The organism is Streptomyces sp. NPDC017890 (assembly GCF_044328675.1).
Classification (GTDB): Bacteria; Actinomycetota; Actinomycetes; order Streptomycetales; family Streptomycetaceae; genus Streptomyces.
In genome coordinates this window covers 227,900-272,211 of sequence record NZ_JBIRHU010000001.1, presented here as the reverse complement: position 1 = coordinate 272,211, position 44,312 = coordinate 227,900, and the positions used below count along the sequence as shown (strand labels likewise).

Below are 44,312 nucleotides of genomic sequence, written 5' to 3'. Positions count from 1 at the left end.
GGCCGCCGCGGAGGTGTCCGCGGCTTCGGCGACGGACGCTGAGCCGGCCGCCGATGCCGCTGAGCCCGCCGAGGCGCCCGCGCCCGCCGAGCCCGTCAAGGACGCCGCTCCGCGCCGTTCCCGCCGTCGTGCCACGCGCAGTGTGACCTCGCCCGCCGAGCCGGCCGCCGCGGAGGTGTCCGCGGCTTCGGCGACGGACGCTGAGCCGGCCGCCGATGCCGCTGAGCCCGCCGAGGCGCCCGCGCCCGCCGAGCCCGTCGAGGACGCCGCTCCGCGCCGCTCCCGCCGCCGTGCCACGCGGCGCGTGTCCGCCCCGACCGGCGCGCCCGCCGACGGCGGCGCCGACGAGCGCGAGCCCGCGTCGGCCCCCGAGCCCGCGTCGGCCCCCGAGGCCGCGCCGGCCCCCGAGGCCGCGGAGACCGCCGAGCCCGTCGAGGACGCCGCTCCGCGTCGTGCCCGCCGCCGGTCCACCCGTAAGGCCGCCACCGGTTTCGCCGCGCCGCCGCGGACCGCCGCCGCGCCGTCCGACGAGGCCGACGCCCCCAAGCGCCCGTCGCGTCCCGCGGTGGCCGTGTTCCAGGCGCCCGTGTTCGCCGAGCCCCAGTTCCAGACGCCCGAGCGGGCCGCGGCCGAGGCCGCCGCCGAGGCGGCCGGGGCCGAGCCGGCGAAGGCGCAGGAGCCCGAGGTCTCCGAGGCGCCCGAGGAGGTCGCGGAGGTCGCCGAGGAGCAGTCCGCCGGGCCGCGCCGCCGCCGCAAGCGCCGGGGTGCCGCCGAGGAGGTCACCGAGGAGCGGGCCGCCGCCGTGCCGCAGGACGAGCCGCACGCCGAGACCGAGGCCGACGAGTCGGGCGAGGACCACGACGACGCCGAGGGCTCCGAGGAGTCCGGTTCGCGTCGCCGCCGTCGCCGGGGCGGCCGTCGCCGTCGCCGGGGCGAGGGTGACCTGGGCGAGTCCGCCGAAGGCGACGAGCACATCGCCGCCGAACAGGCCGCGCAGGACGCCGAGGACGCCGCCGAGCAGGCGGAGGAGGACGCCGAGGAGAGCGAGGACGCCTCGGGCGAGGGCGGTGGCTCCAGCAGCAGCCGTCGCCGTCGCCGCCGTCGTCGCCGGGCCGGGGACGGCTCCGGGGACTCCGAGTCGTCCGCCGACGACCCCGAGCGCACCGTCGTCAAGGTCCGCGAGCCCCGCCCGAAGGCGGAGCCGTCCGACGAGGTGCAGTCCATCAAGGGCTCGACCCGCCTGGAGGCCAAGAAGCAGCGCCGCCGGGAAGGGCGCGAGCAGGGCCGCCGGCGCGTCCCGATCATCACCGAGGCCGAGTTCCTGGCCCGCCGCGAGGCCGTCGAGCGCGTCATGGTCGTCCGCCAGCACGGCGAGCGCACGCAGATCGGCGTCCTGGAGGACGGCGTGCTCGTCGAGCACTACGTCAACAAGGAGCAGGCGACCTCGTACGTCGGCAACGTCTACCTCGGCAAGGTGCAGAACGTGCTGCCGTCGATGGAGGCCGCCTTCATCGACATCGGCAAGGGCCGCAACGCCGTCCTGTACGCCGGTGAGGTCAACTTCGAGGCGCTCGGCATGTCGGGCGGTCCGCGCCGCATCGAGTCGGCGCTCAAGTCCGGCCAGTCGGTCCTCGTGCAGGTCACCAAGGACCCGATCGGCCACAAGGGCGCCCGCCTGACCAGCCAGGTCTCCCTGCCCGGCCGTTACCTGGTCTACGTGCCCGAGGGCTCGATGACCGGCATCAGCCGCAAGCTGCCCGACACCGAGCGGTCCCGGCTGAAGACCATCCTCAAGAAGATCGTCCCCGAGGACGCGGGCGTCATCGTGCGCACCGCCGCCGAGGGCGCGAGCGAGGAGGAGCTGCGCCGCGACGTCGAGCGGCTCCAGGGGCAGTGGGAGGACATCCAGAAGAAGGCGAAGGGCGGCGGCAGCTCGAACGCGCCGTCGCTGCTCTACGGCGAGCCGGACATGACCGTCCGGGTCGTCCGCGACATCTTCAACGAGGACTTCTCCAAGGTCGTCGTCAGCGGTGACGACGCCTGGCAGACCATCCACGGCTACGTGTCCCACGTGGCGCCCGACCTCGCCGAGCGGCTGTCCAAGTGGACCAGCGAGGTCGACGTCTTCGCCACGTACCGGATCGACGAGCAGCTCGCCAAGGCGCTGGACCGCAAGGTCTGGCTGCCCAGCGGCGGTTCGCTGGTGATCGACCGGACCGAGGCGATGGTCGTCGTCGACGTCAACACCGGCAAGTTCACCGGTCAGGGCGGCAACCTCGAGGAGACGGTCACCAGGAACAACCTGGAGGCGGCCGAGGAGATCGTGCGCCAGCTGCGGCTGCGCGACCTCGGCGGCATCATCGTCATCGACTTCATCGACATGGTGCTGGAGTCCAACCGGGACCTGGTGCTGCGGCGTCTGCTGGAGTGCCTGGGCCGGGACCGGACCAAGCACCAGGTCGCCGAGGTGACCTCGCTGGGTCTGGTCCAGATGACCCGCAAGCGGGTGGGCCAGGGTCTGCTGGAGTCGTTCTCCGAGACCTGCGTCCACTGCAACGGGCGTGGTGTCATCGTCCACCTGGACCAGCCGACCGCCGCCGGTGGTGGCGGCGGTGGCAAGCGCCGCAAGCGGGCGCGGGCCGGCGGCGAGCAGCCGCACGAGCACGAGGCCGTGGCCGGTGTCGAGACCGGTGTGACGGCCGAGCAGGAGGCGGACGCCGAGTCCGAGTCCGAGGTCGCCGCCGAGGTGGCCGAGCCGGTCGCCCTGCCGGCGCCCGACTTCAGCGCGGACGAGGAGCTGTACAGCAGCGCCGCCGAGGCCGAGGCCGCCGCCACGCGCGGTCGCGGCCGGCGTCGTACGAGCCGGCGGGCGTCGTCCCCGGCGGGCGCCCCGAAGGCCGCGAAGGGCGAGGCCCGGCGCGCCGAGGCCCCGACCGCGCAGGACGTCACGGTCGAGGAGGAGGTCGAGCGCCCCGTGCGGCGGGAGTCCGCCGCCGAGGTGCTGGCCGAGCCCGCCGCCGTCGAGGACGCCGTTTCCGGCGCCCCGGCCCCGGTCGTGACCCAGGCCCCCGCGGCCGCCAAGGCCCCGGCCGTGACCGAGGCTCCGGCTGCCGAGGAGGCCGCGCCCAAGGGCCGTACCCGCCGTCGGGCCACCCGGAAGGTGTCCGCACCGGCCGGTTCGCCCGCCGGTGCCGAGGCCGCCGTGCTGACGGTCCCGGAGACCGAGCGGTCCGAGCGGGCACCGGAGGCACCGGCCGCCGCGGAGGCGTCGGCGGAGCCGTCCGGTACGGCCGCCGAGAGCGCCGCCCCGGCCCGTCCGCGGCGCCGGGCCGTGCGCAAGCCCACGACGTCCACGGCGTCCGAGGAGGCGGCCGTCATGGTCGTCCCGTCGGCCCCGGCGGGCGAAGCGGAGCCGGCGGCGGCCGAGCAGGACGTGACCGCGGCGGAGGCCGCCGAGGAGGCCGCCCCGGCCAAGAAGGCGGCGGCCCGCAAGACGGCCAAGAAGGCGACGGCGAAGAAGGCCGCCACCAAGAAGACCGCGGCGGCCAAGAAGACGACGACCGCGAAGAAGGCCACGGCCAAGAAGGCGGCCAAGACGACGACCGCCAAGAAGACCACGGCCAAGAAGGCGGCGTCGAAGAAGACCGCGGCGGCTGCCCAGCAGGCGCCGTCCTCGGTCACGGCCGCCACCGACGAGGGCTGATCCGGCCGCCTGTCGCAGTACGTGTGGTCCTGTCCGCTCGGAATCCGCTGGGAATTCGGTTCGGACAGGACCACACGTTTCCCCGGGCGTCCGCGGGCGCATCATCACGGGACAGCCGTGCCACCGGCCCGTCCCCGCCGACCCGCCCCGCGAGAGGAAGAGACCACGTGCCGGTACTGACAAGGCTCATCCCCTCGCCGCTCGTGGTGGACATCCGCCCGGGCGCCCTCGACGACCTGGCGGGTGTCCTCGCGGACCAGCGGATCTCCCAGTCCGGGAAGCTCGCCGTGGCGGTCAGCGACGGCTCGGGGGCCCGCCTGCGCCGGCGGCTGGCGCCGTCCCTGCCCGGCGCCGACTGGTTCGAGGTGGGCGGCGGCACGATCGACGACGCCGTGCGGCTGGCCGACGGCATGAAGTCGGGCCGCTACGACGCGGTCGTCGGACTCGGCGGCGGCAAGGTCATCGACTGCGCCAAGTTCGCCGCGGCCCGCGTCGGCCTGCCCATGGTCGCCGTGGCCACCAACCTCTCCCACGACGGCATCTGCTCGCCGGTGTCGATACTGGACAACGACGCCGGCCGCGGCTCGTACGGCGTGCCGACGCCCATCGCGCTCGTCGTCGACCTGGCGGTGATCCGCGAGGCGCCGATCCGCTTCGTGCGCTCCGGGATCGGCGACGCCGTCTCCAACATCTCCGCGGTCGCCGACTGGGAGCTCGCCCACCGCGTGAACGGCGAGAAGGTCGACGGCCTCGCCGCGGCCCTGGCCCGGCAGGCCGGCGAGGCCGTGCTGCGCCACCCCGGCGGCTGCGGGGACGACGGCTTCCTGACCGTGCTGACCGAGGGCCTGATGCTGTCCGGCATCGCCATGACGATCGCCGGGCACACCCGCCCCTCGTCCGGCGCCTGCCACGAGATCAGCCATGCGCTCGACCTGCTGTACCCCGGGCGGGCGGCGAGCCACGGCGAGCAGGTGGGCATCGGCGCGGCCTTCGCGACGTATCTGCGGGGCGAGTACGAGGCCTCCCTGCTGACGGCCCGGACGCTGCGGCGGCACGGGCTGCCGGTGGTGGCCCAGGAGATCGGGTTCGGTGACGACGAGTTCGTGCGGGCCGTGGAGTTCGCGCCGCGGACCCGGCCCGGCCGGTTCACGATCCTGGAGCACCTGGACCTGTCGCCGGCGCGGGCGAAGAAGGCGTACGCCGAGTACGTCGCGGCGGTCGCGGACTGAGGCGGCGGCCGGGCGCCCGGGCCCGGTTTGACCCCTGTCGTGAGGCCCCGTAATCTTGACCGTCGGCGTGTCGACTGACGCGTCACACCTCCGTAAACCTTTCTTCCTTCCGGGTGCGGGCCTGCCGGGCCCCGGCCGGGAGAGGCCGTCCGCGTGTGTCACCGGGCGGCTGGACTGCGGGGGTGCCGTTCCCGAGCGAGAGAGTGAGATCCGCGTGTACGCCATCGTGCGCAGCGGTGGTCGCCAGCACAAGGTTGCTGTCGGCGACATCGTTGAGGTTGACAAGATTTCCACCGCCCAGGTCGGCGACACGGTCGAGCTCTCGACCCTGCTCGTCGTTGACGGCGACGCTGTGACCAGCGACCCGTGGGTGCTGGCCGGCATCAAGGTCCAGGCCGAGGTCGTGGACCACCACAAGGGCCAGAAGATCGACATTCTGCGCTACAAGAACAAGACCGGCTACCGCCGTCGTCAGGGCCACCGCCAGCAGTACACGGCGATCAAGGTCACTGAGATCCCCGCGGCTGCGAAGTAAGGGACTGAGAACAGATGGCACACAAGAAGGGCGCATCGTCCACTCGGAACGGGCGCGACTCCAATGCCCAGCGGCTCGGCGTGAAGCGCTTCGGCGGTCAGGCCGTCAACGCGGGTGAGATCCTGGTCCGCCAGCGCGGCACCCACTTCCACCCGGGCGCCGGCGTCGGCCGTGGCGGCGACGACACGCTGTTCGCGCTGCAGGCCGGTGCGGTGCAGTTCGGCACCCACCGTGGCCGCAAGGTCGTGAACATCGTTCCGGTCGCCTGATCGGATTCTTTCGCGAGGCGGACCTCACTTCCCCCCAAGGGAAGCGGGTCCGCCTTTCGCGTGTTACCCAAGAGACATTCCCGCAGTGAGTAGTAACTGGAGGCACATCCCATGACCACCTTCGTGGACCGCGTCGAACTGCACGTCGCCGCGGGTAACGGAGGCCACGGCTGTGCCTCCGTCCACCGTGAGAAGTTCAAGCCGCTCGGCGGCCCGGACGGCGGCAACGGCGGCCGGGGCGGTGACGTGATCCTCACCGTCGACCAGTCGGTGACCACACTCCTCGACTACCACCACTCCCCGCACCGCAAGGCCACCAACGGCAAGCCCGGCGAGGGCGGCAGCCGCTCCGGCAAGGACGGCCAGGACCTGGTCCTGCCCGTACCCGACGGCACCGTGGTCCTCGACAGGGCGGGCAACGTCCTCGCCGACCTGGTCGGCCAGGGCACCTCCTACGTCGCCGCACAGGGCGGCCGGGGCGGCCTCGGCAACGCGGCGCTGGCCTCCGCGCGGCGCAAGGCGCCCGGCTTCGCGCTGCTCGGCGTGCCCGGGGACCTCCAGGACATCCACCTGGAGCTGAAGACCGTCGCCGACGTGGCACTGGTCGGCTACCCGAGCGCCGGCAAGTCCTCGCTGATCTCCGTACTGAGCGCGGCCAAGCCGAAGATCGCCGACTACCCCTTCACGACGCTCGTCCCGAACCTGGGCGTGGTGACGGCCGGCGAGACCGTGTACACCGTCGCGGACGTCCCCGGCCTCATCCCCGGCGCCAGCCAGGGCAAGGGCCTCGGCCTCGAGTTCCTGCGCCACGTGGAGCGGTGCAGCGTGCTGGTGCACGTGCTGGACACGGCGACGCTGGAGTCCGAGCGTGACCCGGTCTCCGACCTGGACATCATCGAGGGGGAGCTGCGCGAGTACGGCGGGCTGGACAACCGGCCCCGGATCGTCGTCCTCAACAAGATCGACGTGCCCGACGGCAAGGACCTCGCCGAGATGGTCCGGCCGGACCTGGAGGCGCGCGGCTACCGCGTCTTCGAGGTGTCCGCGGTGGCCCACATGGGTCTGAAGGAGCTGTCCTTCGCGCTGGCCGAGCTGGTGGGCAACGCGCGCGCCGCCCGGCCCAAGGAGGAGGCCACGCGGATCGTCATCCGGCCCAAGGCCGTGGACGACGCCGGCTTCACCGTCACCCGCGAGGAGGACGGCCTGTTCCGGGTGCGGGGCGAGAAGCCCGAACGCTGGGTGCGCCAGACCGACTTCAGCAACGACGAGGCCGTCGGCTACCTCTCCGACCGGCTCAACCGCCTCGGCGTCGAGGACCGGCTGATGAAGGCGGGCGCGCGCAACGGTGACGGCGTGGCCATCGGCCCCGAGGACAACGCGGTCGTCTTCGACTGGGAGCCGTCGGTGACGGCCGGCGCCGAGATGCTCGGCCGCCGCGGTGAGGACCACCGCTTCGAGGCGCCCCGCCCGGCCGCGCAGCGACGCCGGGACCGGGACGCGGAACGCGACGAGGCGGAGCGGGAGTTCGACGGCTTCGAGCCGTTCTAGACCTCGGCCCGTGAAAGCCGGCGAAAAAGGGGCCCGCCCGCATCCGTGAGGATGCGGGCGGGCCCCTTCGGTGTGTCACGAGCCGGTGTCCGTGTCAGGTGACCGGTTCTGTCTGCCGGTCCCGGTCGGTGGGCGAGACGTCCTCCGACTCGCCCTTCGACGCGTCCTCCGACTCGCCCACCGGGTCGGACGCCTCGGTCCGGACGGCGTCGCGCTGCCGCTTGGCGTGGCGCAGCCGCTCGGCGATCAGCGGGAGGGTCAGGATGCCCAGGAACATCGGCGCGAACATGTACCGCGCCAGGGGGGCGGGGTTGGCCGCCACCACCGTCAGCTGGAGCGCCAGCGGAACCGCCATCAGCCCCAGCGGCGCCCAGGAACGGTGCCGGCGTGCGAAGACCAGCAGCACCGCGTACGCCGCGTAGCACCAGATCGCACCGCGGAATAGCAGCCACTCCAGCTGCGGGGTCTTGCTGGCCTTCCACGTGAAGAAGGCGATGTCGTGCAGCTGGTCGTTGACCGGGCGGATCTGCAGGACGGAACGGTACGGGCTGTCCCGCATCTCGGGGTTCCAGTCCGCCCAGCCGAAGAGGTTCTTGGGCACCGACGGCCAGCTGACCAGGGTGTTGCCCGCCTTGTCCGCCGGGCCCGGGAACGGCGACCAGGCGATGTGCGAGCGGCACAGCCGCGCCGAGATCATCTGGTCGGGCGTCCGCTTCAGGACCCGCGTCCACAGGTCGATGAGTTCGGTGTTGTACTTCGCGGCCGCCGGGCGGTCCATCGGGGGCCGCATCGCCCAGTCGGCGTTGTAGCAGTTGGCGGCCCGGCCGCTCCAGTGCGACAGCGGTGCCACCTTCGCCATCAGCTCCGTGTCGGCCTTGGTGAAGGTCTGCGGGTACTTGCCGTAGACCACCGCGATGTCCGCGTAGTTCATCGCGTACACCTGGTCCTTCGTCGGCGTGGTCACCCCCAGCGCCGGATAGACCGCCACGTTCATCAGGCCCGAGATCAGCGTGGGGACCACCGTGGCGACGAGCACCGCCCGGCGCATCCGCGGCAGCACGATCAGCATGACCGGGACGGCGAGGACCGCGACGAGCAGGCCGTTGTTGCGGAACAGGCCCATGGCCAGGAACCCGAGGAACAGGACCGCGATCTCGTTGCGGAACGCCTTGTCGTGGACGGACTCCATCCCCCGCATCCGGCGCGCCACCAGGCGACCGGCCGCACCGAACACCAGGACCGCGCCGATGACGAACGGCACGTCCTTCCACACGAAGATGACGAACGAGCCGATCGACGGCACTGCCGCGCACGCGATCGCGGCCGCCGCACCCCACTTGCCCGGCACGCCGAACTTCCGCAGCGTCCCCGCCACGTAGGCCAGCGTCGCCGCCATGGCGACGCTCTGCAGGAACGTCAGGATCGCCAGGTCGCCGGTGCCCTGCAGCGAGAGCCACACGAGCGCGTCGTAGGCCACCGAGTGGTTGGACATCCAGTGGTCGGTGGTGACGTGCCACACGTACGAGACGGAGTCGTAGCTCATCCCGCCGGGGTAGAAGGCGGCCCACCAGAACAGGAAGATCAGCTGGGTGACGGCGTAGACGGCCAGAGGCAGCCGGCGCTGCGCCGGGATGCGCTCCAGGCGCTCCTTCAGGCGGACCCCGCCAAAGGACGTTCTTCGTACTTTCAACGCTGCTCCGCGGGCTCGAGAGTAGGACGGTCGGGGTGTGCGAGTTCCAGCATCCGGCTGATCACCCGCTGGGCGGCGTGGCCGTCGTCGAGGTCGCAGAAGACGTCCTTGAACGCACGGTAGGCCTCCGTGTAGGTGGCGCTGATCCGCTCCGTGTCGGCGAGAGCCTCGATGAGCTCGTCCGAACTCTGCAGCAGCGGTCCCGGTGCTTGCTTCTCGAAGTCGAAGTAGAAGCCGCGAAGCTGGTCGCGGTAGTACTCCAGGTCGTACGTGAAGAACAGCATCGGGCGGCCCGTGTTCGCGAAGTCGAACATGAGCGACGAGTAGTCCGTGACCAGCACGTCCGTGATCAGGAACAGGTCGGCGATGTCCGGGTAGCTGGACACGTCGAAGACGAAGCCGTCCCCGGCGCCGGGCACCGCGTCGACGATGTTGGAGTGCTTGCGGACGAGGATGACGTGGTCGTCGCCGAGGCGCTCGGCCGCCTTGCGCATGTCGATCCGCAGGTCGAACTTGTAGTTGCCCGCCCGGTAGAACTGGTCGTCCCGCCAGGTCGGCGCGTACAGCACGACCTTCTTGCCCTCCGGCAGGCCGATCCGCTCGCGCACCGACCGTGCCGATTCCTCCGTCTTCTCGGAGAGCAGCACGTCGTTGCGGGGGTAGCCGGACTCCAGGATCTCGCCCTCGTACTGGAAGGCGCGTCTCATGATCGGCGTGGAGAACCGGTTCGGGGAGACGAGGAAGCTCCAGTTGGGGGTCTCCTCCGCGACCTTCGACAGGTACTTGCGGTCGGCGAACTGGACGCTGCCGATGTCGTGGCCGATCCGCTTGAGCGGGGTGCCGTGCCAGGTCTGCACGATGACCTGGCCCTCGCGGCGCCGGACCCAGTGCGGCAGGTGGGTGTTGGTGACGATGTACCGGCTCCGGCCGAGCGCCTCGTACCACTCGCGGCTCCACCGCCGGACGGCCTTGACCCCCGTGGGGATCTCGGCGCGGCGGTCCTCCACGACCCACACGTGCTCCAGCTCCGCCCCCTGGCGCAGCAACTCCTCGTAGACGGCGCGCGGCGAGTCCGAGAACTGGCGGCCGGAGAACGAGGCGTACAGGACCGTGTCCCGCAGCGGAGCCGTGCGCGCCTGGGCGTACACACCGGTGCGCATCTCGCGCTGGCGGTACCAGCCCACCTCCTGCGGGCCCAGGTCGGGCGCCGCCTCGACGAGGAGACGGTCCATGAAGCGGTGGGTGAGGGCGTAGTCCCGGCCGCGCACGGTGAAGCGCAGGGGCAGGCCGGTGAGTGCCGACGGTACGGCACGGACCGGTACCTCGACGCGGGTCGCGGTGTCGCGGGCGAACAGGTACCAGCGGCCCTGGCGCAGCGGCACCTCGCTGATGCTGGTGGGCACCGGCAGGAACTCGGTCCGGAAGACGCCGTCGGCGACGGCGGCGGGGTGGGAGTGCTCCTCGGCGTGCCGGCTGTGCCGCAGCACGACCTCGACCGGCCCGTCCACGGTCGCGGGCAGCACGCCCGCCAGGACGATCCGGCCCTCGGGGGTGACGGACAGTTCGGCGACCACGGGCTGGACGGGCTGGGTGCGCAGCGCCAGGCGGCCCGCGCCGTCGTCGGCGACGGCGACGGCCCGTTCGCCCCACCCGGCGGCCGGCCGGCCGTCGAACGAGTACTGCCGGCCCAGGTCGCCGCAGCCGGCCTCGACGGCCACGGGGAACCGGTGCCCGCCGCCGATCACCAGCTCGGCGGTCCACTTGTCGGTGACCTCGAGGTTGTCGGAGTCGCGGCCCGGGACGTCCAGGTCGGCCAGCGGTACCCGCACGGAGAACTCCTGGCCGGACCCGCGCTCCACCGGGTACTCGAGCACCGCCTGCGAGGAGCCGTGGGTGAGGCCCATGGTGAGCGGGGCGGCGCCGGCGGCGGCCTCGTACCCGAGGGTCCCGGTGAGCTCCAGGGCGCCGTCCACGGCCCGGTGGCCGGTCAGCTTGGCGCGGACCCGGTCGACCCGCAGGTACAGATGCTTGTCGGAGATGAACGGGACGACCCGCACGTCCTTCTCCACCCAGAACGCGGCCGGGCTCTCGGCGCTGCCGCTCTCGCCGGCCTTGAGCCGGGTACGGCGGACGAGGCCCTGCTGCGCGGTGGCGACGGTGACCCGCCACACGCCGTCACGCCAGCCGCCGCGGCCCCTGAGCCTGGCCGGGTCGAGTTCGAGGGCGAAGCCGGACCAGTCGTAGTTGTGCAGCGACTGGCCGGAGGTCTGCGTGGCGCGCGCGGCGCGGGTCCGGCTGGGCCGCACCAGGACCGTGCGCCGGCTGCCGACCTCACGCAGCATCAGGACGCGCAGGGCCGTGCGCTGGGGGCGCCCGGCGGCCAGGTTGCGGATGTAGGCGTGCCCCTCGATGAGCAGACGGCCGCCGCGCCACACGATCTCCTCGGCCCGGGCGCGAGCCGAGAAGTCGGAGTCCACGCGCAGGATCGAGCGGGGCACCGCCTGCTTCTTCGTGTCGATCACCGGGTAGTCGGCGAAGTGGCGCAGGCCCTGGCGGACGACCGGGACGGCCCGGCCGGTCTCCCGCTCGAAGGCGAGGAGTTCCATGAGCTCGTCGAGGCGGCCCTCACGGATCAGGTGGCACTTCAGGCGCAGCGCGACCGGCAGCCGGGGCATGACCTCGGGGTCGACCCGGCTGAGGAAGTCGGCGGCGCCGCCCATGAACAGGTCGCGGAACTCGTCACCGGCCTCGTCGAGGACGGCCATGAAGAGCGGCAGCTCGTCGGTGATGAAGATCTCGTCGTACCAGCGCTTGTGCGCGGCGTACCGGTCGCCCGGCCGGGAGGCCAGGAAGCGGCTCACGGTGTCGCAGGACTTGATGCGGTCGCGGACGTTGACCGGTTCGGTGCGGCGCTGGGTGATGGACGGGGCGCCGCCGGTGCGCTGGCGCCACAGGTAGATCGGGTCGCCGAGGACGTCGACCGCGGAGGCCAGGAAGTGCGCGGGCAGCGTGACCGGGGCGTCCTCGTAGAGGATGCCGGGGAACTCGAAGGCGTGCTTGTCCCAGAACGACCGGCGGAACACCTTGTTCCAGGCCGTGCGGTCGTAGACGAGGTCCTTGTCGCGGGTGATGTGGGTCCGCTCGCGGCTGGTGCGCAGTCGCTTCCGGTGCAGCGGGGAGGGCAGGATCTCGCCGGCCTTGAGCAGGTTGACGTTGCCGCTGACGAAGTCCGAGCCGGTCGCCTCCAGACTCGTTATGCACCGCTCGTACGCGTCGGGCAGCACCACGTCGTCGCTGTCGACGAAGGCGAGGAACTCGGTGCCCTCGGTCAGGTGGGCGACCCCGGTGTTCCGGGCCGGGCCCAGGCCCTGGTTCTCCTGGGGGACGACGCGGAACCGGTCGTCCTTCGCCGCCCACCTCTCGGCGATCGCGAGGCTGCCGTCCTTGGAGCCGTCGTCCACGACGATGGCCTCCCAGTCGGTGAACGTCTGGTCCGCGATCGACTGCAGGCACTCTTCGAGGAAGAGCTCCACGTTGTAGACAGGGACGACCAGTGACAGACGGGGAGGCATGTGGGGTACTGCACCTTTCTCAAGGTTTCGTTCGTGTTCGGCGATGACCGGACTCGCCGGACACGGTAGCTCTAGTCGCGCGCGGGGCGGCGGCCAGGGCGATCCGAGGGGAGGGCCACCGGTGGCACGTTCTCCTGGTTCAGGAAGACCCGGCGCACCACACGCTCCGCGGCCCGGCCGTCGTCGAACTCGCAGAACCGTCCGCGGAACTCCAGTCGGGCCTTCGCGGAGGTGTCGTCGCACCAGCGCCCGGAAAGGAAGACGTCCAGAAGGTCGCCTTCGGTTGCCACCACGTGGCCGGGAGGTATGTCGTGGATGTCGAAGTAGGTGCCGCGGGTGGCCCGGTAGATCTCCCAGTCGTTGGCGAAGACCACGATCGGCCGGTCCAGGAGCGCGTAGTCGAACATCAGCGACGAGTAGTCGGTCAGCAGACAGTCCGCCGCGAGGTACAGCTCCTCGACCGAGGGGTGCCCGCTCACGTCGACTATCCGGGAGCCCTCCGCGGCCCCGGGGCCCGAGCCGAGGTTGAAGTAGTGGGACCGCGACAGCACGGTGAAGTCCTCGCCGAGCTGATGGGCGAAGTGCTCCAGGTCGAGCATCGGCTGCGGCTTGGCGTGGTAGTCCCGGTGGGTCGGCGCGTACAGGACGACCTTGGTGCCGGGAGCGATGCCGAGCGCCTCGCGGGCCCGGACCCTGTCCTGGTCGGTGGCGTTCGCCAGGATGTCGTTGCGGGGGTAGCCGTAGTCGAGCGAGGTGTACTCGGCCGGGTAGGCGCGCTCCCAGACGGCGGTGCTGAAACTGTTGGAGGAGACGCTGTAGTCCCACCGGTCGACCCGCTGCATCAGGGTCCGCATGTTCAGCTGGCCCTGAGCCATCGGGAACTCGGCCTGGTCGACACCCATCCGCTTGAGCGGTGTGCCGTGGTGGGTCTGGAGGAAGACCTGCCCGGGCCGCTTGACCACGCTGGTCGGGAAGTTGACGTTGTTCACGAAGTACTTGCCGCGCGCCATCGCCCGCCAGAAGCCCCACGAGCCCGGGTGGACGACCGTGGTACCGGGCGGCGGGGTGTTGCGCGAGCCCGGCTTGAGCACCCAGACCGTCTCGGTCCGAGGGGAGAGCTCGAGGAGCTTCTTGTGCACGGCCGCCGGGTTGCAGGAGTAGTCGGAGTTCCAGTACGCGGCGAAGACGGCGAGGTCGTCCTTCACCGGCAGCAGGCGGTGGGCCCGGTAGTAGTTCGCCAGGACCCTCTTGCGCAGTGCCTTCTTCGCCTTGCGGGAGACCTGGCGGGACCGGCGGACGGACCGGTACGCGCCGCGGGCGGCGGAGTACAGCGGTGCCGGCAGCCGGTCGACGGAGCGGCGCGCGGCCGGCTTGGCGGCCTGGGGCTCCCGGTAGTCGTCCGGGCGGTGGGCCCGCTCGGCCTCCAGCCGGCGGGCGCGAAACTCGGCGCGGGCGTCGTCGGGCAGCCGGCCGGGGCTGTTCTCGATCACCCGGAGGTGGTTGGTCATGCGCTCGAAGAGCGCGCCCCGCCAGCGTTCGAGCTCGGGGTGCTCGGACAGGAACGCGAAGACCAGGTCGTACTGGTCGAAGACGTCGAAGTGCTTGCGGCTGGTGGAGTGCAGGATGCTGCCCTGGCGCCGCTGGCGGTAGTGGATGCAGACCCGGTCGAGGACGGCCATGGTCTCGGCGGCCACCAGGACCGGGTAGGTCCAGGGGGTGTCCTCGTAGTAGCCCGTGGGGTAGAGGAAGCCCCAGCGTTCCACGAAGTCGCGGCGGTACGCCTTGTTCCAGGCGACCTGGAGCAGCCCGAGCAGCTCGGGGTTGTCCTCCAGGGAGAAGACCCCGCGCGGGCTCCCGGTGAGTACCGCCCGCTTCGCGTTGGGGGTGATCCCGCCGTGCCAGTGGGTGCGCGAGTAGTCGAAGATCAGCAGCTCGGGGTCGTCGGTCTCCTCCAGGCGGTGGGAGATCGCCTGGAGGGAGCCCGGCAGCATCGTGTCGTCGCTGTCGAGGAAGATCAGGTAGGTGCCCCGGGCGCGGGCCATGCCCGCGTTTCTCGCTCGGCCCAGGCCCACGTTCTGTTCGAGTTGCACGTCCACGACGCGCGGGTCCTTGGCCGCGTACTCGGCCATGATCTCGCCGCAGGCGTCGGGGGAGGCGTCGTTGACGGCGATGACCTCGAAGTCTTCGAACGACTGACTGAGCACGGAGTCGAGGCAGTCGCGAAGATACGCCTCGACGCCGTATGCCGGCACGATGACGCTGAAGCGGGGCATGGGGGTTTGCGTGGGGATCATGAGACTCGGACTTCCGACGGGGGTGGGGCGATGTGCGAAGGCGGGGTGTGGGGCGCCTTTTCCTTCCAGTAGGGCGGTTACTCGGATCTTGTCAGGGCGTATCCGAGCAGGCGGCGTGCGGCCTGCGAGTGCCGGTGGCGCAGCGCCGAGGGCAGCATGGTCAGGGCGTGCAGCCGCATGGACAGGTGCCGCCGGGCGGCCCGGGCGGCCTTCGGCCAGCCGTGCCGGTCCATGTCGTCGGCGACCTCGTTGAAGAATCGCACGGCTTCGCCGAAACGGGCACCGGTGACGGCTTCGGCCGCGGAGAGACTGCCGGAATGGCGCCGGTAACGGAAGGCCGGCGCAGGGTCGACGACCAGCTTCTCGCCGCGCCGGATCAGCTCGATGATCAGGGCCAGGTCCTGGATGACCGAGAGGTCCTCGCGGAAGCTGACCGCCTTGACGGCGTCGGCGCGCCAGCAGATCGACGGAAAGTACAGCCAGTTCCCGCCGAGCAGGTTCGCGGCGAGCGGTTCGCCGGAGAGGACCAGCCTGCGGCCCTTGTCCTTCGGCGCGTACAGCCGCCGCTTGACCTCGTCGCCCAGTGAGGTGGACGGATTGCCGTGCTCGTCGATGACCTCCACGCCCGGCTGGTAGATCGCCGCGCCGGGCTCGGCCTCGACGGCCGCGCGCACCGTCTCGACATAGGTCGGCATCAGCAGGTCGTCGCTGCCGAGCATGGTGAAGTGCGTCGACTCCACCAGCTCCACGCACTTGCGGAAGTTGCGGGTGATGCCCAGGTTCTGCTCGTTGCGCAGGTAGCGGACCCGGCTGTCGCCGAGTGACGCGAACCACTCCGGTACGCCTTCTTCGCTGCCGTCGTCGACGACGGTCAGCCGCCAGTCCTTGTCGGTCTGGTCGAGCACGCTGTTCACGGCGGCCTGCATCAGCCCGGTGTCGCCGTAGTGCGGCAGCATGATGTCGAGGGTCTGCACCGGGATTACTTGCCCTTCTGCGCGACGAGGCCGAGCGAGGAGCCGCGGCTGAACGCGAGCAGCAGGATCATGCCGATGCGTCCGAGGTACAGGGTGGCCTTCCACGGCGACTGGCTCGGCGTGCCGGTCGTCCGCGGACGCATGGCCACGGGTACCTGCTCGACGCGGAAGCCCGCCCGGATCGCGGCGATCGTGGATTCCACGGTGTCGCCCAGGTACTCGGCCGGGTACCAGCGGGCGAACACCTTGATCAGATCACGATCGCACGCGCGGAAGCCGGAGGTGACGTCGGTGAGCCGGGTGCGCGCCATGCGGGAGAGCCAGAAGGCGAGGACGAGCATCGCCCAGCGGCGCGGGCCGCGGGCCTCGTACTCGCCGGTGCCGGCGAACCGGGCTCCCATGACGAGGTCGGCGTCGCCGTCCAGCCGGGCCAGCAGTTCGGGCACGTTGCGCGGGTCGTGCTGTCCGTCGGCGTCCACCTGGATGGCCACGTCGTAGTCGCGGTCGTGGGCGAACTTGTAGCCGGCCCGCATCGCCCCGCCCACGCCGAGGTTGTACGGCAGGCTCATCACGGTCGCGCCGGCGGCCCGGGCGACTGCGGTCGTGTCGTCGGTGGAGCCGTCGTCGACGACGAGGACGTCCGCGCCCGGGAGTGTGGCGTGGACCTCCTTGATGACCTCCGCGACACCGTCCGCCTCGTTCCACGCGGGCATGATGATCAGTACACGCTTGCCGTCGATCACTTCAGGACCCCCTGGTCGGTGGAGACGGCCGGGGCCTCGTTGTCCGCGAGGTGGGCCCGGAGTTCCTGGACGTCGATGCGGAGCAGCGCCACCTCCTCGGAGAGCGTGCGGCCCTCCTCCTCCAGATGGCCGACCTCCCAGCTCAACTGGAGACAGACGACGAAGAGGAACGCCACGCTCAGGAACAGGATGAGGCTGACGCCCGAGGCGACGCCGACGGCCCGGGCCACCGAGTCCAGGACGGTCGGGAAGAAACCGAGGGGGATGATCACCAGACCGGTGAGCACCCATAGGAACGCGTACTTCTCTTTGAGTTTGCGGCGACGCAGCATCTCGACGATGCATGCGACGAGAAAGACTCCGGTGACCGAAGTCAGCATCCACAACTTCACGCCGCGCTCCGGGGTATCGGACGACTCATGGAAAGGGCCTGTCTACTCTTCCAGGGGTGTACCAGGGGTGTACCAGGGGTGTACCAGGGGTGTATCAGGGCTGTACCAGGGGGGCGGACGGCCGCTGAGGGCCACCGAACTGCATTCCACCGTCCGTGATCACGCTTACTGAGAGCGACAGGAAGGGTGATCATCCTATGAACGCACAGGGCGGTAGCTTACATGAGAGCGAAGAACGAGTGTCATGAAGGTGGCCACCGCGAGTGAGCCCGCGGCGTAGGCCAACTCGACACGCGTACGCAGCTCCAGCGGACTGAGGGTGACCGCCACCAGGACCACCGTTCCCACGATCCACGCCATGAGCTGCATACGGGCACCGCCACTCGTGAGCAGCGCCTGCCCCAGCACCATGGCCAGCATGTACAGCACCGTGCCGAGCGACAGCCAGGCGAAGTCGGCCGCCCCGAGCACGTCCGGCGCGCCGAACACCGTCGGCAGCAGCGCCGGCCCGAGCGCCACCGCGCCGATGCCTCCGGCCACGCCGAGCCCGGCCGTGACGGACGCCGCCCGCACCAGCAGCCGCCGGTAACCCTGGGTGTCCCCCTTGGCCGACGCCGCCGACAGACCCGCGAGCAGCGACACCTGGAAGGCGCCGAAGACGAAGAGCGGCACGCGGGCCAGGACCAGCGCCGACAGCAGCGCCGCGACCAGGGCGTCGTCGTCGGTCGCGATCACCTTGGTACTGATCACCGCGATGTTGACCAGCAGCTGGGCCAGCAGCGTCGAGCCGACGAGCAGCCCCAGGTGCTCGATCAGCTCACGCCACTCGGCCTGCGACCCGGCCCGCGCCCCCCGGAAGACCGGCTTGATCGTCGCGAGTAGGGCCAGCAGCGGCGCCACCGTCAGCACCGCCGCGAAGGCGAACACCGACTGCACACCGGCCACCGCGAGCCCCGCCGACAGCACGATGCGCAGCCCGCCGTCCAGACCGAGCTGTGTCCCGTAGGCCTCGAAACGGCCGAGCCCGGCGAGGACACCCCGCGTCACGTACGCCACGGCCAGCGCCGTGAAGGCGCCGCCGAGCGCGAGCACCAGGCTCGTGTCCCCGTGGAAGAACAGGTCGGCGACGTCCTGGGCGAACAGCGCGAGCGGCACGAGGACCACGGCGAGCAGCCCGAGGGAGAGCGCCGCGCCGCGCCGCAGCACCGGCAGCACCCCGTCGCCGCGCACCACGCGGCCGGCCACGATCCGGGTGATCTCCTGCTCGATGGGGAAGAACAGCCCCAGGCCGATGGAGGAGACCACGGTCCACAGGACCGAGAAGCTCGCCATGTCGTCGACGGCGAGCGTGTGGCCCGCCGCCGCGAGGTGGACGTAACTGGCGACGCCGAGCACCGCCGTACCGGCGCCGACGAAGGCCGTGCCCCGCGGCAGTGCCGTGGAGATGCGCTCCAGGAGGCTCACGCGCCCGTCCGCCCCTCCGCGGTCATCGTCCCCAGGGCCTCGGCGAGCTGATCACGCCAGTGCGGCTGCGCCGCCACACCCGCCTCGGCCCACCGGTCGTGCGCGAGCACGCTGTACGCGGGCCGTACGGCCGGCCGTACGAACTTCTCCGAGGACGTCGGGCGCACCCGCTCCGGGTCGAGACCGGCCAGTTCGAACGTGGCCCGTGCCAGGTCGAACCAGGTGCCCGAGCCGGACGCGGTGCCGTGGTAGACACCTGCCCGCGCCCGTCCGGTGAGGGCCGCCTCGCCCAGCTCCGCGATCTGGAGGGCGAGCGCGACGGTCCAGGTGGGCTGGCCGAGCTGGTCGTCGACCACGTCCACGGTCTCGCGGCGGGTCGCGAGGTCCAGCATGGTCGAGACGAAGTTGCGCCCGTGCGCGCCGTACAGCCACGCCGTGCGCACCACGTAGCCGAGCTCGGGCAGCAGCTCCGTCACCGCCCGCTCACCGGCGAGCTTGCCGCGCCCGTAGGCGTTGACCGGCGAGGTCGGGGCGTCGTGCGGATACGGCTCGGTGCCGTCACCGGGGAAGACGTAGTCGGTGGACACCTGGATGAGTACGGCGCCCTCGGCGGCGCACGCCTCGGCGAGCACCCGTGGACCCTCGCCGTTGATCCGGGTGGCCGCGGCCTCGTCGGCCTCGGCGCCGTCCACGTCGGTCCAGGCGGCGGCGTTCACCACGACGCCGTGGCCCGCCACCGCGGCGCGCACGGCGGCGGCGTCGGTGATGTCCAGTTCCCCGCGGGTCGGCGCGGTGACCGACCGCGTCCCGTCCTGGGTGAGCACCTCGGTGAGGTCACGGCCGAGCATGCCGCCCGCGCCGGTTATCAGCCAACGGGTCATGCCGGAAGCGCCGCCTTCGCCTTGAGCGGCTCCCACCAGGAGCGGTTGTCGCGGTACCACTGGACGGTGTCGGCCAGGCCCTGCTCGAAGGTCACGAGCGGCGTGTAGCCGAGCTCCTCCTGGATCTTGGCGATCGACAGGGAGTAGCGCAGGTCGTGGCCCTTGCGGTCGGCGACGTGCTCGACCATGTCCCAGCCCGCTCCGCACGCGTCCAGGAGCATGCCGGTGAGCTCCTTGTTGGTGACCTCGGTGCCGCCGCCGATGTGGTAGATCTCGCCGGCCCGGCCGCCGCGCAGCGCCATCTCGATGCCCCGGCAGTGGTCGGAGACGTGGAGCCAGTCCCGCACGTTCAGGCCCTCGCCGTACAGCGGTACCTTCCTGCCGTCCAGCAGGTTCGTGGTGAACAGCGGGATCATCTTCTCGGGGAAGTGGTACGGCCCGTAGTTGTTGGAGCAGCGGGTGACCACGACGTCCATGCCGTGCGTGCGGTGGTACGACAGCGCCAGCAGGTCCGAGCCGGCCTTCGAGGCCGAGTACGGGGAGTTCGGCGCCAGCGGCCAGTCCTCGGTCCACGACCCCTCGGCGATCGAGCCGTACACCTCGTCCGTGGACACGTGCACGAACCGGCCCACACCGTGGCGCTTCGCGGCGTCGAGCAGGACCTGGGTGCCCAGGACGTTCGTGGTGACGAACGGTGAGGAGTCCGTGATCGACCGGTCCACGTGCGACTCCGCGGCGAAGTGCACCACCGCGTCCTGGCCGCGCATCACGTCGTCGACCGTGCCGTAGTCACGGATGTCACCGCGGACGAACGTGTAACCGGCCTGGCCGGCCACCGGCGCGAGGTTCTCCTCGTTGCCGGAATAGGTCAGATTGTCCAGGACGGTGACCTGGGCGTCCTCGCCCGAAGGCAGCTGTCCGAGAAGCGACGCCCGCACGAACTGTGAACCGATGAACCCGGCGCCGCCGGTGACGAGAATCTTCATAAGAGCCAGCATTCTATGGGCACACCGGCCGGGACCGTTCAGTGGTCGTTCAGGGACGGTTCAGTGGCCGTTCTCACCCTGGGTGTCCGCCGGACGGCCATGCGTCCTGACGTAGTCTGCCTTCCCATGCGTGGAATAGTGCTTGCCGGTGGTACCGGCTCCCGGCTGTGGCCGATCACCCGTGCCGTGTCCAAGCAGCTGATGCCGGTCTTCGACAAGCCGATGATCTATTACCCCCTGTCCACCCTGATCATGGCGGGTGTGCGGGACATCCTGGTCATCACGGGTCCCGACGAGCGTGCGCAGTTCGAGCGGCTGCTGGGGGACGGGAGCGATCTCGGACTGGACATCCGGTTCGCCACCCAGGAGAACCCCAACGGAATCGCCGAGGCGTTCGTCATCGGTGAGGACTTCATCGGCGACGAGCCGGTCGCGCTGATCCTGGGCGACAACATCTTCCACGGGGTCGGGCTCGGCCGGCAGCTCGCCAAGTACAGCGAGCCCGACGGCGGTGTCGTCTTCGCGCACGCCGTCTCCGACCCGTCCGCGTACGGAGTCGTCGACTTCGACGAGCAGGGCCGTGCCCGCTCCATCGAGGAGAAGCCGGAGCACCCCAAGTCCCGCTACGCGGTGCCGGGCCTGTACTTCTACGACAGCCGGGTCGTCGAGATCGCCAAGGAGCTCGAGCCGAGCGGCCGCGGCGAGCTGGAGATCACCGACGTCAACAAGTACTACCTGGACCGGGGCGAGCTCCAGGTCTCGGTCCTCGACCGCGGCACCGTCTGGCTCGACACCGGAACCTTCCAGTCGCTCGTCCAGGCGTCCGAGTACGTGCGTGTCGTCGAGGAACGCCAGGGCATGAAGATCGGCTGTATCGAGGAGGCCGCCTGGCGTGCCGGTCACATCGACGACGCGCGGCTGCGCGCACTCGCCGAGCCGCTGACCAAGAGCGGCTACGGCGACTACCTGCTCAACCTGCTCACCCACCAGGCCTGACGGCGGACGGACTGTGTCGATGAAGATCAACCCCCTGGGTATCGAAGGCGCGTGGGAGTTCGTCCCCCGGCAGCACGGCGACGCCCGCGGTCTCTTCCTTGAGTGGTACAAGGCCGAGCACATGGCCGAGGCCGTCGGCCACCCGCTCGACCTCAAGCAGGGCAACCTCTCCGTGTCCGCGGCCGGTGTCGTGCGCGGCATCCACTTCGCCGACGTGCCGCCCGGCCAGGCGAAGTACGTCACCTGCGTACGCGGCGCCGTACTCGACGTGATCGTCGACGTCCGGGTCGGTTCGCCCACCTTCGGGCAGTGGGAGACCGTCCGCCTCGACGACCGGGAACGCAAGGCCGTCTACCTCTCCGAGGGGCTCGGCCACGGCTTCTGCGCGCTGACCGACGACGCGACCGTCACGTACCTCTGCTCCGAGGGCTACGCCCCCGAACGCGAGCGGACCGTCCACCCGCTCGACGCGGAGATCGGCATCGAGTGGCCGGTGACCGGCCCGCCCGAGCTGTCCGCGAAGGACGCCCAGGGCCCCACACTGGCCCAGGCCAGGGAAGCGGGAATCCTGCCGCGGTACGAGGAGTGCCTGGCGTTCCGCCGCACGCTCGCGGCGCGCGGCTGAGACACCTCCTCCGGCAGCCGGCCGGCGCGCGGCTGAGACACCTCCTCCGGCAGCCGGCCGGCGCGCGGCTGAGACACCTCCTCCCGCCGGCGCGCGGCTGAGGCGCCCCTCCGGCGTCCCGGCCCGCGCCGCCGCCGCCCGGGCCGGCCGCGCCCACGAGGGGCTCGGCCGTTCGGCCCGCCCGCGGTCCCGGACGAGACATGACCGGGCCCGCCCCGGCAGGGCGGAACGGCGCCACCGGCGCGGCTGAGCCGGCCGGTGGGCGGGGGATCGCAGGGGAGGCCGCCCGCGCGCCGGTGCCACGACCGGCGGGGCCGGCGGCCCCGCCACGCGGCTAGTCCCGCCCCCGCCGCTTCGGAGTGACGGTGACCGGCCCAGGCGCCGCCTTCGCCTGCCGTGGCCCCGGGAGCGGGAGTTCGGCGGCCAGCCGCCGTGCCATCCGGGCCCGGTGCTCCTCGGCCGCCGCGCACAGGGCCCGCACGGCACCGGCGAAGCGCTCCTGGGACGGCGGGTCGGCCGGCCCGAGCAGGCGCAGGGCCAACGCGGCGCGTTCCCCGGCCAGTTCGTCCCGGTCCGGATGCCTGACGGTGTCCAGCAGGTCCGGCACCCCGGCCGCGTCCGGCGTCAGCACGGTCGCCGCCGCCACCGTCGGGAACGTCTTGCGGAACCCGTCCTCGGCCAGCCCGCTGGTGTTGGCCACCGCGTACGGCTTGCCGCTCGCCAGGAAGTCGCTGACCACGCTCGACACGTCGCTGATCAGCAGGTCGGCCCGGTTGAAGCAGGCATAGAGGGGCGGCCGGGCATCCGTGACGACCTGGTGCTCCCACTCGGGCAGCGAGGCCCAGTACGCCTCCTCCCAGGCGGCCGTCGCCCGCGTCACCGCCTCGGCCCGCCCGGGCTCCGGCGCCGGCCTGCGCAGCATCCGCTCCACCTGGTCGGCGGCGGAGCGGAAACCGGCCGCGGTGAGCCGGTCCAGTTCCGCCGTCCGCCGGGCCAGCTCGGCGGACGCCGACGCCTCCGGCCGGGGTCCGCTCCGCTCCCTGTTCGCCGCCCGCACCAGCTCCCGGACACGCAGGTCGGCGGCCCCGGCCCGCGGATCCACCGATCCCGTCAGCGGATGCGGCTTGTACAGCAGCCGCACGCCGGGGTCCGCGAGCAGCGCCCGTACGAGGTTCTCGCCGGCCTCGACCACCGACGTGTTCCCGGGGTTGCCGTCCCAGCCCTCCCAGGTCGGCGCGTACAGGACCGTCGTGAACGCACCGGGAGCGGGCGGACCCGCGTACGGCCGTACGGCCTCCAGCTGCGGGCGGCCGATCTCCACCACGTCCTTGTCCTCGACGCCGACCTCCGCCTGCGCGTACCGCTCGCGCGCCGCCGGGCCGGCGACCCACACCTCGTCGTACGCCTTCGCGTACGGGTTGCACGAGGACAGCTTGTCGCTCTCCCCGTGGTTGACGAAGGCGTGCTTGATCGTGGGGATGCGCAGGACCTGCGAGGTCTTCCCCGAGTTCGACGGGTGGAGGAGGACGCGGAGCGTGGAGTGCTCCAGACACATCAGCGTGGACACCTTCGGCAGGCACACGACCGGGATGTCGGTCGCCGCGATCCGCTGCACCATGAAGCGCTCCCGCAGCACGATCAGTGGCCGCCCGTCCAGCCGCGCGAGGGGCTCCAGCCACATGTTGGCCTGGTACGCCGAGGACGCCCCGCCCGAGAAGTACAGGCCGACGGTCGGCCGGTACTCCGCCAGCCAGGCCTCGAACCAGTCGAGCACCTCCCGCTCGCCCGCCGGCCGGCGCCCCGGCAGCAACCGGACCAGCAGCGCCCCCAGGCCCGCCAGCGCCACCGTCAGGGACAGCGCGAGGCCGGCCGCGCCGTACACCGGCGCGTCGGTGGCCGCCGTGGCCAGCAGCCCGGCCGTCGCCGGCAGCCCGAAGGCCGCCAGCCGGGGCCCGGGGCGGCGCAGCAGAAGAGGGGGCGCCGGGGTCAGGCGCAGCGCCGAGGCGTCGATGTTGCGGGTCACCACGGGCAGCGTCCGGGTGCGCCGGACCAGCACGGACACCGCCTGGATCGCCCAGTGCAGCCCGTAGAAGGCGAGCAGCCCGGCGACGAGCGGCGCGTACACCGTCTCCCGGTGCTGCTCACCGAGCCGCAGCAGGCCCACCACGAGCAGCAGGTCCCGCAGCACGTGCCGCACCGTGACGTCGGCGTGCGACTTGGCGAACAGGGACACCATGCCCCGCTGCCAGCGGTACAGCATCCCCTCGGCGGCCAGCGAACCGGCGGTGGCGGCGAGCAGCAGCGGCACGTGCGGCAGCAGCGCGCCCACGGCCTGCGCGGCGGAGGCGGTCGCCAGCACGCCGAGGACGAGCAGTTTCACGGCGGTCTGCCGGCGGGGGAGACCGACGCGGGGGAGACCGACGCGGGGGAGACCGCGGCGGGGACGGCTGCGGCGGGACAGGGGTAGGGGCACTGCGGTCGCTCCAGGCTTGTCGCGCATCGGACATCCGGGTTAACGCCGGTCGACCACCCGACGACACGCGCGTGTTGACCGCGCCCGTGACGCGGTGGCCGCCGCGGCCCCTGTCCGCAGCCTGGACCGCGGCGCGGGGCACGGCGCCCTTCGCGTAGATTGCCCGGCGAGCGCAGGGATTCGGCGCGCGTCGACGGGAGAGGCGGACGGGGCCGTGGCAGGGGCAAGGCAGGCCGTGGGCGAGGCCCGCAGGATCGTCGTCAAGGTCGGTTCGTCCTCGCTGACCACCGCGGCGGGCGGCCTGGACGCCGACCGGGTGGACGCGCTCGTCGACGTGCTGGCCAAGGTGCGGGGGACGGACAAGGAGATCGTCCTCGTCTCCTCCGGTGCCATCGCCGCCGGCCTCGCCCCGCTGGGCCTGCGCCGCCGCCCGAGCGACCTGGCCCGTCAGCAGGCCGCCGCCAGCGTCGGCCAGGGCCTGCTGGTCGCCCGCTACACCGCCTCCTTCGCCCGCTACGGCGTCCGCGTCGGCCAGGTGCTGCTGACCAGCGACGACATGAGCCGCCGCGCCCACCACCGCAACGCCTCCCGCACCCTCGACAAGCTGCTGGCGATGGGCGCCTTCCCGATCGTCAACGAGAACGACACCGTCGCCACCGACGAGATCCGCTTCGGCGACAACGACCGCCTCGCCGCCCTCGTCGCCCACCTGGTCCGCGCCGACCTGCTGGTGCTGCTGTCCGACGTGGACGGCGTGTACGACGGCGACCCGAGCAGGCCGGACACCTCGCGGATCCCCGAGGTGCACGCACCGGCCGACCTGGCGCACATCGAGATCGGCAGCGCCGGAAAGGCCGGCGTCGGCACCGGCGGCATGGTCACCAAGATCGAGGCGGCCCGCATCGCCGCCGCCGCCGGTATCCCCGTGGTGCTGACCAGCGCCGTCCACGCCGCCGACGCCCTGGCCGGCGGCGACACCGGCACCTACTTCCACGCCACCGGCAAACGCTCCGCCGACCGGCTGCTGTGGCTCCAGCACGCCTCCACCCCGCAGGGGGCGCTCGTCCTGGACGACGGGGCGGTGCGCGCGGTCGTGGAGGGCCGCAAGTCGCTGCTGCCGGCCGGGATCGCCGGGGTGGAGGGCGAGTTCGCCGCGGGTGAGCCCGTGGAGCTGCGGGACGGCGCGGGGCGCGCGGTGGCCCGGGGGCTGGTCAGCTTCGACGCCAAGGAGATCCCCCGGCTGCTCGGCCGCTCCACCCGGGAACTGGCGCGCGAACTCGGGCCGGCGTACGAACGCGAGGTCGTACACAGGGACGATCTGGTGATCCTGCACCCGTAATGGGTCGAAACGTCCCCGAATCGGCGGTGGACGTTCCGCAAAACCGCCCCGCGATCTTGCGCGGGCTGCTCAACTTTCCTCAGGGACCAGCCCGGCCGACCACCGGGCCGAGCCGTGTGCGTGAAGGAGGCCGTCGTGAGCGGAGTGCGCCCTGGAACGGCGGCGTCCCGCGACGGTACGGGCTCCCGCGGCGCCACCGGCTCCCGCGGTGTGACGGGTGCCCGGCCCGGCGGCGGGGCCCGCAACGGGTCGCCCCGCGCCGCCGGTGAGGAACGCGCCCTGACCAGCGTCGCGGCCGGCGACCGGTTCCGGGGCGATGAGCCCGAGCACACCCCGCGCCTGTGGCACGTCACCCTCAGCGTCTCCGGCGCCCGGTCCCCGCTCACCGAGGTGCGGCGCGCCCTGGAGCAGCTCGCGCACGACCACCCCTTCCTGCTGACCAGCCGGTACGCCGAGGACCACGCGGAGATCCGGTACTGGGAGGAGGCCCGCGACCTGCACGACGCCGCCGCGGTCGCCCTGCGCCTGTGGGGCGAGCACCGGCAGACCGCGGGACTGCCGCCCTGGGAGATCGTCGGCCTGGAGGTCATCGACCGGGCGACCTACCACCAGCGCATCGCGGCGGGGTACGGACCGGCGCCGGCGACACCGGTCGGAGTCCACCCCTTCTAGTGCGCCTCCTCCGGAGCGGTTCTGAGGACCTCCGGGCCCGTGCGGCACATGTCTCGGGGTGTGGAACGGCCGGTATGGGGTGCCGCGCGGCCTATTACGCTTCCCCCATGACCACGCTCTCGCCGTACGACTCGATGTCCCCGGTCACCCGGGCCGCCTACCGGGCCAAGTCCGCCGCGGCCGACCTCGCGCCGCTGCCGCGGGCCGCCAAGGACGACGCGCTGCTGGCCGTGGCGGACGCGCTGGAGGTCCGTACGAGCGAGATCGTCGAGGCCAACGCCCAGGACGTGGCCAAGGCCCGCGCCGCCGGTACCAGCGAGGCCATCGTCGACCGGCTGACGCTGACCCCGGAGCGGGTCCGCGCCATCGCCTCCGACGTGCGCGACGTCGTCGCCCTGCCCGACCCGGTCGGCGAGGTCGTGCGCGGCAGCACCCTCCCCAACGGCATCGACCTGCGCCAGGTCCGCGTACCCCTCGGCGTGGTCGGCATCATCTACGAGGGCCGCCCCAACGTCACCGTCGACGCCGCCGCCCTGTGCCTGAAGTCCGGCAACGCGGTCCTGCTGCGCGGCTCCTCATCGGCCTACCGGTCCAACACCGCCCTCGTCCGGGTCGTCCGCGACGCCGTGGGCGGGGCCGGGCTGCCCGCCGACGCCGTGCAGCTGGTGCCCGGCGAGAGCCGCGAGAGCGTGCGCGAGCTGATGCGCGCCCGCGGCCTGGTCGACGTACTCATCCCGCGCGGCGGCGCCTCGCTGATCAACACGGTCGTCCAGGAGTCCACCGTCCCCGTCATCGAGACCGGCACCGGCAACTGCCACGTCTACGTCGACGCGCAGGCCGACCTCGACATGGCCGTCGACATCCTGATCAACTCCAAGGCACAGCGCGTGAGCGTCTGCAACGCCGCCGAGACCCTCCTGGTCCACCAGGACATCGCCGCCGACTTCCTGCCCCGCGCGCTGGACGCCCTCGCCGAGGCCGGGGTCACCGTGCACGCCGACGAGCGCGTGATGGCGTACGCCGAGGACTCCAAGGTGACGGCCGTCGAGGCCACGCCGGAGGACTGGGAGACGGAGTACCTGTCGTACGACATCGCCGCGGCGGTCGTCGACTCGCTCGACAAGGCCGTCGAGCACATCCGGCTGTGGACCTCCGGCCACACCGAGGCCATCGTGACGACCTCGCAGCAGGCCGCCCGCCGCTTCACCCAGCTGGTCGACTCCACCACGGTGGCGGTGAACACCTCCACCCGCTTCACCGACGGCGGCCAGTTCGGCTTCGGCGCCGAGATCGGCATCTCCACGCAGAAGCTGCACGCCCGGGGCCCGATGGGGCTGCCGGAGCTGACCAGCACCAAGTACATCGTCACCGGTGACGGGCACGTACGGCGCTGACGGGCGGGTCCCGGCCGAGGCGCGCACGCCGTGGGCACATGTCCACGGCACGCGCCCCCGGGTACACCCGTGATCCGATCGGGGCATCTCACCCACCGGATGATTTTCCCCGCCGTCTGCCCAAATCGACCCCCCAGGTCTACGCTGTACCCGTGCCGGAGGACGTGGGGGGTAGGCCGTTCCCTGACGGCTGGGAGCCCGACGACGATCACGACCGCGGGGTGTCGGACGAAGAGTTCGCCTCCGTGGTCTTCGACGAGGCCTTCGTACAGGCGGCCGTGGTGCACGAGCCGACCGCCGTCGAACGCCTCCTGGCCGCCGCGCAGGCCAGAGCCGAGGCCACCGAGGCGGAAGCGGCCCGCCGCGGCCGCAGCAGAGCCGAGCGCTACGACGACGGGTACGGCGATTTCGGCCATGATCCCGACCTCGACGACCCGGACGACGACCGCGACCTCCTCGACCGCCCGTACGGGGCTCCCCCGGCGTACGGCAAGCAGGTCCGCTGGCACCGGCCCGTCGCCTGGATGCTCGCCCTCGTGATGGGCGTCGGCATGGTCGCGCTGGCCTTCGTCGCCGTCTACCGGGGCGCGTCCTCGGGCGGTGGCACGCAGCAGGTGCCGCCCCCCTCCTCCACCGGACCCGAGCAGGGCGGAACCGTGACCCCCTCCGCCTCCGCCGACTACTCCCAGCCCGCCGTGTCGGTCATTCCGCGCACCCCCTGACCTGCCGACGGCCGCCGAAAACCTGTCCCGACTTGGCCTGCACCGGCGCGTTTACGGGACCTTCCGCGGACCTACCCTGAAGGTATGGCAGGCCTTGGCGATCCGCCCGGAGGGGCGCCCGAGGGCGCACCCGGAGGCGGGGAGGACGAGTACCGATCCGTCGTCTTCGACGAGTCGTTCGTCCGCGCTGCCCGCCTCGAGGAGTTCTCCGCCCAGCAGCGCCTGTCCGACCACGCGCCCGCCGTACGCCGCCGTACGCCGCTGCGCCGGGCCGGCCTGTCCCGGCAGGCCCTGGTCCTGCTCGTGCTCATCGCCGTCGCCTTCGGCACCGCCATCTACATGGGCGTACGGCACCCGTACCAGACCCCCGCCGCGCAGCGGGCCGTGGAGCCGGCGCGGATGACCGTCGTCCCGCTCGCCCCCCAGGGCCGGGTGCCCGGCGCCGACGACGCCGCGTACCTGTACGAGCGCAGTCCCGCCGCGCACTTCCGGTCCGCGGCGAAGGGCGTCCCGCTGCCGGACCACCGGCGCACCGCGCACTTCTCGGACGACCAGGTGCTGAGCGCGCTGACCACCGCGAAGAACTACATCGTCCGCTCGGCGCTCGACCCGGACGTGCTCGTCGGCGGGGAGGTCCGTTCGGTGCGGATGCTGCTGGACCCGGAGCAGCTGGACCAGTTCGACGACGGCATCGACAGGCCCGCCGCGGACGGCCGGCACGCGCCCACCGGATGGCTGGTGCGCTTCGACCGGGCCCGTGCGGAGCTGGCCGACGCCGAGATCCGGGTGCACGGCAGTCTGCGGGCCGTGGAGAGCGACGCGTCCACGCTGGAGGTCAGCGCCGACCACACCATGGTGTACCCGCTGCGGCCCGCGGGTGACGACCGGGCCGAGACGTCGCTGTTCACCGTCCGGCGCGAGCTGCGCTTCCGTTTCGACCGGGACGACCTGCGGCTGCACCAGACGCAGCTCGTCACCTCCTACGTCCAGGCCGGACCGCTCTCCTGCGCCGACAAGTCGGCGGACCACCTCCGCCCGCTGCTCGCGGGCCGGACGGCCGGGACCGGCACCCCCGCCGGCACCGACCCGTACACCACGGACAACGCCACGGCCCTGTGCGGCACCCTCGCGGCGAGCGCCCAGCCGAGGGTGTGAGGGCCGGGTGTGTCCTGCCCGCCCGGCGTCGGCTCAGGCGCCGTCGCGCGGCGGGCGGTCGTCCGGGGTCTCGGGGCCGCTCGGGCCGCCGGTCCCGTCCGGGCCCTCGGACGACCCGTCCGTGTCCTTGGGCGACCCGTCCGTGTCCTTGGGCGGCCTCGGCTGGGACGCCGTGAAGCCGCCGAAGCCCCGGCGCATCCGGTCGCCGAGGTCACCGGCGCCGCCCGCGATGTCGTTCACCAGCTTCATCAGCGGGTCCTTGGAGCCGCGCACATCCGTGGCGTAGCTGGACGCCGACTGGCGGAAGGAGTCCCGGACCGAGGTGTCCTTGTCCTCCTCGCGCCGCGGGTAGTGACCGTCCATGATCCGCTGGTAGTCCCGGGACTCCGCCCACTTCCTCAGCTCGGCGGCCCGCACCGTGGTGAAGGGGTGGGTGCGGGGCAGCACGTTCAGGATCTTCAGCACGGAGTCGCGCAGGTCGCCGCCGGCCTCGTACTCGTCGGCCTGCTCCAGGAACGCGTCCACGTTCATCTCGTGCAGGTGGTTGCCGCCCGCGATCTTCATCAGGCCCCGCATGGAGGCCTGCAGGTCCTGGCCGACCAGGAGACCCGCCCGGTCCGCGGACAGCTCGGACTTGCGGAACCACTCGCGCAGCGCGGTCACGATCGCCATGATCGCCAGGTTGCCCAGCGGGATCCAGGCGACCCGGACGGCGAGGGAGGTCAGGAAGAGCAGGACGGTCCGGTAGACCGAGTGTCCGGACAGCGCGTGCCCGACCTCGTGCCCGACGACCGCCCGCATCTCCTCCTCGTCCAGCAGTTCGACGAGTCCCGTGGTGACGACGATGATCGGCTCGTCCAGGCCGATGCACATCGCGTTCGGAGTCGGGTCCTGGTTGACGTACATCGGGGGGACCTTCTCCAGGTCCAGGATGTAACAGGCGTCGCGCAGCATGACGTTCAGATGGGCGAACTGCCGGTCCGAGACGCGTACCGAGTCGGACAGGAACAGCAGCCTCAGGCTGCGCTCGGGCAACAGGCCGCTCAGCGCCTTGAAGACCGTGTCGAAGCCGCTCAGCTTGCGCAGCGCCACCAGGGCGCTGCGGTCGGCCGGATGCTCGTACGCACGCGAGGAGATTCCGGGGAAGCGCCTGCGCTGCCTGCTCGGCACGTTCTCGTGCCCGTTGTGCTGGTGGCCGTCGGACATGTCTTCCCCCATGTGCGTGTGTGAGGCCTGCGCGTATGTCTGGCCCTTTACGAACCCTTGTATGGCCCTTTGCTCCCCCGGAGCCGAGCCCAGCCTAGGCGGAGATACCGTGGACGGGCAGTGCAACGAAGGAGTCCACGTCATGGCGCACACCCCCCACACCGACTGGCTCGCCACGGTGGTGGCCGCGGCCGAGCAGCAAGGGCCCGGGAATCTGCTCCGGGTCGTGCTGATCGTGATGGTGGTGGGCTGTGTGCTGACCGCGTGGTTCCTGCTGCGGGGGTACAAGCGGAAGGACGACTGAGGCGATCCGAAGGTTCCCCGGTCCGGTCCCCAACGGCGGAGTCGGCGTGATCGTCCGTGAGGCGCCCGCATACGATGAGCGGACGTCTTTATCCCGCCCACACCGGATAGGTCCTGCCGAAGATGAGCTTCCACAGCACCGCTGCCCAGTTTGTCACCCTCGCCTCCGAGGGCGGCGCGGAGCACAGCGGCAACCACCAGAGCCTCAGCCCCTACGTCACCGGCATCGGAGCGTTCATCGCCCTGATGCTTCTGCTGTGGATCACCACCCGGTTCAACCGCGACCGCTGAGCACGGAGGCTGTGGGGGCGGCGGGAGCTCTCGGGCCGGGCCGGTAGGGTCTGCACGCATGGGAGAGCAGGACATGCCTACCGGTCCGGCGCACGACACGTCGAACACGCCGGCGCGTGACACACACAGCCGCACGGTGCCCGCCCGCGTCACCGACCGGAGCAGCGGCCCGTCGCCGTCGGGCAAGCGCCGTCTCGGCGTCATGGGCGGAACCTTCGACCCGATCCACCACGGGCACCTCGTGGCGGCCAGCGAGGTCGCCGCGCAGTTCCACCTCGACGAGGTGGTGTTCGTGCCCACCGGCCAGCCGTGGCAGAAGAGTCACCGCACCGTGTCCGCGGCCGAGGACCGCTATCTGATGACGGTCGTCGCGACCGTCGAGAACCCGCAGTTCTCGGTGAGCCGCATCGACATCGACCGCGGCGGTCCCACCTACACCGTGGACACCCTGCGCGACCTGCGCGCGCTCAACCCGGACGCGGACCTGTTCTTCATCACCGGCGCCGACGCCCTCGCCCAGATCCTCACCTGGCGCGACAGCGAGGAGCTGTTCTCCCTCGCGCACTTCATCGGCGTCACCCGGCCGGGCCACCACCTGACGGACGACGGACTCCCCAAGGGCGGCGTCTCGCTCGTCGAGGTCCCCGCCCTCGCCATCTCCTCCACGGACTGCCGTGCGAGAGTCGCCAAGGGCGACCCCGTCTGGTACCTGGTGCCCGACGGAGTCGTGCGCTACATCGACAAGCGCGAGCTGTACCGCGGCGAGTGAGCCGAGAGGGGCACCGGTGAACGACGGATACGACGCGGGGTACGACGGCGGCGACCAGTACGAACTCGTCGGATACGACGAGTACGGCCGGCCTGTGTACCGCCACGCCCAGGGCCAGGCCCCGGCCCCGCCCGGCGGTCAGCAGCCGTACGACGCGTACGCGCAACAGCGGGACCAGCAGTACGGGCAGCAGGGGTACGGCTACGACCCGTACGCCGCGGGCGGGCAGCAGCCCACCCCCGGCTACGACTCCTACGGCTCCCCGACCGGCTACGACACCGGCCCCCAGCCCCCCGTCCCCGGTTACGAGGGTTACGAGGGTTACGCCTCCGGCGTGCCGCAGGGCGGCCGGGCCGCGCCGACTCAGCACGACCCGTACGACCCGTACGACCAGGCCGCGGCCGGCGGCGGGCAGCCCCGGGTCGCCGAGCAGACCGCCTACATCCCGCAGCAGGCGGGCCCGCCCGGGGAGCCGGAAGGGGAAGCCTCCGCCAGGACCGCCGAACCCGACCGGGAGTACCGCACCGAGCAGTTCGCCTTCGTCGAGGAGCCGGCCGACGACTCCGAGGACGTCATCGACTGGATGAAGTTCACGGAGAACCGCACCGAGCGCCGCGAGGAGGCCCGGCGGCGCGCACGCGCGCGTGTCGTCGCCCTGGTCGCAGTCCTGGCGCTGGTCGCGGTCGGCGGCGTCGGCTACCTCTGGTACGCCGGAAAGCTCCCCGGAACGTCCTCCTCGGACGACAGGGCGGGCGGTACGACGACGGCCGGCGCCCAGAAGCGCGACGTGATCGCCGTCCACCTGCACGACACCAACGGCGGCGGCACCTCCACCGCCCTGCTCGTCGACAACACCACCACCAAGCAGGGCACCACCGTGCTGCTGCCGAACTCCCTGGCCCTGACCGGCGACGACGGCACCACCACCACGCTCGCCAAGTCCGTCGACGACGCAGGCCCCGACGCCACCCGCACCGCGCTCGACTCGGCCCTCGGCACCGACATCGAGGGGACCTGGCGCCTGGACACGCCGTACCTCCAGATCCTCGTCGACCTGGTCGGCAACATCGAGATCGACACCGACACCGACGTCCCCGACCCGGAGGCCAAGGACAAGGGCGCCACACCCCTCGTACGCAAGGGCGAGGGGCAGACCCTCAGCGGCAAGATGGCCGTCGCCTACGCCACCCACCGCGGCTCCGGTGAAGCGGCCGACGCCGAACTGCAGCGGTTCGGACAGGTCATGCAGGGTGTGCTGCGCAAGCTCTCCTCGGATCCCGCGGCCGCGACGACCACCATCCAGACCCTCGGGCTGATCCTCGACCCGCCCCTGACCGAGAAGGACCTCGGCTCCTTCCTCGCCGGGCTCTCCGACCTCGCCAAGGGCGGCGATTTCAAGACCACGCTGCTGCCCGTGCAGGACGACGGCAGGCTCAGCGCCGAAGCCGGTGCCGGCGTCGTCAAGGACGTCCTCGGCGGCACCGCCAAGAGCCCCGACAAGGACGCGGCCGTCAGCGTCTCCGTCCGCAACGCCACCGGCGTCGAGGACCGCGCCGGCAAGGCCCGCGTCGTCCTCCTCAACGGCGGCTTCACCTTCCTGGAGGGCGGTACCGCGTCCGGCACCGAGGCGTCGTCGAAGGTCGTCTACGCCGAGGCCGCCGACAAGGAGAACGCCGTCCAGGTCGCCAAGACCCTGGGCCTGTCCGCCGCCTCCGTCACCCAGGGCGAGGTCTCCGCGAACGCGAGGGTGTCGGTCGTCCTCGGCCAGGACTACGAGCCCGCCTCGTAGGAGGCGGGTGATTGTCACGTGGGCCGTCGTCGGCGGTCGTGAGACCCTTGAGGTCAACCGACCGCCGACCCGAAAGCCAGGCAGTGACCGCGACCGACCGCTCCATCGAACTCATCAACACCGCCGCGCAGGCGGCAGCCGACAAGCTCGCGCACGACATCATCGCCTACGACGTCAGCGACGTGCTGTCGATCACGGATGCCTTCCTGCTGGCCTCCGCGCCCAACGACCGCCAGGTCAAGTCGATCGTCGACGAGATCGAGGAACGGCTCAGCAAGGAACTCGGCACCAAGCCGGTACGCCGCGAGGGCGACCGGGAGGCCCGCTGGGTCCTGCTCGACTACGTCGACATCGTCGTCCACGTCCAGCACAGCGAGGAGCGCGTCTTCTACGCCCTGGAGCGGCTGTGGAAGGACTGCCCCGAGCTGGAGCTGCCCGCCGACGCCAAGGCGACCCGCGGCAAGGCGGAGGAGCACGCCAGGCTCCGGGCCGCCGAGGAGGCGACGGAGACCGACGGGGACTGGCGATGAGCGCCACCGGCGAGGTGACGGCCGGGCAGCCGGGCCGCGGCCGGCGCGTCATCCTCTGGCGGCACGGCCAGACCTCGTGGAACGTGGAGCGCCGCTTCCAGGGCACCACGGACGTCGGGCTCACCGGGACCGGCGTCGCCCAGGCCCGCCGTGCCGCCCGGCTGCTGGTCGGCCTGAGGCCGGACGCGATCGTCGCCTCCGACCTCAGCCGGGCCGCGAACACGGCAGCCGAACTCGCCGCGCTCACCGGCCTGGACGTGACCCTGGAAGAGGGCCTGCGGGAGACCTACGCGGGCGTCTGGCAGGGGCTGACCCACGACGAGATCATCGCCCGGCACGGCGAGGAGTACGCGGCGTGGAAGCGCGGCGAACCGGTCCGCCGCGGCGGAGGTGAGCTGGAGACGGAGGTGGCCGACCGCGCCGCCCCCGTGGTGCTCCGGCACGTCGAGAAGCTCCCCGAGGACGGCACCCTCGTCGTGGTCAGCCACGGAGGCACGATCCGCACCACCATCGGCCGCCTGCTGGGTCTGGAATCGCACAGCTGGGAGAGCCTCGGCGGCCTGACCAACTGCTGCTGGTCCGTCCTGGGGGAAGGCGTCCGCGGCTGGCGTCTGCTGGAGCACAACGCCGGCACGCTGCCGGAGCCGGTGCTCGGCGACGACGACTGAGCGCCGCTCGGCGGGCCCGGGACCCGGATTTCACTTTCCGGCAGGTCGCAGGCTAAAGTTCTTCTTGTTCGCACCGCCGAGCGGAGCGAAAGACCATGTGGCTCGGCCACGTGGCACCAGGGGCTATAGCTCAGTTGGTAGAGCGCCTGCATGGCATGCAGGAGGTCAGGAGTTCAATTCTCCTTAGCTCCACAGTCACGGACGAATCCCGTCCCCCTCGGGGGGCGGGATTTTTCGTCTCCGTCCGCTTGAGCAACAGGCGCCCCACAGGCGTATACCGCTGTGGGCCTCCGTGTCCGGACTGGTACTGAGGCGTCGCTGACCGTATTGGCCCGGTCGTGGCAGAATCAAACGGCCGGAAGGGGACCGCGACCCGACGGGAGGGAGTGGCGATGCCTGCGAGCATCCTCGAGGAGGTCGGTCACCTCCTCGGCTCAGCGGTGGCACGGAACACGTCGCCCCGTCTCAGCTGCCCCTCCTGCGGTTCCGGGCACGTGGCCCAAGTCCTCGGAGACAACGGCGGAATCTCGTACGTGTGCACGGCCTGCGGCCACAGCTGGAGCTGATCGATGGGTGCACACAGGCGAAAATGCGACTGGTGCGGCAGCGGCACCCCGATCGTGCGGGACATGGAGCCGGTCAATCCGGACTACCAGTACTGGTGCGAGGAGTGCGCGCGGGCGCTGATCATAAAAGGCGACCCGATCGAGACGTACCGCGAACTCGAGGGCGAGCCGATCTACGGCCGGCTCCTGGAGGAGCACTGCACGCTCAAGCGGTTCTATTCGTTCGTCACGGCCTAGCGCCACGGCGCGGAGGCACGGCGGCTCCCGCAGGGTGCAGCAGAGCAAGAGGGCAAAACGGGCAAAGTGGAAACGATTTGGTGTTGTGCCCGGTCGACCGTGTAATGTTGGCGTCGCCGCCGGGGAAACCGGGCGAAACGAACGACATGCGGCTCCGCCGCGTGGCAGCAAGGGGCTATAGCTCAGTTGGTAGAGCGCCTGCATGGCATGCAGGAGGTCAGGAGTTCAATTCTCCTTAGCTCCACAAGAAGAAGGAGAAACCCCCCGGATCTCAGATCCGGGGGGTTTCCTCATGTGCGTCTTCCGTGCCTCCCCCCGCGTCAGCGGCCGAGTGCCCGGCGACCGCGCCCCTGCGGCAGGACCGGCAGGTTGGTCCGCGAGGACGGCGCCTGCCCGCGGGTCTCCTCCTCGATGCGCAGGGCGAGCGCCGGACAGCGGCGCACCGCGCGGACCGCCTTGGCCTCCGCGAAGCGCGGTACGTCGGCCTGCGCGACGGTCGGAAAGCCGTCGGCGCCGAGCTGGAAGACTTCCGGGAGGATGTCCGCGCACAGACCGTGGCCCCGGCACAGCGTCCAGTCCACGTGGATCTTCTGGCGGCTGAGCCCGTCCTCCTCCCCGCCGCCGCCCGGGATACCCGTTGGCGTCCTGCCGCCCTCGAAGAGCGGCAGAACGCCCTCCACGGGCCGTCCGCAGCCGTTGCCGAGGACATGGGCGGCGAGATCGTCAGTGAACGCCTTGACGGTCGACTCCAGGAACATCGCCGAGCCGTCCGGGTGTGAGCAGGCGCCGCGCCGCTTCACGTTCCGCGCGACCTGCTTGACCGCCTCCAGGGCGGCCGGGCCGCCGCCGTTCAGGATGTCCTCCAGGCCGCGCGCGGCGGCCGGCAGACCCAGGTAGCAGGGACCGCACTGGCCCGCGCTCTCCTGCGCCAGCCACTGTGCCACCCGCAGCGACTCGCCCAGCGGGCAGGTGTCCTGACTGATCGGCAGGATCGCGCCCGCGCCGAGCGAGCCGCCCGCCTGCTGCAGGGAGTTGCGGGAGACGATCGCCTCGTCGACGGCCGCCGCGTCGATCCACTTGCCGTGATAACCGCCGGTCAGCACGCCTTGCGGCACCGGTGGGGCGCCGGCCAGCTGCAGGACGTAGCGCAGCGGCACGCCCGTCGGCACCTCGACGACCATGGGGCGGGCCACCGCCCCGGAGACGGTGAGCAGGACGGTGCCCGGCTCGTCGTACAGGCCGGTGTTGCCGTAGCGCTCCGGCCCGATGCGGGCGGCGATCGCCAGCTGGGCGAACGTCTCGGCGTTGGACAGCAGGGTCGGCGCGCCGCCGACGCCGCTGCGGGACGCGCTGACCTTGCGGCCGGGCGGGACCGCCGGGCCGCCGTCGATGGACCGGATCAGCGAGGCCGCCGCGCCGGTGACCATGCGCACCGGATTGCGCTGCACGCGCGCGCGGAGGGCCGACCGGCGGCCGTTGCTCAGCCCGCGCTCGGCGAGGGCGGCCTCCATGGAGCGCTGTGTGGACTCACGGGTGACCCCGATGACGAGCGTGCGGGCGCCCATCGCCTCGGCACACAGCAGCGCGCCGTCCAGGATCAGGTGCGGGGCACGGTTGATGAGCACCGTGTCCTTGCGGCAGGCCGGCTCGTCCTCGCTGCCGTTGACGACCACGACCGGGCGTACGCCGCGCTTGATCGCGGCTTCGGCGACCGAGCGCAGCTTCTTGTGGAAGGGGAAGCCCGCGCCGCCGCGGCCCCTCAGGTTGATCCGTTCGGAGAGCTGTGCGAGCTGTTCGCCGCCCAGCGGTTCGAGCGGCCCGTGCACCTTGAGGTGCATGGGCAGGTCCAGGCGCTCGACAAGGTCGAAGCCCGACGTGAGCTGGGGAAGACCGACCACGCGGACTTCTGGGACGTCGGGCAGGGCCTCGTTCAATTGCTGCCTCCGGAAGGCGTGTTCCAAGGTTCGCCCGAACCCGGCGCGTCGAAGTCGTAGGCCGACGACGGCGCACCGGGGGTCGGTTCGGTGGCGGGACCGCTGTTGTACGTGTCGTTCGGGTAGTACGTGCCGTGGACGGTGTTCGCCTCACCGGTGTCGTACACGTCACTCGAGCCGTGACCGTGACCCGAGCCGTGCCCGGAGCCGTGACCCGAGCCGTGACCCGAGCCGTGCCCGGAGCCGTGACCCGAGCCGTCCCCTGAGCCGTGACCCGAGCTGTGATCCGTGGCGTCCGGATTGCCGTGGACCGGGACGGTGTGTCCCGTGTCGTTGAGCGGGTCGTAGGCCGACGGGGGTGCCTCGCCGACCGGTGGCGGTGACGGGACGGGCCAGCGGCCCGGGGTGCTGCCGCCGCCGTCCATGAGGGGCGTCGCCTCGGTGGGCCGCATGTCCCGGGGCAACCGCGTGGGTGCGGTCGGGTCGGCCGTCAGTGGCCTCCGGCGCGTGCCGGAGGGGCCGGACACGGCACGGTAGGCCGCCGCGAAGCCGCCCGCGGGCTCCGCGGGAGTGAGGCGCTCCGCGGGCTCGTAGAGCGGTGCCGACGGGGTACGCGCGCGTGGCCGCGACGCCCCGGCGCTCTCGTAAGGCGGCAGCGCGGAGCCGGCCGCCGTCCGGGTCCGGCTCTCCTCCGGTTCCTCACGGGCCGCCCGCTCCCCGGCCTCCAGGAACCCGGCGATCCTGTCGGCGACCCTGCGCTTGACCGGGCGGGGCGCCGCGCGCAGCGCCAGGGCCGCCATGACGCCGAGCACCGACAGGCCGTACAGGACCAGGAAGACCGGCTTCGCCGCGCGACCCGCGTAGAGCCCGTGCAGCAGGGCCAGGCACCACGCCGGGTAGGCCAGCATGTGCATGGCCCGCCAGCGGGAGGCCACGGGGGAGGCGGACGCGAAGCGGTTGCGCAGGGCGCCGGTGACGCCCACGAAGATCATGAGCATGCTGGCCAGCGTGCCGAAGCCGATGAGGAGGCCCCGGCCCCCGAACGCCTCGTCGTCCGTGGCCAGGAGCCCGAAGGGGACCACCGCTGCGACCCAGGTGGTGTGCTCCAGTGCCAGCTTGATCCCGATGTGCACCAGCAGGAACACGACCGACGCGACCGAGGTGGTCCGGTGCACCGCCTGGGCCAGGATCCGCCGGCGGGTGTCGAGGACGATCCGGTCCTGGGCGACCAGTCCCCAGATCACCGAGCAGCTGAGGAGGACGAGGGAGAGGACGCCGGCACCGAAGTCGAGGAACTCGGCGAAGGTGTCGTCCACCGTGCTGTCGTTCGTCACCACGTCACTCCCCACGTCACGCAGGCGCGGGGAGGGCGGGAGCTGTCGCCGCGGGGGCGGAACAGGGGAGGGGTGGGAGGATGCGGCAGGTTCGGCGGGTTCGGCGGGTTCGGCGGGTTTGCAGGGTTCATGGGGCAACTCCGGAGCGGTTCGGGGTAGCGGTCCCGCTGCCGCACTCTAAGTGGCGCCATACCCGTGGGTAGGGGGTTTGAGTTATTGCGTTGTTATCAAATGACAATGCAGTCGTAGTGGTGTCCCATAGTGGTTGTTACGCGGAGTAACCATTGGCCTCGGGGGAGGAGGTGGCGCGGGCGGTCGGAAGCCCCTCGCGACCCGCTCGACGACTGCGGTACCCTGACGCCATGCGTGCCGTACGCCTTCTGCTTAGCGAGCCGCGCTGATCAGTCCCGACCCCGGTCGTAGTCCGGTGGCCGGAATCGGCGCGGCGTCCCCTCCTGTGCGAGGGGATTTTTCATTTCCCGGCATTCACAGCCGCTGGTCTTGAATGTCGCAGCCGCTGGCAGAGACGATCGATGGAGCTTTGAGGATCATGAGCGAGACGAACCCCGCGGCGACCGCCCCTGTGTCGGCGGACGCCGCGCCGCACCGCTACACGGCTGCCATGGCCGCCGAGATCGAGGCACGCTGGCAGGACTTCTGGGACGCCGAGGGGACGTACGCCGCGCCGAACCCCGAGGGTGACCTGGCGGGCGACCCGGAGCTGGTCGCCAGGCCCAAGAAGTTCATCATGGACATGTTCCCGTACCCCTCCGGTGCGGGCCTGCACGTCGGCCACCCCCTGGGCTACATCGCCACCGACGTCTTCGCCCGCTTCCAGCGGATGACCGGCCACAACGTCCTGCACACCCTGGGCTTCGACGCCTTCGGCCTGCCCGCCGAGCAGTACGCCGTGCAGACCGGCACGCACCCGCGCGTCTCCACCGAAGCCAACATGAAGAACATGCAGAGCCAGCTGCGCCGGCTGGGTCTGGGCCACGACAAGCGCCGGTCGTTCGCCACGATCGACCCTGAGTACTACAAGTGGACCCAGTGGATCTTCCTGCAGATCTTCAACTCCTGGTACGACGACGACGCGAAGAAGGCCCGTCCGATCGCCGAGCTGGTCGCCCAGTTCGAGGCCGGTGAGCGTGCAGTCCCCGGCCACCCGGGGCGCGCGTGGAGCGCTCTGAGCGACGCCGAGCGCGCCGACGTGCTGGGCGGCTTCCGCCTGGCCTACGCCTCCGACGCGCCCGTCAACTGGTGCCCCGGCCTGGGCACCGTACTGGCCAACGAGGAGGTCACCGCCGACGGCCGCTCCGAGCGCGGCAACTTCCCCGTCTTCAAGTCCAAGCTGCGCCAGTGGAACATGCGCATCACCGCCTACGCCGACCGGCTGCTGGACGACCTGGACGAGCTGGACTGGCCCGAGGCCATCAAGCTGCAGCAGCGCAACTGGATCGGCCGCTCCGAGGGTGCCCGCGTCGACTTCCCCGTCGACGGGGAGCGCATCACCGTCTTCACCACCCGCCAGGACACCCTCTTCGGCGCGACCTACATGGTGCTGGCGCCCGAGCACCCGCTGGTCGAGAAGTTCACCCCGGCCGCCTGGCCCGAGGGCACGCACGACGTGTGGACCGGCGGTCACGCGACCCCGGCCGAGGCCGTCGCGGCGTACCGCGCGCAGGCCGCGTCCAAGTCCGACGTCGAGCGGCAGGCCGAGGCCAAGGACAAGACCGGCGTCTTCATCGGCGCCTACGCGACCAACCCGGTCAGCGGCGAGCAGGTCCCGGTGTTCATCGCCGACTACGTGCTGATGGGCTACGGCACCGGCGCGATCATGGCCGTCCCGGCGGGCGACCAGCGCGACTTCGAGTTCGCGCGCGCCTTCGAGCTGCCGATCCGCTGCATCGTCGAGCCGACCGACGGCCGGGGCACCGACCCGGCCACCTGGGAGGACGCCTTCGCCTCCTACGACGCCAAGATCATGAACTCGTCGAACGACGAGATCAGCCTGGACGGCCTGGGCGTCGTCGAGGCCAAGGAGCGCATCACCGAGTGGCTGGAACGCACCGGCACCGGTGAGGGAACCGTCAACTTCCGCCTGCGCGACTGGCTGTTCAGCCGCCAGCGCTACTGGGGCGAGCCCTTCCCGGTCGTCTACGACGAGGACGGCATCGCCCACCCGCTGCCTGAGTCGATGCTGCCGCTGGAGCTGCCCGAGGTCGAGGACTACTCGCCGCGCACCTTCGACCCGGACGACGCTGACACGCAGCCCGAGACGCCGCTGTCGCGCAACGAGGACTGGGTCAACGTCACCCTGGACCTGGGCGACGGCCGCGGCCCGCGCAAGTACCGGCGCGAGACCAACACCATGCCCAACTGGGCCGGCTCCTGCTGGTACGAGCTGCGCTACCTGGACCCGCACAACAGCGAGCAGCTGGTCGACCCGGAGATCGAGCAGTACTGGATGGGCCCCCGCGAGGGCCTGCCGCACGGCGGCGTCGACCTGTACGTCGGCGGTGCCGAGCACGCCGTGCTGCATCTGCTGTACGCGCGCTTCTGGTCCAAGGTGCTGTTCGACCTGGGGCACGTCTCCTCGGCCGAGCCGTTCCACAAGCTGTTCAACCAGGGCATGATCCAGGCGTACGTCTACCGGGACAGCCGCGGCATCGCGGTGCCGGCCGCCGAGGTGGAGGAGCGCGACGGCGCGTTCTACTACCAGGGCGAGCAGGTCTCCCGGCTGCTGGGCAAGATGGGCAAGTCCCTGAAGAACGCGGTCACTCCCGACGAGATCTGCGCCGAGTACGGTGCCGACACCCTGCGCCTGTACGAGATGGCGATGGGCCCGCTGGACGTCTCCCGGCCGTGGGACACGCGCGCGGTGGTGGGCCAGTTCCGGCTGCTGCAGAGGCTGTGGCGCAACGTCGTCGACGAGAACACCGGCGAGGTGACGGTGGCGGACGTCGCGGAGTCCGACATCGACACGGACACCCTGCGCGCCCTGCACAAGGCCATCGACGGCGTACGGCAGGACCTGGAGGGCATGCGGTTCAACACCGCCATCGCCAAGGTCACCGAGCTGAACAACCACCTGACGAAGGTGGGCGGCACGGTCCCGCGCACGGTCGCCGAGAGCCTGGTGCTGCTGGTCGCGCCGCTGGCCCCGCACGTCGCCGAGGAGCTGTGGCGCAAGCTGGGGCACACGGATTCCGTGGTGCACCGGGACTTCCCGGTCGCCGACCCGGCCTACGTCGTCGACGAGACCGTGACCTGCGTCGTGCAGATCAAGGGCAAGGTCAAGGCGCGGCTGGAGGTCGCCCCCTCCATCTCCGAGGAGGACCTGGAGAAGGCGGCGCTGTCCGACGAGAAGGTCGTGGCCGCGCTGGACGGGGCCGGGATCCGCAAGGTGATCGTTCGGGCGCCGAAGCTGGTGAACATCGTCCCCGCGTGACGCGTGACGCGTGACGCGTGACGCGTGACGCGTAGCGCGTGACGCCGGGCGGCGGGGCCGGGCGGCGGGACCGGGCGCTCGGGGTTGTCCCCTACGGGACGGGCCGAGTCCGCTACGGGCCGGTTCAGGGCTGAGTACGGGTTGAGTGCGGGCAGGTTCGGGGTTCTGATCGGAACCCTGGGCCTGCCCGCTGCGTTTACCGTGGAAGAGCGGCGCGAAGAGTGCCGCGGCCTGCCGGTGTGCGGGCCGGACGCTCGGAGGAGGAGCTTCGTGGAAGCAGTGATCACGGTATTCGCCCTGCTCTTCGTGCTCGCCGTCGTACTGGGCGCCTACGCCACGGTGAAGGCCGTCGGCGCTGCCAAGCGCAGCGTGGACCGAGGCATCACCCAGGCACGCCGCACGGTCGAGGACCACACGCTGCGGGCCAAGTCCCTCGTCCAGCCGGGCCCGGCGGGCGAGCTCGCCCAGCTGCGGCTGACGCTGCGCACGTCGATGCGGGCCACGCAGGACGCGCTGCACGCGGGCGTGGCCGAGGACGAGTCCCTCAAGGAGTCCCTCGGCCTCTTCGACCGGCTCAGCGCGCACGGGTTCGAACTGGACGCCGAGCTCAGGCGGCTGGAGTCCGATCCGGACCGCGCCACGCTCGGCGGGCTCCTTCCCGCGCTGCGCGAGCGCACCGAGCGGATCACCCGGTCGGCAGAGGCCCTGCGCTGGGCGGCCCGTGACCGGGCCCGCCGCTTCGCCGAGGACGACCTGGAATCGCTGAGCGCACAGATCGACGTCGAGGCGGGCGCCCTGCGGCACTGGATGGAGACGGAGACGGGGCCCGCCACCGCGCCGCCGCCCTGGCCGGAGGCCCCCGCCACCGACGCCCCGGCCGCCCGGCAGAGTTGGCCCGAGGCCCCGCAGAGCTCGCAGGCGCCGCAGCCCCCGCAGAGCTCCCAGAGCTCTCGGCAGGAGTCGGCGGAGGAAACCGCCAGGCCCGCCATCACCCCGCCCGCCCCGAACCCCGTGTACCCCTGGCAGAAGAAGGCCCGTCCGGAGAGCACCACCTGACCCACCCGATCACGGCCCTGTGAACGCCCGGCCGTCGGGGCCGGGCTGCCGTATGGGCGCTACGGCAGGTAACCTCCAGCTCATGTCCCGCCATGTCGCTATCGTCACGGATTCAACGGCCTACCTCCCGGTCCGGACGATGGAGCGGCACGGCATCACCGCGGTACCCCTGACCGTCGTCCTGGGCGACCGGGCACTGGACGAGGGCACCGAGATCTCGACCCGATCCCTGGCCCAGGCCTTGCAGAAACGGCGGCCGGTCACCACCTCCCGCCCCAGCCCGGAGCTCTTCGCCGAGACCTACCGCCGGATCGCCGAGTCCGGCGCGGACGGCATCGTCTCCCTCCACCTCTCCGCCGAACTCTCCGGCACCTACGACGCGGCCGTCGTCGCCGCGCGCGAGGCCGCGCTCCCCGTGCGCGTCGTGGACACCGGGATGATCGCGATGGCCCTGGGGTTCTGCGCGCTCGCCGCGGCGGGGGCGGCGGAGGCGGGCGGCACCGTGGACGAAGCCGTCACGGC

The 44,312-nt window shown here is 71.8% G+C and carries 35 protein-coding genes and 2 tRNA genes (1 of these 37 cut by a window edge); 24 read left to right on the top strand and 13 right to left on the bottom strand.

What is annotated here, in order from left to right:
* The 5 genes from ACH4F2_RS01150 to obgE form a co-directional block, all read left to right on the top strand.
* A partial coding sequence (locus ACH4F2_RS01150) for a ribonuclease E/G (protein ID WP_398130584.1) occupies window positions 1-3,703 on the top strand: 3,703 nt, incomplete at its 5' end.
* 167 nt (window positions 3,704-3,870) lie between these two features.
* Window positions 3,871-4,932 carry an iron-containing alcohol dehydrogenase family protein gene (locus tag ACH4F2_RS01145; RefSeq protein WP_398130583.1) on the top strand — a complete coding sequence of 354 codons (1,062 nt, stop codon included), beginning with the start codon at window positions 3,871-3,873 and terminating at the stop codon, window positions 4,930-4,932.
* Window positions 4,933-5,146: 214 nt separating this feature from the next.
* Window positions 5,147-5,467 carry a 50S ribosomal protein L21 gene (rplU, locus tag ACH4F2_RS01140; protein ID WP_007449531.1) on the top strand — a complete coding sequence of 107 codons (321 nt, stop codon included), beginning with the start codon at window positions 5,147-5,149 and terminating at the stop codon, window positions 5,465-5,467.
* A gap of 14 nt (window positions 5,468-5,481) precedes the next feature.
* Entirely contained in the window at window positions 5,482-5,736 is a 255-nt protein-coding gene (gene rpmA, locus ACH4F2_RS01135) for a 50S ribosomal protein L27 (protein WP_003976205.1), read from the top strand.
* Between the two features lie 111 nt (window positions 5,737-5,847).
* The gene (obgE, locus tag ACH4F2_RS01130; protein WP_398130582.1) at window positions 5,848-7,284 is read left to right on the top strand and encodes a GTPase ObgE; all 1,437 of its coding nucleotides are present in this window, start codon (window positions 5,848-5,850) and stop codon (window positions 7,282-7,284) included.
* A 94-nt stretch (window positions 7,285-7,378) separates the two neighbouring features.
* On the opposite strand, the gene ACH4F2_RS01125 is transcribed toward obgE, so the two are convergent.
* The 9 genes from ACH4F2_RS01125 to rfbB all read right to left on the bottom strand — a co-directional run bounded on the left by ACH4F2_RS01125 (window position 7,379) and on the right by rfbB (window position 20,280).
* Window positions 7,379-8,974, bottom strand: a complete 1,596-nt coding sequence (locus ACH4F2_RS01125; RefSeq protein WP_398130581.1) for a DUF6020 family protein — start codon at window positions 8,972-8,974, stop codon at window positions 7,379-7,381.
* On the bottom strand, window positions 8,971-12,546 hold the full coding sequence (locus tag ACH4F2_RS01120; protein WP_398130580.1) for a CDP-glycerol glycerophosphotransferase family protein: 3,576 nt from the start codon (window positions 12,544-12,546) through the stop codon (window positions 8,971-8,973). The genes ACH4F2_RS01125 and ACH4F2_RS01120 overlap by 4 nt, the downstream gene beginning before the upstream one ends.
* A gap of 71 nt (window positions 12,547-12,617) precedes the next feature.
* On the bottom strand, window positions 12,618-14,819 hold the full coding sequence (locus ACH4F2_RS01115; RefSeq protein ID WP_398130579.1) for a CDP-glycerol glycerophosphotransferase family protein: 2,202 nt from the start codon (window positions 14,817-14,819) through the stop codon (window positions 12,618-12,620).
* A gap of 98 nt (window positions 14,820-14,917) precedes the next feature.
* Window positions 14,918-15,814, bottom strand: coding sequence for a glycosyltransferase family 2 protein (locus ACH4F2_RS01110; protein ID WP_398130578.1), 897 nt, complete (start codon window positions 15,812-15,814; stop codon window positions 14,918-14,920).
* Between the two features lie 5 nt (window positions 15,815-15,819).
* Entirely contained in the window at window positions 15,820-16,557 is a 738-nt protein-coding gene (locus ACH4F2_RS01105) for a glycosyltransferase family 2 protein (protein WP_398130577.1), read from the bottom strand.
* The gene (locus ACH4F2_RS01100; protein WP_398130576.1) at window positions 16,554-16,937 is read right to left on the bottom strand and encodes a DUF2304 domain-containing protein; all 384 of its coding nucleotides are present in this window, start codon (window positions 16,935-16,937) and stop codon (window positions 16,554-16,556) included. The genes ACH4F2_RS01105 and ACH4F2_RS01100 overlap by 4 nt, the downstream gene beginning before the upstream one ends.
* A 207-nt stretch (window positions 16,938-17,144) precedes the next feature.
* Entirely contained in the window at window positions 17,145-18,413 is a 1,269-nt protein-coding gene (locus ACH4F2_RS01095; RefSeq protein ID WP_398130575.1) for a lipopolysaccharide biosynthesis protein, read from the bottom strand.
* Window positions 18,410-19,294 (bottom strand): dTDP-4-dehydrorhamnose reductase, encoded by an 885-nt coding sequence (gene rfbD / locus ACH4F2_RS01090; RefSeq protein WP_398130574.1) that lies wholly within the window; start codon window positions 19,292-19,294, stop codon window positions 18,410-18,412. The genes ACH4F2_RS01095 and rfbD overlap by 4 nt, the downstream gene beginning before the upstream one ends.
* Complete coding sequence (rfbB, locus tag ACH4F2_RS01085; protein WP_398130573.1) at window positions 19,291-20,280, bottom strand: dTDP-glucose 4,6-dehydratase; 990 nt, start codon at window positions 20,278-20,280, stop codon at window positions 19,291-19,293. Before rfbB ends, rfbD begins: the two co-directional genes overlap by 4 nt.
* 126 nt (window positions 20,281-20,406) lie before the next feature.
* Here rfbB and rfbA point away from each other — a divergent pair, with 126 nt between their 5' ends.
* Both rfbA and rfbC read left to right on the top strand, forming a co-directional pair.
* Window positions 20,407-21,276, top strand: a complete 870-nt coding sequence (gene rfbA / locus ACH4F2_RS01080; protein ID WP_398130572.1) for a glucose-1-phosphate thymidylyltransferase RfbA — start codon at window positions 20,407-20,409, stop codon at window positions 21,274-21,276.
* Between the two features lie 25 nt (window positions 21,277-21,301).
* Window positions 21,302-21,901 carry a dTDP-4-dehydrorhamnose 3,5-epimerase gene (gene rfbC / locus ACH4F2_RS01075; protein ID WP_398130889.1) on the top strand — a complete coding sequence of 200 codons (600 nt, stop codon included), beginning with the start codon at window positions 21,302-21,304 and terminating at the stop codon, window positions 21,899-21,901.
* Between the two features lie 334 nt (window positions 21,902-22,235).
* Here the strand turns inward: rfbC and ACH4F2_RS01070 are convergent, their stop codons facing one another.
* A complete protein-coding gene (locus ACH4F2_RS01070; protein WP_398130571.1) occupies window positions 22,236-24,401 on the bottom strand; it encodes a hypothetical protein in 2,166 nt (721 codons plus the stop codon).
* Between the two features lie 187 nt (window positions 24,402-24,588).
* Here ACH4F2_RS01070 and proB point away from each other — a divergent pair, with 187 nt between their 5' ends.
* From proB to ACH4F2_RS01045, 5 genes are all read left to right on the top strand, one after another.
* Window positions 24,589-25,713: a glutamate 5-kinase gene (gene proB / locus ACH4F2_RS01065; protein ID WP_398130570.1), complete on the top strand. Its 1,125-nt coding sequence runs from the start codon at window positions 24,589-24,591 to the stop codon at window positions 25,711-25,713.
* Window positions 25,714-25,848: 135 nt separating this feature from the next.
* The gene (locus ACH4F2_RS01060) at window positions 25,849-26,385 is read left to right on the top strand and encodes a hypothetical protein (protein WP_398130569.1); all 537 of its coding nucleotides are present in this window, start codon (window positions 25,849-25,851) and stop codon (window positions 26,383-26,385) included.
* A 107-nt stretch (window positions 26,386-26,492) separates the two neighbouring features.
* Window positions 26,493-27,779: a glutamate-5-semialdehyde dehydrogenase gene (locus ACH4F2_RS01055; protein ID WP_398130568.1), complete on the top strand. Its 1,287-nt coding sequence runs from the start codon at window positions 26,493-26,495 to the stop codon at window positions 27,777-27,779.
* A gap of 152 nt (window positions 27,780-27,931) precedes the next feature.
* The gene (locus ACH4F2_RS01050; protein ID WP_398130567.1) at window positions 27,932-28,501 is read left to right on the top strand and encodes a hypothetical protein; all 570 of its coding nucleotides are present in this window, start codon (window positions 27,932-27,934) and stop codon (window positions 28,499-28,501) included.
* An 84-nt stretch (window positions 28,502-28,585) separates the two neighbouring features.
* The gene (locus tag ACH4F2_RS01045) at window positions 28,586-29,656 is read left to right on the top strand and encodes a hypothetical protein (protein WP_398130566.1); all 1,071 of its coding nucleotides are present in this window, start codon (window positions 28,586-28,588) and stop codon (window positions 29,654-29,656) included.
* A 33-nt stretch (window positions 29,657-29,689) separates the two neighbouring features.
* On the opposite strand, the gene ACH4F2_RS01040 is transcribed toward ACH4F2_RS01045, so the two are convergent.
* Window positions 29,690-30,862 (bottom strand): M48 family metallopeptidase, encoded by a 1,173-nt coding sequence (locus ACH4F2_RS01040; RefSeq protein ID WP_398130565.1) that lies wholly within the window; start codon window positions 30,860-30,862, stop codon window positions 29,690-29,692.
* 142 nt (window positions 30,863-31,004) lie between these two features.
* Between ACH4F2_RS01040 and ACH4F2_RS01035 the strand changes: the two genes are divergently transcribed.
* From ACH4F2_RS01035 to ACH4F2_RS00995, 9 genes are all read left to right on the top strand, one after another.
* The gene (locus ACH4F2_RS01035; protein ID WP_398130564.1) at window positions 31,005-31,166 is read left to right on the top strand and encodes a hypothetical protein; all 162 of its coding nucleotides are present in this window, start codon (window positions 31,005-31,007) and stop codon (window positions 31,164-31,166) included.
* Between the two features lie 122 nt (window positions 31,167-31,288).
* On the top strand, window positions 31,289-31,456 hold the full coding sequence (locus ACH4F2_RS01030) for a hypothetical protein (RefSeq protein WP_398130563.1): 168 nt from the start codon (window positions 31,289-31,291) through the stop codon (window positions 31,454-31,456).
* Between the two features lie 58 nt (window positions 31,457-31,514).
* Window positions 31,515-32,225, top strand: a complete 711-nt coding sequence (nadD, locus tag ACH4F2_RS01025) for a nicotinate-nucleotide adenylyltransferase (RefSeq protein ID WP_398130562.1) — start codon at window positions 31,515-31,517, stop codon at window positions 32,223-32,225.
* A 16-nt stretch (window positions 32,226-32,241) separates the two neighbouring features.
* Window positions 32,242-34,014, top strand: coding sequence for a LytR C-terminal domain-containing protein (locus tag ACH4F2_RS01020; RefSeq protein WP_398130561.1), 1,773 nt, complete (start codon window positions 32,242-32,244; stop codon window positions 34,012-34,014).
* An 83-nt stretch (window positions 34,015-34,097) separates the two neighbouring features.
* Window positions 34,098-34,544 carry a ribosome silencing factor gene (gene rsfS / locus ACH4F2_RS01015; protein ID WP_398130560.1) on the top strand — a complete coding sequence of 149 codons (447 nt, stop codon included), beginning with the start codon at window positions 34,098-34,100 and terminating at the stop codon, window positions 34,542-34,544.
* Window positions 34,541-35,212, top strand: coding sequence for a histidine phosphatase family protein (locus tag ACH4F2_RS01010; RefSeq protein ID WP_398130559.1), 672 nt, complete (start codon window positions 34,541-34,543; stop codon window positions 35,210-35,212). Before rsfS ends, ACH4F2_RS01010 begins: the two co-directional genes overlap by 4 nt.
* A gap of 119 nt (window positions 35,213-35,331) precedes the next feature.
* Window positions 35,332-35,404 (top strand) — tRNA-Ala (locus ACH4F2_RS01005).
* 377 nt (window positions 35,405-35,781) lie between these two features.
* On the top strand, window positions 35,782-36,015 hold the full coding sequence (locus ACH4F2_RS01000) for a hypothetical protein (RefSeq protein WP_003976229.1): 234 nt from the start codon (window positions 35,782-35,784) through the stop codon (window positions 36,013-36,015).
* Between the two features lie 171 nt (window positions 36,016-36,186).
* A tRNA-Ala gene (locus ACH4F2_RS00995) sits at window positions 36,187-36,259 on the top strand.
* A 76-nt stretch (window positions 36,260-36,335) separates the two neighbouring features.
* Here the strand turns inward: ACH4F2_RS00995 and ACH4F2_RS00990 are convergent.
* The gene (locus ACH4F2_RS00990; RefSeq protein WP_398130558.1) at window positions 36,336-37,949 is read right to left on the bottom strand and encodes an NADH-ubiquinone oxidoreductase-F iron-sulfur binding region domain-containing protein; all 1,614 of its coding nucleotides are present in this window, start codon (window positions 37,947-37,949) and stop codon (window positions 36,336-36,338) included.
* Window positions 37,946-39,286 (bottom strand): cytochrome b/b6 domain-containing protein, encoded by a 1,341-nt coding sequence (locus tag ACH4F2_RS00985; protein ID WP_398130557.1) that lies wholly within the window; start codon window positions 39,284-39,286, stop codon window positions 37,946-37,948. Before ACH4F2_RS00985 ends, ACH4F2_RS00990 begins: the two co-directional genes overlap by 4 nt.
* 547 nt (window positions 39,287-39,833) lie before the next feature.
* Here ACH4F2_RS00985 and leuS point away from each other — a divergent pair.
* The 3 genes from leuS to ACH4F2_RS00970 form a co-directional block, all read left to right on the top strand.
* Window positions 39,834-42,734, top strand: a complete 2,901-nt coding sequence (gene leuS, locus ACH4F2_RS00980) for a leucine--tRNA ligase (RefSeq protein ID WP_398130556.1) — start codon at window positions 39,834-39,836, stop codon at window positions 42,732-42,734.
* A 270-nt stretch (window positions 42,735-43,004) separates the two neighbouring features.
* Window positions 43,005-43,790: a hypothetical protein gene (locus tag ACH4F2_RS00975; RefSeq protein ID WP_398130555.1), complete on the top strand. Its 786-nt coding sequence runs from the start codon at window positions 43,005-43,007 to the stop codon at window positions 43,788-43,790.
* Between the two features lie 82 nt (window positions 43,791-43,872).
* Window positions 43,873-44,312, top strand: the 5' portion of a protein-coding gene (locus ACH4F2_RS00970) for a DegV family protein (RefSeq protein WP_398130554.1). The gene runs 406 nt beyond the window's last position; only the first 440 of its 846 coding nucleotides appear in the window; the start codon lies at window positions 43,873-43,875; its stop codon lies off the right edge, out of view.

Excerpts from the sequence above, each read along its gene's own strand:
- rpmA (WP_003976205.1), top strand. The coding sequence starts at position 5,482 with ATGGCACACAAGAAGGGCGCATCGTCCACTCGGAACGGGCGCGACTCC.
- obgE (WP_398130582.1), top strand. The coding sequence starts at position 5,848 with ATGACCACCTTCGTGGACCGCGTCGAACTGCACGTCGCCGCGGGTAAC.
- ACH4F2_RS01120 (WP_398130580.1), bottom strand. The coding sequence starts at position 12,546 with ATGCCTCCCCGTCTGTCACTGGTCGTCCCTGTCTACAACGTGGAGCTC.
- ACH4F2_RS01115 (WP_398130579.1), bottom strand. The coding sequence starts at position 14,819 with ATGCCCCGCTTCAGCGTCATCGTGCCGGCATACGGCGTCGAGGCGTAT.
- ACH4F2_RS01100 (WP_398130576.1), bottom strand. The coding sequence starts at position 16,937 with ATGCTGACTTCGGTCACCGGAGTCTTTCTCGTCGCATGCATCGTCGAG.
- rfbD (WP_398130574.1), bottom strand. The coding sequence starts at position 19,294 with ATGACCCGTTGGCTGATAACCGGCGCGGGCGGCATGCTCGGCCGTGAC.
- rfbB (WP_398130573.1), bottom strand. The coding sequence starts at position 20,280 with ATGAAGATTCTCGTCACCGGCGGCGCCGGGTTCATCGGTTCACAGTTC.
- rfbA (WP_398130572.1), top strand. The coding sequence starts at position 20,407 with ATGCGTGGAATAGTGCTTGCCGGTGGTACCGGCTCCCGGCTGTGGCCG.
- ACH4F2_RS01070 (WP_398130571.1), bottom strand. The coding sequence starts at position 24,401 with ATGCGCGACAAGCCTGGAGCGACCGCAGTGCCCCTACCCCTGTCCCGC.
- ACH4F2_RS01055 (WP_398130568.1), top strand. The coding sequence starts at position 26,493 with ATGACCACGCTCTCGCCGTACGACTCGATGTCCCCGGTCACCCGGGCC.
- ACH4F2_RS01045 (WP_398130566.1), top strand. The coding sequence starts at position 28,586 with ATGGCAGGCCTTGGCGATCCGCCCGGAGGGGCGCCCGAGGGCGCACCC.
- ACH4F2_RS01040 (WP_398130565.1), bottom strand. The coding sequence starts at position 30,862 with ATGTCCGACGGCCACCAGCACAACGGGCACGAGAACGTGCCGAGCAGG.
- ACH4F2_RS01035 (WP_398130564.1), top strand. The coding sequence starts at position 31,005 with ATGGCGCACACCCCCCACACCGACTGGCTCGCCACGGTGGTGGCCGCG.
- ACH4F2_RS01030 (WP_398130563.1), top strand. The coding sequence starts at position 31,289 with ATGAGCTTCCACAGCACCGCTGCCCAGTTTGTCACCCTCGCCTCCGAG.
- nadD (WP_398130562.1), top strand. The coding sequence starts at position 31,515 with ATGGGAGAGCAGGACATGCCTACCGGTCCGGCGCACGACACGTCGAAC.
- ACH4F2_RS01010 (WP_398130559.1), top strand. The coding sequence starts at position 34,541 with ATGAGCGCCACCGGCGAGGTGACGGCCGGGCAGCCGGGCCGCGGCCGG.
- ACH4F2_RS01000 (WP_003976229.1), top strand. The coding sequence starts at position 35,782 with ATGGGTGCACACAGGCGAAAATGCGACTGGTGCGGCAGCGGCACCCCG.
- leuS (WP_398130556.1), top strand. The coding sequence starts at position 39,834 with ATGAGCGAGACGAACCCCGCGGCGACCGCCCCTGTGTCGGCGGACGCC.